The 57671-nt window shown below is 61.0% G+C and carries 41 protein-coding genes and 1 pseudogene (1 of these 42 cut by a window edge); 8 read left to right on the top strand and 34 right to left on the bottom strand.

Going from position 1 to position 57671, the window contains the following annotated elements; all coding sequences use genetic code 11:
* The 4 genes from ACZ41G_RS00655 to ACZ41G_RS00640 form a co-directional block, all read right to left on the bottom strand.
* On the bottom strand, positions 1-485 hold the beginning of the coding sequence (locus ACZ41G_RS00655) for an ABC transporter ATP-binding protein (RefSeq protein ID WP_464146290.1). It extends 1390 nt beyond the left edge of the window; the window shows 485 of its 1875 coding nt (coding positions 1-485); the start codon lies at positions 483-485; its stop codon lies off the left edge, out of view.
* Positions 486-575: 90 nt separating this feature from the next.
* Entirely contained in the window at positions 576-2471 is a 1896-nt protein-coding gene (locus tag ACZ41G_RS00650; RefSeq protein WP_464145374.1) for an ABC transporter ATP-binding protein, read from the bottom strand.
* Positions 2472-2517: 46 nt separating this feature from the next.
* Positions 2518-3150 carry a MarR family winged helix-turn-helix transcriptional regulator gene (locus ACZ41G_RS00645; protein ID WP_464145372.1) on the bottom strand — a complete coding sequence of 211 codons (633 nt, stop codon included), beginning with the start codon at positions 3148-3150 and terminating at the stop codon, positions 2518-2520.
* A 306-nt stretch (positions 3151-3456) separates the two neighbouring features.
* On the bottom strand, positions 3457-3912 hold the full coding sequence (locus ACZ41G_RS00640; RefSeq protein ID WP_464145371.1) for a winged helix-turn-helix transcriptional regulator: 456 nt from the start codon (positions 3910-3912) through the stop codon (positions 3457-3459).
* 240 nt (positions 3913-4152) lie between these two features.
* On the opposite strand from ACZ41G_RS00640, the gene ACZ41G_RS00635 reads away from it, so the two are divergent.
* Positions 4153-4728, top strand: a complete 576-nt coding sequence (locus ACZ41G_RS00635; protein WP_464145369.1) for an NADPH-dependent F420 reductase — start codon at positions 4153-4155, stop codon at positions 4726-4728.
* Positions 4729-4888: 160 nt separating this feature from the next.
* Here ACZ41G_RS00635 and ACZ41G_RS00630 read toward each other — a convergent pair whose 3' ends face one another.
* The 3 genes from ACZ41G_RS00630 to ACZ41G_RS00620 form a co-directional block, all read right to left on the bottom strand.
* Positions 4889-6148: an OFA family MFS transporter gene (locus ACZ41G_RS00630; protein ID WP_441481810.1), complete on the bottom strand. Its 1260-nt coding sequence runs from the start codon at positions 6146-6148 to the stop codon at positions 4889-4891.
* Between the two features lie 523 nt (positions 6149-6671).
* Entirely contained in the window at positions 6672-7667 is a 996-nt protein-coding gene (locus ACZ41G_RS00625) for an aldo/keto reductase (protein WP_464146288.1), read from the bottom strand.
* A 267-nt stretch (positions 7668-7934) separates the two neighbouring features.
* Entirely contained in the window at positions 7935-8408 is a 474-nt protein-coding gene (locus ACZ41G_RS00620; protein ID WP_464145367.1) for a PhzA/PhzB family protein, read from the bottom strand.
* 521 nt (positions 8409-8929) lie between these two features.
* Here ACZ41G_RS00620 and thiS point away from each other — a divergent pair.
* From thiS to ACZ41G_RS00605, 3 genes are all read left to right on the top strand, one after another.
* Positions 8930-9124 carry a sulfur carrier protein ThiS gene (gene thiS, locus ACZ41G_RS00615; protein WP_033506561.1) on the top strand — a complete coding sequence of 65 codons (195 nt, stop codon included), beginning with the start codon at positions 8930-8932 and terminating at the stop codon, positions 9122-9124.
* Between the two features lie 111 nt (positions 9125-9235).
* Positions 9236-9949 carry a sulfur carrier protein ThiS adenylyltransferase ThiF gene (gene thiF / locus ACZ41G_RS00610; protein WP_464145366.1) on the top strand — a complete coding sequence of 238 codons (714 nt, stop codon included), beginning with the start codon at positions 9236-9238 and terminating at the stop codon, positions 9947-9949.
* Positions 9950-10039: 90 nt separating this feature from the next.
* Positions 10040-10942 (top strand): thiazole synthase, encoded by a 903-nt coding sequence (locus tag ACZ41G_RS00605; protein WP_273302793.1) that lies wholly within the window; start codon positions 10040-10042, stop codon positions 10940-10942.
* Between the two features lie 1261 nt (positions 10943-12203).
* Here the strand turns inward: ACZ41G_RS00605 and ACZ41G_RS00600 are convergent.
* From ACZ41G_RS00600 to ACZ41G_RS00570, 7 genes are all read right to left on the bottom strand, one after another.
* A complete protein-coding gene (locus tag ACZ41G_RS00600) occupies positions 12204-13886 on the bottom strand; it encodes an amino acid permease (protein ID WP_464145364.1) in 1683 nt (560 codons plus the stop codon).
* Positions 13887-14085: 199 nt separating this feature from the next.
* On the bottom strand, positions 14086-14856 hold the full coding sequence (locus ACZ41G_RS00595) for a hypothetical protein (protein ID WP_464145362.1): 771 nt from the start codon (positions 14854-14856) through the stop codon (positions 14086-14088).
* A gap of 15 nt (positions 14857-14871) precedes the next feature.
* Entirely contained in the window at positions 14872-15129 is a 258-nt protein-coding gene (locus ACZ41G_RS00590; RefSeq protein WP_464145360.1) for a ribonuclease H family protein, read from the bottom strand.
* Positions 15126-15698, bottom strand: a complete 573-nt coding sequence (locus tag ACZ41G_RS00585) for a hypothetical protein (RefSeq protein ID WP_464145358.1) — start codon at positions 15696-15698, stop codon at positions 15126-15128. The genes ACZ41G_RS00590 and ACZ41G_RS00585 overlap by 4 nt, the downstream gene beginning before the upstream one ends.
* Positions 15699-15806: 108 nt before the next feature.
* Complete coding sequence (locus tag ACZ41G_RS00580; RefSeq protein WP_464145356.1) at positions 15807-16388, bottom strand: hypothetical protein; 582 nt, start codon at positions 16386-16388, stop codon at positions 15807-15809.
* Positions 16389-17573: 1185 nt separating this feature from the next.
* Positions 17574-18929 (bottom strand): ABC transporter substrate-binding protein, encoded by a 1356-nt coding sequence (locus ACZ41G_RS00575; RefSeq protein WP_464145355.1) that lies wholly within the window; start codon positions 18927-18929, stop codon positions 17574-17576.
* 244 nt (positions 18930-19173) lie between these two features.
* On the bottom strand, positions 19174-20979 hold the full coding sequence (locus ACZ41G_RS00570) for a glycoside hydrolase family 13 protein (protein ID WP_464145353.1): 1806 nt from the start codon (positions 20977-20979) through the stop codon (positions 19174-19176).
* 306 nt (positions 20980-21285) lie between these two features.
* Between ACZ41G_RS00570 and ACZ41G_RS00565 the strand changes: the two genes are divergently transcribed.
* Entirely contained in the window at positions 21286-22329 is a 1044-nt protein-coding gene (locus tag ACZ41G_RS00565) for a LacI family DNA-binding transcriptional regulator (protein WP_464145351.1), read from the top strand.
* A 183-nt stretch (positions 22330-22512) separates the two neighbouring features.
* On the opposite strand, the gene ACZ41G_RS00560 is transcribed toward ACZ41G_RS00565, so the two are convergent.
* Positions 22513-24099 (bottom strand): cation:proton antiporter, encoded by a 1587-nt coding sequence (locus tag ACZ41G_RS00560; protein ID WP_412170859.1) that lies wholly within the window; start codon positions 24097-24099, stop codon positions 22513-22515.
* 153 nt (positions 24100-24252) lie between these two features.
* Between ACZ41G_RS00560 and ACZ41G_RS00555 the strand changes: the two genes are divergently transcribed.
* Positions 24253-24894, top strand: coding sequence for a TetR/AcrR family transcriptional regulator (locus ACZ41G_RS00555; protein ID WP_464145349.1), 642 nt, complete (start codon positions 24253-24255; stop codon positions 24892-24894).
* A 182-nt stretch (positions 24895-25076) separates the two neighbouring features.
* Positions 25077-26648, top strand: a complete 1572-nt coding sequence (locus ACZ41G_RS00550) for an amino acid permease (protein ID WP_321046776.1) — start codon at positions 25077-25079, stop codon at positions 26646-26648.
* 132 nt (positions 26649-26780) lie between these two features.
* Here ACZ41G_RS00550 and ACZ41G_RS00545 read toward each other — a convergent pair whose 3' ends face one another.
* The 3 genes from ACZ41G_RS00545 to ACZ41G_RS00535 form a co-directional block, all read right to left on the bottom strand.
* A complete protein-coding gene (locus ACZ41G_RS00545; RefSeq protein ID WP_464145347.1) occupies positions 26781-28565 on the bottom strand; it encodes an ABC transporter permease in 1785 nt (594 codons plus the stop codon).
* Positions 28562-29344: an ABC transporter ATP-binding protein gene (locus ACZ41G_RS00540; RefSeq protein WP_273304301.1), complete on the bottom strand. Its 783-nt coding sequence runs from the start codon at positions 29342-29344 to the stop codon at positions 28562-28564. Before ACZ41G_RS00540 ends, ACZ41G_RS00545 begins: the two co-directional genes overlap by 4 nt.
* Positions 29345-30108: 764 nt before the next feature.
* The gene (locus ACZ41G_RS00535) at positions 30109-31140 is read right to left on the bottom strand and encodes a LacI family DNA-binding transcriptional regulator (RefSeq protein ID WP_033506521.1); all 1032 of its coding nucleotides are present in this window, start codon (positions 31138-31140) and stop codon (positions 30109-30111) included.
* A gap of 131 nt (positions 31141-31271) precedes the next feature.
* Between ACZ41G_RS00535 and ACZ41G_RS00530 the strand changes: the two are divergent.
* Positions 31272-32885, top strand: a pseudogene (locus ACZ41G_RS00530) (AlwI family type II restriction endonuclease).
* Between the two features lie 2123 nt (positions 32886-35008).
* Here the strand turns inward: ACZ41G_RS00530 and ilvC are convergent.
* The 16 genes from ilvC to ACZ41G_RS00450 form a co-directional block, all read right to left on the bottom strand.
* The gene (gene ilvC / locus ACZ41G_RS00525) at positions 35009-36061 is read right to left on the bottom strand and encodes a ketol-acid reductoisomerase (protein WP_033506517.1); all 1053 of its coding nucleotides are present in this window, start codon (positions 36059-36061) and stop codon (positions 35009-35011) included.
* A 493-nt stretch (positions 36062-36554) separates the two neighbouring features.
* Complete coding sequence (locus tag ACZ41G_RS00520; RefSeq protein ID WP_101454771.1) at positions 36555-37910, bottom strand: MFS transporter; 1356 nt, start codon at positions 37908-37910, stop codon at positions 36555-36557.
* 1711 nt (positions 37911-39621) lie between these two features.
* Positions 39622-41223 carry an MFS transporter gene (locus tag ACZ41G_RS00515; RefSeq protein ID WP_464145344.1) on the bottom strand — a complete coding sequence of 534 codons (1602 nt, stop codon included), beginning with the start codon at positions 41221-41223 and terminating at the stop codon, positions 39622-39624.
* 113 nt (positions 41224-41336) lie between these two features.
* The gene (gene gtfA / locus ACZ41G_RS00510; protein WP_464145342.1) at positions 41337-42848 is read right to left on the bottom strand and encodes a sucrose phosphorylase; all 1512 of its coding nucleotides are present in this window, start codon (positions 42846-42848) and stop codon (positions 41337-41339) included.
* A 329-nt stretch (positions 42849-43177) separates the two neighbouring features.
* Positions 43178-43615, bottom strand: coding sequence for a DUF1653 domain-containing protein (locus tag ACZ41G_RS00505; protein WP_441481751.1), 438 nt, complete (start codon positions 43613-43615; stop codon positions 43178-43180).
* Positions 43616-44146: 531 nt separating this feature from the next.
* Positions 44147-45481, bottom strand: coding sequence for a chloride channel protein (locus ACZ41G_RS00500; RefSeq protein WP_464145340.1), 1335 nt, complete (start codon positions 45479-45481; stop codon positions 44147-44149).
* A gap of 152 nt (positions 45482-45633) precedes the next feature.
* Complete coding sequence (locus ACZ41G_RS00495) at positions 45634-46737, bottom strand: acetamidase/formamidase family protein (RefSeq protein ID WP_464145338.1); 1104 nt, start codon at positions 46735-46737, stop codon at positions 45634-45636.
* Complete coding sequence (locus ACZ41G_RS00490; protein ID WP_464145336.1) at positions 46734-47528, bottom strand: FadR/GntR family transcriptional regulator; 795 nt, start codon at positions 47526-47528, stop codon at positions 46734-46736. The genes ACZ41G_RS00495 and ACZ41G_RS00490 overlap by 4 nt, the downstream gene beginning before the upstream one ends.
* A 204-nt stretch (positions 47529-47732) precedes the next feature.
* Positions 47733-48869: a LacI family DNA-binding transcriptional regulator gene (locus tag ACZ41G_RS00485; protein WP_464145334.1), complete on the bottom strand. Its 1137-nt coding sequence runs from the start codon at positions 48867-48869 to the stop codon at positions 47733-47735.
* 184 nt (positions 48870-49053) lie between these two features.
* Positions 49054-49422: a fluoride efflux transporter FluC gene (locus ACZ41G_RS00480; protein ID WP_464146285.1), complete on the bottom strand. Its 369-nt coding sequence runs from the start codon at positions 49420-49422 to the stop codon at positions 49054-49056.
* Complete coding sequence (locus tag ACZ41G_RS00475; protein ID WP_464145332.1) at positions 49419-50279, bottom strand: fluoride efflux transporter FluC; 861 nt, start codon at positions 50277-50279, stop codon at positions 49419-49421. The genes ACZ41G_RS00480 and ACZ41G_RS00475 overlap by 4 nt, the downstream gene beginning before the upstream one ends.
* A 216-nt stretch (positions 50280-50495) precedes the next feature.
* Positions 50496-51722 carry an ABC transporter substrate-binding protein gene (locus tag ACZ41G_RS00470; RefSeq protein WP_464146283.1) on the bottom strand — a complete coding sequence of 409 codons (1227 nt, stop codon included), beginning with the start codon at positions 51720-51722 and terminating at the stop codon, positions 50496-50498.
* A gap of 1369 nt (positions 51723-53091) precedes the next feature.
* Positions 53092-53943, bottom strand: coding sequence for an ABC transporter ATP-binding protein (locus ACZ41G_RS00465; RefSeq protein WP_026503083.1), 852 nt, complete (start codon positions 53941-53943; stop codon positions 53092-53094).
* Positions 53936-55024, bottom strand: coding sequence for an ABC transporter ATP-binding protein (locus ACZ41G_RS00460; protein WP_464145330.1), 1089 nt, complete (start codon positions 55022-55024; stop codon positions 53936-53938). Before ACZ41G_RS00460 ends, ACZ41G_RS00465 begins: the two co-directional genes overlap by 8 nt.
* The gene (locus ACZ41G_RS00455; protein ID WP_273304340.1) at positions 55017-56000 is read right to left on the bottom strand and encodes a branched-chain amino acid ABC transporter permease; all 984 of its coding nucleotides are present in this window, start codon (positions 55998-56000) and stop codon (positions 55017-55019) included. The genes ACZ41G_RS00460 and ACZ41G_RS00455 overlap by 8 nt, the downstream gene beginning before the upstream one ends.
* A 3-nt stretch (positions 56001-56003) precedes the next feature.
* Positions 56004-57431, bottom strand: coding sequence for an ABC transporter permease subunit (locus ACZ41G_RS00450; protein ID WP_464145329.1), 1428 nt, complete (start codon positions 57429-57431; stop codon positions 56004-56006).
* Positions 57432-57671: the final 240 nt, after the last annotated feature.

The raw sequence follows: 57671 nt of genomic DNA, 5'->3' as shown, positions 1-57671 counted from the left end.
TGCCCCAGCGTCTGGCCGATGGCGTCGACATCGTTGGTGATGCGGCTGAGCACGTCGCCGTAGCTCGTGTTGTCGAAGTAACGCAGCGGGAGGCGGTTGATCTTCTTGGAGATGTCATCACGCAGGCTTTGCGCGGTGCGCTGGCTGATGGTGGCCATGATCCAGCTTTGCGCGTAGCTGAGCAGCGCGTACCCGACGTGCAGCGCGACCAGGGTGAACCCGATATGAGTGACGGCGTCCAGGTCGATGCTGTTGAGCACCGGCCTGCCGTGCACGATGGCGGGCAGGCCCTTGGTGATCTCGTTGGTGATGTCCTTGAGCTTGTCCGGTCCGACGATCTGGCAGACCGTGCCGAACGCGCCCAGAACGAGCGCGATGATGATGGCGGGCAGGTAGCGTTTGCTGTAGTGCGCGAGCTTGCCCATGACGGCATTGAAATCCTGCGGCTTTTCGGCCGCGCCCCGGGCTCCCGGCCCGTGACCCATTGGTCCTGGCATGTGAATGTTCCTTTCAGGAAAGCTAAGAAAGATAGCAGCTCCGGCGATTCGCGCCGGTTGTGTCACGCGCCGGCGGCGTCAGGAGGCGAGTTCGGCTTCGCTCAGCTGGCTTTCGGCGATCTGGCGGTAGACTTCGCAGTCACGCAGCAGTTCCTTGTGCGTGCCTTGGCCCACGACGCGCCCTTGGTCGAGCACGATGATCCGGTCGGCGTCCATGATCGTGCCGATGCGCTGGGCGACGATGAGTTTCGTCGCGTCCCCGGCCTCGCGGGCGAGCGCCTCGCGCACATCGTGGTCGGTGCGGAAGTCAAGCGCGGAGAAGGAATCGTCGAAGACGAGGATTTCAGGGTGCCGCCATACGGCCCGCGCGATCGACAGGCGCTGTTTCTGCCCGCCGGACACGTTCGTGCCGCCCTGGGCGATCGGCGCCTCGTAGGTGCCGTCCATGCGGGTGACGAATTCATCGGCCTTCGCGACGGCCACGGCCTGGCGTACGTCTTCCATCTGCGCCTCGCTCAGCGTAGTGCCGTGCTCGGATTCCGCGAGCAGCGCCTTTTCGCGTGCACGCCCCTGCGGGGTGGAGGTGTCGGCGATCTCGACGTCCGTCATGCTCTCGCCCGCCGGCAGTACGCCGGCCTGGCTTTTGTCGCCGAACGCCACGTTCGAGGCGACGGTTCCCTTGAACATCACGGACTGCTGCGGCACATAGCCGATCTTGTCGCGTAGCGACTGCAAGGTGTAGTCCTTCACGTCCACGCCGTCGACGAGCACCTGGCCGCCGGTGGCGTCATAAAAACGCGGCACGAGGTTCACAAGCGTGGTCTTGCCGGAGCCGGTGGAGCCGATGAAGGCGACGGTCTGGCCGGACTGTGCGGTGAAGCTCACGTGTTCGAGCATGGGTTCGCGCGCATCGGGGTAGGTGAAGCTCACGTCGCGGAATTCCACACGTCCGCGCACCGGCGTGCCGTCCGCGTTCTTCGCACCCTCCGTGCGTGTGCCGTCGGTGACATGCGGCTCGGTGTCGAGCACCTCGAGGATGCGCTTGGCGGACACGTCGGCGCGAGGCCACAGCACGAACACCATGCTCATCATGAGGAAGCTCATGATGACCTGGATGGCGTAGCTGGAGAACACGACCATGTTGGAAAACAGCGTGAGCTTGTCCATGAGGCCGGCCGCGTCGATGAGGTACGCGCCGATCCAGTACACGGCGAGGGTCAGGCCGTTCATGACGGTATTCATGAGCGGCATCATGACGGACATCGCGCGGTTGGCGAACAGCTGGGTGTCGGTCAGGTCGCGGTTCGCCTTGTCGAACTTGCCTTGCTGGTAGTCCTCGGCGTTGTAGGCGCGCACCACGCGCAGGCCGGTGAGGTTCTCGCGGGCCACACGGTTGATGTTGTCGGTCAGGGCCTGCATGCTGCGGAATTTCGGCATGACCATGGCCATGATGATGGCGACGGCGCCCATGACCAGCACGAGCGACACGCCTGTCGCGGCCGTCCATTCGACACCTTTGCCGGCGATCTTGGCGATTGCCCACACGGCCATGATCGGCGACTGCACGAGCATGAGCAGGCCCATGGTGAGGAACATCTGGATCTGGGTGACATCATTGGTGGAGCGGGTGATAAGGCTCGCAGTGGAGAAGCGGTTCAGCTCCTCGGGACCGAAGGACTCCACGCGGCGGAACTGCATGGAGCGCAGCCGCTGGGTGAAGGATGCGGATACGCGCGCGGTGATGAAACCGACGGCGACGGTCGTGAGCATGGCGCCGAGCGCCACGGCGAGCATCTTGCCGCCGGCGACCCACACGTCATGCATTTCGCTGTTCGGGGTTTCCACGAGCCGGGTGATGTCGGCCATGTAATCGGGCAGCTTGAGTTGGAGCCAGACGCCGGCGACGATGAACAGCAGGCCGACGAACAGCTGGAACCATTCGGCCTTGGAGAGGTATTTGCAGATTCGTATCACAATTGGTCCTTTCGGATACGGGAACCGGTGTTGATTGTTGAACGGGTTATTCGCGTGTGGACGCGGAGGCAGGTGCGGCGGCGTCTTGATCGGCGGGCATGGCGGTGTCGGCAGCGGTGCCCGTATCGGCGAACGGGTATTCTTCCGGCCGGGCTGCCGTCAGTTTGATGTTCTCGCGGTCTTCCGCCGGCCGATATTGCAGGCCGTTGTCTTCGAAAGCCTTGGCGATCGCCGCCTCATCGGGGGCTTGGGCATCTGGGCCGCACAGGCTGGTGTAGACCATGAACTGCGCGAGCAAATCCAAGAATTCCGCGGTGCCGCGCTCCCCCATCTGCCCGAAGATCCAGCGCAGCCGTTCCTCTCTCATCTGCCGGTGGAACGCAACCAACTTGCGGCCCTCCGGGGTGATGCGCACGATAACCCGCCGACGGTTTTCCGGATCTACCGTGCGGGTCGCCCAGCCCTTTTTCTCCAGTGCCGCGAGAATCGCCGAGATACGGCCCGGGCTGTTGCGGGTCACTTCGGCAAGGTGGCCCGGCGTGCATGCGCCTTGGGTTGCCAGTTCGCGCATCACTGCCGGCTCGCCACGATGGACGCGATTCATGTGGTCCATCATGGCCGAATGGCTTCCGGACATGATGGCATGCATGCGTTCGAGCGCGTCATCTTCAAATGCCACAGCAAGCTCCTTTCCGGTTTCCTGTATCACTCCGGACTGTTTATACTCTTCATATTTTACTGTGTCAAATATTGACGATGGATAATATGCTGCGCGGGAAACCGAATCAGGTACCGCTGCGTGAGGATGAGCTCACATAGTGGCCAGACGGACAATCCGGGGCCGGAGATTTGGCCCGGGAAATGGTCATTATGCGATGATCCGCTCACGCGACGACGGCGTCAGCGGCCCGGATACGGAGAGCCGGCCGCGAAGGTGGTCGTTGTACGAGGAATTCCTCACACTACGACGCCGGCAATCATGGAATCAACTAGCCGCACCAGCGGGCGCCCCAGCCGCGCCATCCGACGATCCAGCAACATCATCCGGCGCCACCACCCCAGCCGACGCCCCAGCCGCACCGCTCCCCGCCTGCCGGGCGTTGACGATCTCATCAAGCGCGAGATAGAGGCTGTCGAACAGGTCGAGGCTCTGCCGGGCAATCTGACGTCCAGGCTCGGTCAGCACATACGTTCCGTCGGCGTCATCCTTGACAATCAACCGGTCTTCTGCGAGCGCACCCAACGTCGCGGACAGCATACGGTCGCTGATGCCATCAACCCGCTCACGAATCTGCCCGAAGCGCAACGCCCCGTCCAGCAGGGTGGCGAGCACGAGGATGCTCCAGCGGCGCGTGACGTCATTCAGCAGTTTGCGCGACGGGCACGCCGCAGCAAAAACGTTGAAACGATGCGGATTCTTCGGGTTCTCGGAGGAAGTCATGCCATCCATTGTACCGACGACACGCCGGATGCGCTAACAAAAAGTTAGTGGTAGCATCGTCTCATCACTAACAAATTGTTAGTTGCTCCGCAGCATCACACACACGGACGCGACGAACACAAGCAACAACAAGCAAGCACAAGCAAAGCGGCCGACACAGTGGACGCAAGACCACCGCGGACACACCGCAACCAGAAGCACAGCGGGCGGTACACATCCGCCGACACGAAAGGAACCACCATGGCAACCATCACGATTTTCGGCACCGGCAACATGGGCACCGCAATCAAGAGCGTCTTCGAGGACGCCGGCGCAACCGTCCAGTCGCTCGATTCGCACTTCGAGAACCCGACCATCGAGGGCGACATCGTCGTGCTCGCCGTCCCCTACCCGGCCCTCGCATCCATCGCCGAGCAGTACGGCGACCAGCTGGAAGGCAAGACCGTCGTCGATATCACCAACCCGCTGGACTTCTCCACCTTCGATTCGCTCGTCGTGCCGGCCGACAGCTCCGCAGCCGCCGAATTGCAGGCCAAACTCCCCAAGTCGCACGTGCTCAAGGCGTTCAACACCGTGTTCGCCGCGAACATCGCCTCCAAGAAGACCGGCGACGCCCAGTCCACCGTGCTGGTCGCCGGTGATGACGATGCCGCCAAGGCCGCGTTCATCGACCTGGTGAAGGCGGGCGGTCTCGACGCCATCGACGCGGGCGCCCTGAAGCGTGCGCGCGAGCTTGAAGCCTTCGGATTCCTGCAGCTGGCCCTCGCCGTGCAGAAGAAGATCAGCTTCACCGCCGGTTTCGCGGTGTACCGCTGACGTCGCTTGTGGTTTTCGCAGCCCAGATAACGCGCGGAAATCGCGTCACATATTCGGCAGGCCGTCTGCATCCCGCAAAGTACGGGGTACAGACGGCCTGTCAGTTGTTACCGGGCGAGCGCCGACGACCGCGAGCGGCCACCGGCGCCAGTTCGGACATTCACGCCGCGACGTTCACGACATCGCGCTCATCCGCGGACTTGCGATCACGCATGACCAGCAGGATTGCCACCAATGCGACCGCGTATAACACGGCGAGCACCGGAATCAGGCCAGCGTAGCGGTGCGATTGGTCGGCGGCATGCGTGACCACGAAGGACGCCAGCTGATTGCCGGACAATCCGGCGAACGCCCATGCGCTCAGCGCGAGCCCGTGCACGGTCGAAACCGAAGACATGCCGAAATGCTGCTCCAACAGCACCGGCAGCGTGGAGAAACCGCCGCCGTAGCCCGCGTTGACCAGGAACAGCATCACGAGAATCATCCACAACGTGCCGTTGTCGATCGAATGGAACACCACCTGCAGCAGGCAGACGACGACCGACATCACGAAAATCACCACGTAGCTGGTTTCTCGGCGACGGCAGTGGTCGGACAGCGTGGAGAAGCCCAGTCGGCCGACCGCGTTGAACACCGCGTCAACCGCCAGCACCGTGCTGATTACGCCGGCGGTCGCAGTCGCAAACGCAGCAGCATCAAGCCCGGCGAAGCGCGGCATCACCGCAAGCGCATCATGCAGAATGTCCTTTTCCTGCGAAATCAGCGCGAGGCCGCACGTGATATTGAGATAGAAGGCAAGCCAGATCGCCCAGAACACGGGTCGACGCATCACCGCGCGACGCCTGACACGCGCGGCGGCGGAGTACACGTAGCCCGCGGGGCGGCGAATCAGCAGGAATCCGGCGAACATCATGATCGCGTACACCACGGCAAGCACGTAGAACATGTTCACAAGACCGACGGAGGCGATGAGCCAGGTCATCACCGGGCTGGCGATTGCCTTGGCGAGGCCGAAGCCAGCGACCGCGATGCCCGTGGCCAGGCCTTTGTTGTCGGAGAACCACAACATGAGGTTCTTGACCGGCGTGAGATAGCCGACGCCCAGACCGACGCCCATAATCGCGCCATAGCAGATGAACACGCCGGGGAGCCAACCGGCGGCGATACTTGCGCCCGTGCCGGCGAATCCGGCGACAAAGCAGACCAGGCTGATCAGCGCGGAGCGGCGGATGTCCTTTTCCACGACCGGCCCCAAGAACGCGGCGGACATGCCGAGGAAGAAGATCGCGAGCGAGAAGCCCCATTCGATGGTGCTCGGCGCGACGTGCATCTGGTCGGCGATGAGCTGTTTGAACACGCTCCAGCAGTAGACCGTGCCGATGGAGATGTGGATGAGCAGCGCGGGGACGACCGCGCGCATCCAACGATTGTCAAGGCGACTCGGGGTGCGGGCCGCCGGATTTGGCGCGACGGGTGCAGCGCCGGACGGACGGGTGGATGATGGTGAAATCGGCTGGGTGGTGGTTGCCATAACTTCCTCTCCGCAGCGAGTGCAGAGATGTTCGGTTAACACCTCCGCATCCCTGCCCGCACGACTGTATCAGGCTTTTTCCGCGGGCGCAGGAATGTGAGTGGCGTCACATGCGAACAATCAAAATGTTCGTTTCCGTGATGATTTCCGGGCTGATTGTGCGGTGCTGCGCGGTTCCGACGAGCGATGATGTTCAGTTGCGATTGAGAGCGGCGTTTCCGGCAAACCGGCGGCCGGCAGGCAGAACATCCTGATTTATACGGACTTATACACCGCTATACGGCGCTATACATTCCTATAGCTATACACTGCATACTTTTCTATACTCGTGGCAAATATGGCAGAAACACACCCATCAGTAAAGTCGCAGCATTCCCGCAGATTACGCACAACCGTGACTAGCGAACCAGCATCACATTCCAGCAGCCATCGTCTGCCGGCGGGCGGCGACGGAAGCGTTGAGGAGGGCGAGGTCGTCCGAGGTGAGTTCGAGCCACGTGGCGGCGAAGGAATCGTGGATTTCCTGCGGATTGCGAGCGCTGGGGATGGTGAACAGACGCGGGTATTGCGCCAGCTCCCAGGCGAGCGTCACCCGCTGGTGGGAGACACCGAGTTTCGCGGCGACCTCGCGGAACTGGTCGTAGGCATGCTGATCGACCGGATCGAGGAAGCCACCGAGCGGACTCCAGCACACGAACGCCAACCCCAACTGTTCGCAGTATTCCAACGTATGTTCCGGGTCGGGGTGTGACGGCGAGAACTGATTTTGCACGGCGATCAGCTTGTCGCCAAGTATGCCCCGCGCGATATCAATCTGCTCGCGGTTCACGCGCGAGATTCCGGCATATCTGATGACGCCCGCATCCAGCAAATCGCGCAGCGCTCCGACCTGGTCGGCGTACGGCACCGCCGGGTCCGGACCGTGCGAATACAACAAATCAAGTGCCTCTACCCCGAGATGCGCCGCCGATTCCTTCGCGTCGCGAATCATGGTCTCCGGCCGTGAATCCGCCATCCAGCCATAACGGCTGCCTGCGGCCTGCAAATGCTGGCGGGCCGGTTCGACGGCGTTCTTCGCGTCGGGTGTTTCACGGGAAACACCGGCCGCGGAAGTCCCGGAAGCCCCGGTATCCCCGCCGGCCGCAACCGCCTCGCAGGTTCGCCGATACCCGGTTTTCGTGGCGACCAGAACGCGTTCACGAGGGCCATCCCACGAGGCGAGCGCGTCACGCACCAATCGCTCACCATAGCCGAGATCCTCCGGCTCACCGGTTCCCGGGCGACTGGGCAGATAGTACGACCACGCCGTGTCCAGATATCGGACACCTTCGTCAAGCGCCGCATGAATCGTCTCAATGGCGGTCTCACGATCCGGACGCCCCTCAATCGCGAGCGCCATCGTCCCCATGCCGATGCGCGGGATATCAAAGCCCGCGAGTCGTCCGTCGCGTACGCTGCGCAGATCACGGCCGACATTCGCGTCACGTTCACCCTTCACGTTACGCACGCCGTTCACCGCACTCAAATCGCCAGTATCGCCTAGAACGCTCCGATTATCCATCTCGCCCATTCGTCTCACCTCGCCGTTCTTCCGCTGTTTCCGCGCCGCCTCCAAGCGACGCCTCCAGACGCCGCCCGTCGCTGCGACACGCCGCCGCCGTACGTTCCGCCCCGCTCAGTCGCTCGGGAAATCACCGAGTTCAATCGTCGGGGTCTGCATGCCCAGCGCCCGCATCTCGACTATCGGATTCATGAACTCGCGTTCGCGGTAGATCAGCCCGTCTCGCATTTCGAACGAATAAATGAAATGATTGCGGTAGAACACCGGGTCATGGCCAGGCAGATTGATATTGCCCTCGCCATCGCACTCGGCCCACACACGGTCGGGATCATCCGTTGTCCAAATAGTGATATTGCTCCATGTCCAATCGGGGAAATGCTCGGATGACCACACGTCGTATTTCGCGATATTCTCGCGTCCTTGGGCGAAAACCGGCTCGCCGGAATCCGATGTCCACAATCCGGAAATCCCGTCTTCGCAGAACAGTTTATGCCGGTGCAGCAGCGCATCGCCGTGTCCGGAATGCAGGTATTTGTCCACCATCGCACGATTGTGTTCGCGGCGTTCTTGTCCATCATCGAAACTCATATCACCACTGTCACCACGACGTCGGACAATCCGTCAACCTCCAAGCGTGCGGCCACGCCGCCCACCGGTCCGCGCTTGTCCGGGGGCGTTGCCTAGGATGGCCTCACAACCGAACGGGAGCCCGCAAGGGCTGAGAGGAAGCTACGACTTCGACCGTCAACTTGATGCGGGTAATGCCGCCGTAAGTATGCGATTGTTCGTTCCGTGATTCCCCTTGGCGTTTGCCCAATCCCCGATGATTCGACCGACGGTCGGACGGCGTGCATACGCTTCCTTCCCCGTCGCAAGTGCGGCGCCATCATCATCGTGCCGAACACGAATCAGACGGATCCTGTTCGTGAAACAACCGAATAACAGAACAAGCATGACCGGGTCATGAAGGAGCGCACCGCCCAATAGGTACGATTTCTTCCACTGACCCGTTTTTGTTTGTCCTGCCACGCTCGACTGGCAGCAGGTGACACATGGTCGCCGCCTCACCGGCAACCAGCATGGGCGGACAGCACGACGGGAGGATTATCATGATCGTCAACGGACAGCGCGAGACGCTGGAGGCGCCAATCAGTGTCACAGAGCTCATCGAAGAACGCGGGCTTCGCCCCGAACGCGTGGCCGTCGAGCTCAACGGCGACATCGTGCCACGCAACAAACGCAGCGAAGTCATGCTGCACGACGGCGACACCGTCGAAATCGTCGCTTTCGTGCAGGGCGGCTGAGCCCAGCCTGCGGCGGTAGGCCCGCCACACAGCGGCCTTGGCATTATTCACCGAGAAATCAATACACTTCACCAATCACTGTTATATCTATTTCAACCACCAGAGCACACTATGACATGCACACTCTCAGCGACCCCCGAACAGACCGCCGCACGACAGCAGGCCTTCGACAGCCTGCCCGACCCGACCACACTCGTCAGCCGCGAGGAGATCCGTGCGGCCCTGCTCGACCGGCACACCGCCGCCACGCAAGACAAGCTCGACGCCGCGCATGTGGCGATTTGTGGACTCGGCGGGCTCGGATCGACCATCGCCGTCGCGCTGACGCGCATCGGGGTCGGACACCTGCACCTCATTGATTTCGACCGCGTCGACATGACCAACCTCAACCGTCAGCAGTACTTCCTCAAGGATCTCGGCCAGTACAAAACCGAGGCGCTGCAGGCGAACCTCAAGCAGATCAACCCATTCACCGACATCACCATCGACACTGTGAAAGTCACCGATGAGAACGTGCCGACCCTGTTCGAGCATGAGGACATCATCTGCGAGGCGTTCGACGTGCCGGAAAACAAGACCATGCTCGTCAACGCGGTGCTCGAAAATCTGCCGGACAAGAAACTCGTGTCCGCCAGCGGCATGGCGGGCTACCGCAGCTCGAACCTCGTACACACCAAGCGGGTGTTCAGGAACTTCTACTTCTGCGGCGATGGGGAGACCGCACCCAAGCCGGGAGCCGGGCTGATGGCGCCGCGCGTCGGCGTGGTCGCCTGTCATGAAGCCAACATGATCACGCGGCTGATCCTCGGCGAAGAGGACGCATAATCGCGGCCTGTACGCGTGCCTGCCGGTTCGTCACAAACGGCACACCGGCGGGCACGCATACGCCACCAACTCAGACACAGGAGCACACTCATGAGTACTACAACCGACAACGCAACAGCGCAAAACAACGCCGAACCCAGTCTCGACGAACTGGTCGGCACCGCGACCAACACCGCGATCCTGCCCGAGCCGGACGCACACGCCTACGATTCCATCGCCACCGGCGAATCCGACCCGCTGATCCTCAGCGGGCATAAGTTCACCAGCCGCTTCATCTTGGGGTCCGGCCGGTACGACCTGAACCTCATCAAGGCGACCATCGAGAACGCAGGCACCCAGATCGTCACCATGGCGTTGCGCCGCTGCCGCACCACCGACAACAACCTGCTCGACTACATTCCCAAGGGCATCACAATGCTGCCGAACACATCCGGCGCGCGCAACGCAAAAGACGCGGTACGCATCGCCCGGCTCGCCCGCGAAGTATGCCAGACGGATTTCGTGAAAATCGAAATCGAACATGAGACGAAATACCTGCTGCCGGACAACCGAGAAACCATCAAAGCCACGGAAATCCTCGCCAATGAAGGATTCGTCGTCATGCCGTACATGTTCCCCGACCCCATTGCCGCACGGCAACTCGAGGAGGCGGGCGCCGCGTGCGTCATGCCGCTCGGTTCGCTGATCGGCTCGAACAAAGGGCTGCGGATGCGTGATTTCATCGAAGTGATCATCGCCAACGCGCACGTGCCGGTGATTATCGACGCCGGAATCGGCCGGCCGAGTCAGGCGGCCGAAGCGATGGAGATGGGCGCGGACGCGGTGATGGCGTACACGGCCATCGCGAGCGCCGGCAACATCCCGCTCATGGCGAGGGCGTTCAAGCATGCGATTGAGGCGGGACGCGAGGCGTACCTGTCCGGGCTGGGCACGGTGACCGAAGGCCATGCCGTACCGTCAAGCCCGACGAATGCGGCGGATTACCTGCACTGAGTGTTGTGCTCAGACATGTGGCGGTTGCAGTCACTCAGCGCCGATTGCCAGCCACCGCCGCATGCTCTATGCCGTCCTCTTCCGGGTTGGAGTTGTGTTCACAGTGGCATCGCGCACTGGATGCCGCTCCTGCTTTCATCCGGGTTGGAGCCGAGTTTTCGGCGGACAATCGCACAACATAACATGCGTATCAGAGGGCACACTGGGCCAAGACAACAGAAGCACAGCGGGACAAGCCGGCAGTACACTTGCCCGGCACAGCACACGTCAAGGCATTGCACCCCGATTTGCGTCTATCTGCGTTATGTGTAGTACCTCGCGGAGGCTATCTCGCTTATCTGTGTTCGTCGGTACCCGATACCCCGAGTAGCGCCGTTGGAATTCCGCGGTCCATACATGCGATATCGGGCATTCACGAACACAGATAACGCAGATACAACTCGGGAAGTACTACAGATAGACGAGATACACGCTTCCGGTACTACAGATAGACCAGATACTCACGCGGGCATCTGCCAACCGCGGACACCTGCCAACTGCGGGCGCATTGTATGCAAATCGTGGATTAGGGTTTATGCAAATCATGGGTTAGATCTTATGCAAATCGTGGGTTAAGGTTAACGCAGACCGCCAGCTTGGACCGCCGACCACGTAAATTCCGCTCGACACAGCCGGCAAGTCGCAGTACGGTTTCTCATCGATTGCCGATTCACAGCAGCAAGAACAGACCGGCTGACAGACGTCAGCAGACAAGAAATTCCCGCACGAAGAATACGCGGCCGACGCCATCGGGCCACATGCCCGACTGAACTCACATGGACTGCGGGAGAACGTCCACCAACCTGCCGTCAGAAGAACAACTCCCGGTTATTCGTGGGAGATTACCACGAATATGCGAATCCGATGATGTTCTCCCCAATAGCGGTGTCGGGGCAAATTCAAGAACCGCGGAATTCCAACATTCTCATTTGGGAGATATTGCCCAGAAGCGCGCAATGTTCACAAACTCCCGGATTCGAGTGGGAGAACATCGGCGAATCGCAATATCTGCAACTTCTTCCGGGAGAACACCGCCCAAAGAACCGGACCGGCCTGAACTCCCAAATTCCAACGGAAAACATCATTCATTCAGCCGTCCGGTCAACCCAAATCAGCCCACCGGCACCGCCCACAAGCCGCACCGCCTACCGCAACGCCTCCTCCTGTGAGAGTGAGGTGGGCTGGCCGTATTGCAGACGCCCGCAGGCCGCGCCGCGATGGCCTACTGCAGCGCCTGCTCAAGGTCGCGGTTCTGGTAGCGTTCGTGCAGCAGGCAGTACCCGCCGAACACCAGCAGCCACACCAATCCGGCGACGGCCGGGCCGCGCGTGTCCGCAGCGAGGAACAGCGTCACGTACACGAACACGAAGAACGCAATCGCGAGCGCATCGGTGAACCGGTAGGCGGGCATCAGGAAGCCGTCGGCGATGAAGTCCGGCGAGCGACGATACCGTTCGTGCGCGATCATCGTGAGGATGTAGATGAAGATGATCACCGCGCTGGAGGCACTGGCGAACAGCACGAACGCACTGGACATCTTCGGGAACGCGTTGATGATCGGCGACAGGAGAATCAGCGCGGCGGATACGAGAATCGCGCGGGCCGGCACACGGCGGCTTGAGACGACACCAAGCTTGCTGAGCTGCGGCGACGGCGAGTCCACGGCGAGCTGGTACAGGTGGCGTCCCGCCGAGTAGAGCAGCGAGTTGAGCGCGCTGGACGCGGCGGTGATGACAACGAAGAACACCAGCGCGGCAGCCCAGTCGAGGCCCGCGTAGCGGAACACCATGATGAACGGCGAGGCGAAGGAGCCGTCGGCGTTGGGCTTGAAGCTGCGCCACGGCACGATAACCATGATCGCCAGCAGCGCGCCCACGTAGAAGATAAGCACGCGCATGATGATCTCGTTGATCGCCTTCGGCAGCACTTTACGCGGGTTCTGGGTTTCGGAGACGGTGACGCCGACAAATTCAATCATTTCGTAGGCGAAGAACACCATCTGAAAGCTCATGAGGAAGGCCAGCCAGCCGTTGGGCGCGAAGGAGAAGCCGTTCCACAGGTTGTCGAAGCCGGCGTGCCCGGCGGGGCTGACGCCGTCAGATCCGGCGATATGGACGGCAGGGTAATGGTAGCCGATAACCACCATGACGATGGCTGTGACAATCATCGCGACGATCAACGTGATCTTGATCATCGAGAACCAGAATTCCGCTTCGCCAAACGCTTTGACGGCAATCAGGTTGATGGTGGTAAGAGATGCGAGGAAACACAACTCAATCAGCCATTTCCACGCACCCAGCTCGATACCGAAAGTGCGGAAGAACGTGACGAAATACGTGCTGACCGCTGTGATTTCGGTCATGCCGATGAGCACGAGGACGATCCAATACGACCAGCCGGCGAATTTGCCCCAGCCGCGGCCGAGATACCGGTCGATGAAGTTGATGAAGGTGTGCTGGCTGGGATCGCGATACATCATTTCGCCGATGGCGCGCATCAGCAGGAACATAATCGCGCCGACCGCGATATACACGAGGATGATGCTTGGGCCGGTGAGCGCGATGGATTTGCCGGAACCGAGGAACAGGCCGGTGCCGATCGTGCCACCGATGGCGATGAATTGCACGTGGCGGTTGGTCAGGCCGCGTTCCATCTGATTGTTTTTATCGAGACTTTCGACGGATGCGGCGGTTGCGCACCCTGGCGCGGCCCCTGGACGCCTTGGTGCGGCGGATGTGCCGGATGTCTTGGACGAGGCGGAAGAAACGGACGAGACGGATGTGGAACGGGAGGCGTCACGGGATTCGGCGGCAGGCGTCGCGCTCGGCGTTGTGCTCGGCGTGACGCCGGACGTGGCACCGGGCGTCTGACCGCCCGTGATATCGGGATGTTCAGAAAAAGTCATAATGTTCCCTACCCTACTCCTGTCCAACGGCAACCGTACGCGCGACGATGCGCAACGATGCGCAACGGCGAATAATCACATATACAACGGCAAGCGCGCCATCATGCAGCGTGATGAGGGAGGGGAGGTCGTGAGTCAGCCGGAGAGCGGGACGATCGGATGGTCCGGATGGGGCAGTCGGACGGGTTGATCAGTCGGATCAGATCAGTGTTTCGACCAGTTCACGAATGACTCGGGCGAGGGATTCCTGGCGTTTCGCCGCCTTTTTGAGATTGTCTTCGGCATCAGCCACGCGCGCGGAGGGCGGGATGCTCGCCGCCTTTGCATAACGCTCGGCGGCATCTTGCTGCGCATGCGTCGCCTTGCGTAGCGTGGCGGTGAGGCCGTACAGCAACTGTGCTTGCAGGAGTCCTTCCTGTAAGTCCGCAGAAGGCTGCGAGTTCACAGAACGCTCTGAGCTCACAACTCGCTGCGTGTGCGTCGCAGCGGCGGTATCTATGGCGGCGGCATCCGCGGTGTGGGTATCCGCGGTATCGCCTGCCGTGGGGCTGTCCGCGTCATGATTGTCATCTGCGCCCGGCGTGTGGTGAACCGTCACGGGAACGACCCCCACGGTATTGGCGGCGGCCATCGCCGCGCGGGAGGCGGCGGCCTTGGCGGCGGCGGAATTGTCGGGGTCGAGCGCCTGCATCATGTCATCGGTGCCGGTTTGAATCACGCGCCCCGCCAGTTGCAGCGGCACGCGCATCAGGTCTATCTGCGCTTCGGAGGGAATCTTCGACGGCGCGTGGAAGTCGCGGCACATCGTGGCGTATCCGCGCGCAAACTGGTCGGCCTGCTCATTGAATTTGTCGCCCGCGTGTCCCTTGACCCAGACGAAGTCGATCGGGCCTTCGCGTTCTTCCATCTCCATGTGGATGGCGCGGATCACCGAAAGGAAGTATGGCGCGGGATTGCCGTTGTCCTTCAACCAACCGGTTTGGGATCATGTGCTTTCGCGCTTCGTGGAATACTCAATTGCGTCGCGCGAATCCGACTCAATCACCAGCTTTTCGGCGCCCGGATGCGAACGCAATGCCTGCAAGATCGCGCATAATTCGCCCAGCTGGATATTGCCGCCGAGGGAACCGCCGCAATCATGCAGCCCGGTGGTGTGGTCCACCCATGCCCAGCCGGTCACGGGGCGGGCCCCGAGTAGAAAGCTGCCGTCAGTGGAGATATGGATGGTATGCGTGCCTGTCATTGGTTCCACCTCGCGGCATGCAGGGATTCCTGGGCAGAAACGCTGTCGGTATCCCCATAGCTGTTGAGGAATTGTTCCAGTTCTTCCGCGGCTTTCTCGTATTCCAATGCCGCGGCTTTCGTGTGCTTGCGCGCCTTGCGCAGCGGCTTCTCAGACAGCGGCGTGATGGGGTTGCCGTCGATTCCCGGCGTGGCGTCCTTGGCGTGCTTGAGCGCGGAATCATACGCCTGCGCCGTGGCCCGCAACGCTTTCGCGCTGGAACGAAGATTGCGCACGGTGCTGTGCAACAGTTCGAGCAGTTGCGATTCCTGAGGTTCGTCCGCTTCCGTTTCAACGGCCGCGTGACGCGGACGAGGCGGTGCCGGTACCTTGGAAGCAGGCTCGCGGAGTGCCGGGTTGGGCTGGTGGGGCACCGGCGTGGGCGTTCCTGAACCTTGTGATGGCGCCGCATGGGCTGCATGGATTGGCGCAGGGGCGCTCGCTGCGGTGTGCTGGACGTGGGCCGTGATGGCTTCGGCAGCGTCGCTTGCTGTCACGTTGCTGGACGTGACATTGTTGCGCGATGCCACGGCGTCATTCGCCGTTTTGCCGTCGCGGATGGTGCTGGCATTGTTCTTGCCGACGTTTGGTAGCGCCTCAGTTTGTTTGGCGAGCTTGTTGCTTTGCTTGGTCGCGTTTTACTTGGTCGTAGGTTTGTTGGCCCGTGCCGGTTTGCCGGTTTGTTGTTGGTTCAACGCCTTCGCGTTTTGCTGGGCTTTCGCGCTCTCCTTGGCTTGTGCAATCGATGCTTCCGAGATGAGGCGACGGCTAATCATCACATCCATCGTTACGCGCGGAATCCCCGTCGGTGCGCGCTTGGGGTCTTTGGTGAAGGCCTGTAATTGCTGTTTGGCGAAGAGCCTGGCGGTTTTCAGCGCCATCACAGGCGTTTCTTCGTCAATGTCATGGAAAGACACAGGGGCGTTGTGGCGGCTGATTTCGTCAAGCACCGCTTGGATGAGGGGGAAGTTCTTGCGGCTGGATGGCGTCGTCGGTTTATGTCCTGATCGTGCGGCTTCGATTGCGACGATCGCCTGATGGCAGTCGGTTTTGATGGCGAGGCGCTGGGGGTCGGTGTGAAAGCGGAGCGCCAGCAGGATTCCTGTGAGGGCGCCTAGGTAGACGGTGCCGCAGGGGGCGCCGCCATATTTGTGAGTGTTTTCATCCGCCCATGCCCGTCCCATGGCCTGGGCGTTGGTGGCGGCCTCGGCGTGTATCACAATGATTGTCTTGTCGGTGCTTTTCGTTTCGGACCGTCCTTCCCCACCGTGAGCCGCGCAACGCGCGGGGCATTCAGCGTCTCAGCCTACCCATTGCCCTAGAGCAGCATTGAGAATCACGGAGAATGTAGATGGCCATCAGTAAGTAAAACGTTTGACTTTACTGATGAGCCTTAACTGATGAACCTTATTACTGTTCGAAGAAAGCATCGATAGGAACGCCAAAATCCCCGACCTTACGTATGAAGCTGTTCGATGATATTCTGAAAAACAGGGAATCACATAAAAGCTGGGGAACATATGGCGTTCGGGCTCATCGCCGGCGGTCGCGCTCGTTGCGCAGTTCCGCCGGACATCAGCCAGGGGGTAGCTGCGACAGTCGTCATAAGACCGTAATGAGGCGGTAGACATGATGGTGGAAAGGATGCGCTCCACTTGTCTGAAGCCGTGCGAAAACGCGCAACCCAAACATGCTTCTGGGCACACCATTCAGATATCCAGGCAATCCGACGGTACATCATTCCATCGGGATGCGCCGACCAGACCGCCCCAAGATTCCAGCTGGAACCCCCATCCATCCTGGAAGGCTACGTTTCGACAGAAACCAGTGCATTCCTGATGAAACGCACGTTCATTCACGAAAACACCTCCCCTACTACATTGATATGCCCACCGCCAATTTCCTTCCCCCTCATGGCCAAGAAATGCCTCTGAGCGTCTGCGCCGCAGACCTGGCGCAATCCCCCGACCCAAGGGAAAGCAACGCCGGCCTCGACATGCTCGACTCACTGTTGCACGATTTCAACAGAAAGGACAACCATGCCGTTGTCGTCAGTTGACATACCACATTCCACGCCATGGAAAACCGTATTCGGCCTTGCACAGCTCACTGATGACCCGCATACATGGATGCTGACAGGCGGTCTGATACGGCCTGTCGTGATTGCCGACATGTATCACCGGCGATTGTTCATCTTCATGCACCCATGTACACCTGCGCGATGCGACCAAGCAATCACACCACAACCAGATACCGCCCTACAATAAGCGGAATCCCGCCCCGCAACCGTCTCAACGACGGTGCGGGAACGGGAGGGAAGAAGTTCGACACCCAGCAGGCTTGGTCAGCCGCATACCTTCGCTTCGGAAAGAATGCGGAGCCGGCCGACGCACCTGCCTGACAAGTCACTCGGAGAATGCCGTGGCCTTCGGCAGCATTCCCAATTCGGCTTTATTGTTCGCCCATTCGGTTGACCATCCGTTGACAAAGGCGTTGGACACCTTATTCCAATCGCCCGTCCCCTGCGCATACTCAACCAGCGCGTTGGAAATGTCATCCTGCCACTGCTGATCAGGGATCGTGAAGCTGCGAACCTCCTTCTTTCCCTGCTCACTGTAGGCGCGTGCCGCCGCAGTGAGCGGATTGTCCGGCTGATCGCTGTCACCGAAGGTGGTGAACGGCACCGAGAATCCCATATCCTTCGCGAAAGTCTTCTTGGCTGTCTTGTCGGTCACCAGCCACGCGATAAAGTCAAGCGTGGCCTTCTTGTCCTGTTCGCTCGCGTTCTTGTTGACCGCCCAGCTCGCGTCATAAACACCTGCGGGGCCGTAATCGCCTTCGCCCTTGATGCCCATGTAGTAGGGAAGCATGCCCAAGTCGTCGTCGGCGACCTTGTTGCCCTTGATCTGCGAGTACGCCCACACGCCATTGGGATAGAACGCGACTTTGCCGAGCGCGAACTCCGACGTGCAGTCGTCATAGGTCTTGGAACTGACCAGGCTGGGTTGCGTCGGGCTGTTCTTCAGTTCAAGGTCGAACAGGTTCCTGTAATTGTTCAGATACGTGCCTTTCAGCGTCGCGGAGAATGTGGTGTCGCGATTGCGATACTCGTAGAACAGCGGCAGTCGCGCCATATGCGCGGTGAAGCGGTAGGTGTCCGAGGAATCGAGACCCGGCGTGGCAATTGCGCCGTCGAGCCCGAGATCGCTTTTGTGCTGCTGGATGCTTTCGACCACTTTCTTGAACACGGCATAACTGGTGATGTCCTCAGCGGACTTGATAACCGCGTAATCCTTGGCGCAGTAGTCCTTGATGATCTTCTTGTTGTAGATGATCCCATACCACTCCGCCGCATATGGAAGCGTGTACACGTTGGACCCGTCCTTGTACGCATAAGCGCGTCCGTCCTTACTGAGCAGACTGTACGCCTTGGATTTCTGCAGCGGTTCCGCGTAACGTTGATACTTCGCGAACTGGTCATATCCGGAGATATTGAACATGGTAGGAGCGTCAGATTTCGACATCTCCGATGTCATCGTGGTGTCGTACGTGCCGGACGCCGCGGTCTGAATATCCACTTGTACGCCGGTTTGCTTGGTATAGCTGGCTGCAAGTGTCTTCAGCTGGTTGACGATTTCCGGTTTGTTGTTCATGTAGCGCACGTGACCTTTATCGGCCGACGACCCTCCGCATGCGGCAAGGCCGACACTCATGGCGAATACCGCCACGGCTGCTGTGAGCTTCGTCAATGTGGTGTTCATGATGACTCCTTTGTTGCTTGATGAACTGCGGTTGATGGCCGCACTTGTGGTGGGCGGATAACGTAATAACGGCAGATTCGCCCGGCATCGTTGCCGTTGCGGACAGGAAGAGTGACAAATGTTGACGATGGATATCAATTGCGGCCGAAGCGCCGGCAATACGGCGGCAGGGGCGCAACGGGGGCTGCCGGCCGGAGGAATGCCCTGATATGGGCATCACCCCCAGCCAGCGATGAAAGCGCTATCAGTCCTGGTTCAACCGCAGCCAAGCGGTGGTGTCTTGCGGCAGCCGTCCGTCGGAGCACAGCTCGCCGGAGGTGAGCAGCACCTCGCCCACCGGCAATGCGACAGGTTCCGCACCGAAATTGGTCACACTCGCCCAGCCGTTGGACCGGCGGTAAGCAATCACGCCGCCGTGCTGACCGTCAGCGCCATCCGGCACATCAGACGGGCGGTCTTCATCCAGCCAAGTCAACGTTGTGTCGGCCGGCATCAGCTCATGGCGCAACGCCAACGCCCTGCGGTACAGGTTTAACATCGACTCCGGCTGCGTGCTCTCACGGTCGGCGGCGAAATCAGCGAACCATGCAGGCTGTGGCAGGTGCGCCGGCTCCGACGGCTGCCCGGCCTGATCGGCGGAAACGCCAGCGCCCACGGATTTCACGCGAGGCGAGAAGCCGAACGACCCCTCGACCCCGTCGGCAGCGACCCACGGCAGGGGGACGCGGCACCCGTCGCGTCCCTTGTCCTTGGCCGCACGCTCGCTATTGCGCGCGGTCGGATCCTCGAGCTTGTCCCACGGAATATCAGCGACCTCGAACAGGCCGAGCTCTTCGCCCTGGTACAGGTACGCCGAACCGGGCAACGCAAGCTCCATCAAAATCGCGGCCCGGGCGCGGCGCGTGCCGACTTCGCGATCCTCGTGATAGCTGGTGCCGTCACGCAGCAGCCAATCATGCGCCAACTGATGGTGCCGTGTGCTCGGCACTTGCGGCAGTGCGTAACGGCTGGCGTGACGCGGAACATCGTGATTACTCATCACCCACGTGGCGGTAGAGCCAGAACGACGCGCCGCCTCGAGACCTTCCTCGATCGCCTGATGCATGTCGTCACGCACCCAGTTCTTCTTCGCGAACTCGAAGTTGAACACCTGGCCGAGCTCGTCGTCGGACGCGTACAGATACTGCCGCGCAGGATTGACCCACGCCTCGGCCACGGCGAATGCCGGCGGGTCATACTCGTTGAACACCTTGCGCCACTCGCGGTAAATCTGATGCACGTCGTCGCGGTCGTACAGCGGATGACTGCCGTCGGCGGGCAGGCTTGGCGGGGTGACACTCCACTGGTCGAGATTGTCGCGGTCGAGGTCCTTGCACAGGCCGTGCGCAACATCGACACGGAAGCCGTCGGCGCCGTGGTCAAGCCAAAAACGCAGGGTTTTGATGAAGTCAGCTCGCACATCCGGGTTCTTCCAGTTCCAGTCGGGCTGCTCCACGGTGAACAGGTGCAGATACCACTGTCCGTCGGGCACGCGCGTCCACGCGGGGCCGCCGAAATGGGACACCCAGTCAGTGGGCGGCAGTTCGCCATGTTCGCCGCGGCCGTCGCGGAAGATGTAACGGTCGCGTTCCGGCGAGCCTGGCCCAGCGGCAAGCGCGGCCTTGAACCAGGGGTGCAGGTTGGAGGAATGGTTGGGGACGATATCGACGACGATCTTGATATCGGCCTCGTGCGCGGTTTTGGCGAGTTTGTCGAAATCGTCCATGGTGCCGAGTTTCGGATCAACGTTGCGGTAATCGTCGACATCATACCCGCCGTCGGCGAGCTGGCTCGGGTAGAAGGGGCTGAGCCAAATCGCGTCGACGCCCAGCTGCTTGAGGTAGCCGATGCGGCTGGTAACACCGGCGATGTCGCCAAGGCCGGAACCGGTGGTGTCCTTGAACGAACGCGGATAGACCTGATAGACCACCGCCTGATGCCACCAGGCCGCTGCGGCGCGATCCGATGCCGTGGATTCTTGCGCGGACTGTGGGGACTTGCGTTCTGCCATGCGCTTTCCTTTCTACGCTAGGTCATGGTGATGGGCGTGTAACTCAGTTGCACCACCACGATGACAGCGGTTACATCCTTCGCCGGCCTCACTGGCCGGAAACGTACACTTCTCGTGATTCTTGCGTCTTGTCGCGGGTGTTGCCGGGAAGTTGGAGAGCCGTCGTCGCCCTTGACAAGTCGTTGTATTGCAACATAATGATAGCGCTTTCATTACGACCGCACAAATATCTTGATTTCCGCCGCGTGTTGCCATATGTTCCAACGGTTTCGATACGATGGAAGCGGTCAACAAGCAAGGAGCACCATGGCAAGGGCGACAATCAGCGACGTAGCGGCGGCGGCAGGCGTATCGCAAGCCACCGTATCCCGCGCGCTCAGGGGCAGCGCGAACGTAAGCCCCGCGACACGGGCAAAAGTCGAGCAGGCGGCGGAAGCCTTGAACTTCACCCTGTCAAAAAGCGCGTCAACCCTCGCCTCCGGCCGGACCATGCGCGTGCTGCTGCTCGTCTCCGGGCCGTTGAACACCTGGTTCAACGCATCCGTGCTGCAAGGTGTCTACGATGTCCTCGCTCCGGAAGGCTACGACACCATCCCGGCTTTCGTGACCAACCGCGAGCAGCTCGACCGCTTCTTCCGCGACCTGCCGCGTGACCGCAACGCCGACGCAATCATCATCACATCCTTCGAATTCGACACCGCGCTGCACGACCAGCTTTCCGCACTCGGCATGCCCGTCGTCGGGCTGAATTCGCCGTCAACCGCCGGATTCGACGCCTCCATCGGCATCGACAACGCCGCCGCCATCACCTCAGGCGTGCAGCTGCTGCGGTCGCTCGGCCATCGGCGCATCGCCTTCGTGCACGACTACATCCCCCACGACATGGTCTATGGCACCTCGACGCGCGTGGCCGCGTTCCGGACTGCCGCCGCCCAAGCCGGGTACGGCGATGACGACATCGTGATGATCGGGGCCGATCACCACGACACGACCCCTGCCATGTTGGACGCGACCGCCGCCGGGATTGTGGCGAGACTGCTGTCGTGTGAGCAGCACCCGACCGGCATCATGGGCGAGACCGACGAGTTCACGGCCGCGGTGTACAAGGAGCTGCGACGGCAGCATCTGGCGGCTCCGCGCGACTTTTCCATCATGGGCTTCGACGACGCGCCAGTCTCGCGCACCCTTGACCTGACGACGTTGCACCAGAATCCGGTCGCACTCGGCAACGCGGCCGCGCGCAAGGTCCTAGCGCTGCTGAGAGGCGAGGCGCCGGAGCGGACCCATGAGCTCGTTCCGGCGACCTTGGTGCTGCGCGAAACCACCGGCCGCGCGCCGAACGGGCGGTAGGCGCGGTCGGGGTTGCGGACGCGGGGGGCGGTAGACGCGGAAATCGTCCGACGGACGGGTGGAAAACGCGGCAACTGGACTTTGTGAGGATTGACTCACAAAGTGACGAGCCAGACGGCCCAGGCCAAGGTTCCGGGCACTGCCGAGGGGCGTTGTGTGAGGTTCCACTCACAAAGTGCCAGATCAGGCGGCACCCCCGGAAGCACCAGCGTCACCAGCGCCAGCGTCACCAGCGCCAGCGTCACCAGCCGCACTGCCACCAGTACCACCCGCACTCGCAGCACCACCAGCCCGCTTGCTCGCCGCCTGCCGCCAGCGCTTCACCGTGTCCTCCCGATACTCCCGCGCGGTCACTGGGTCGATGCCCAGCTCGCGCAAGCACCGGTCGCGCTCCCGCTCGGCGCGTTGCACCAACTCCGCCCGCAGTTTCGCATCCGCGGCACTCGCAGCCGGCGGCAACGTATCCATGCGCGCGACGAACACGTCCATCCGTTCCGCATGCCGTAGCAGATGCGCCATCTCGATATGTTCGTGCAGAATCTGCCGGTAATCGTGCGGGTCGTGCGCAATCTCGCCGATCGCGGTCACCGGGTGCACATCCGCCACGCGGTAGGTCAACCCGGCGAGCAACGGCATCAAGAACACCGTCACCGCACCGGCGGCGACCAGTGTGGACGCGGTCATCTGCTGCATCGTACCCGCCTTAACCGCAACGGTCGTCACCGCAACAATCAACGGCAGCGCGGTCGCACAATACACGGCGACGGTCACACGGTGATGCGAGGACATCGGGTTCGCCTTGCGGTCCAAGGACATGGCGATATACACAGGCACCGCGCGAATCAGCATCAGCACGACGATGAATACAATCAGCAATCCCGGATTGCCGCCGACGGCCTTCAAATCAATCGCCGCGCCAGAAACGACGAAGAAAATCGGGATGAAGAAGCCGTACGAAATGCCGTCAAGCCGTGTTTCCAAGGTCTGCGAGCCTTCCGGAATCACGTATCGCAGAATGAATCCCGCGGCAAACGCGCCCAACACCACGTCAAGGTCGAAAATCGCGGACACCGTCACCAGCGTGATGAGCAGCAGCACAGTCAGGCGCATGAGTACCTGCTCGGAAATGTTCGAATGCTTGGTCACGAGCCTGTAGAACCGGTTGCCCGCCTTGCGCGCCTTCGCTGGCACAAGCGCCGCGATCGCGCAAATCACGGCGAATACGGCGAGGGTGAGGAAAGTCTGCCATTGCGAGCGCGTGGACAGCAACACCGCCATCATCAGCACCGGGCACAGCTCACCCCACGTGCCGTAGGCGACCACCGCGTTGCCGACCGGCGTGCCTTCGAGTCCACGTTCCTTGAGAATCGGCATTAGCGTGCCGAGCGCGGTCGTGGTGAGCGTGATCACCGCGGCCATTCCGGTCATGTCATGCCGTTTGAAATACGGCACGAAGGTAATCACCGCGAACGCAAGCACGAATGTCGCCGCCCACGTCGCCAACCCCACGCGGCCCTGATGCCCGCCCAACTGCTTGGGGTCGATCTCGTACCCGGCCAGCAGGAACAGGAACGCGAGACCGAGCTCGCTGAGCAACTGCACCGATTCACTGACCTGAATCACCCCGAACATATGCGGCCCCAGCAACGCCCCGGCGAGCAGCAACAGCACGGTCTGCGGCACGGGTTTGCCGGGGACGAGCTGCACGATGACTGGGCACAGCACCGCCACGAGCATGATGATGGTAAGCGAGACAAGATCGACGGTCATACCGCCATTATCGTCGCGATGGCGGAAAATCGCCGTTTGTGCCCTAAGACGAGATGCGCCACGTACTGTGACATCGTTTGCGTATTCAATCAGATAGTGGTAGCTAGGTAAGTAATACGTGTGACCGATGCAACGCTCATGGGGGGGGGCACAATGCCACGCGAACGCACAGACAATGCTCGGACAAGATTCACTCGTCACGTTCTGCAGGATACCGTCATCAAACTGTTGCAAACCCAGCCGTTGCAGTCAATCAGCGTGAAAGAGGTTTGCCAGCGGGCCGGGATTAACCGCTCAACGTTTTACAGCTATTACGACAACATCCAGGATCTGGTCACGGATATTGAAAACGAGACGCTCACATGGCTGGACCACGCAATCGCCACGGCGTTCAAGACCACGCTGCGGGCCGATCTTGAGCCGGTCATCACCAGTATTTGCCAATACGCAGCGGACAACAAGGATCGCGTCCAGATTCTGCTGAGCCTGAAAACCGATCCGCAATTCCAACGCAGGCTCATCTCCATCATTCTCGATTACAGCAATTGGCAGTCCCGCGCGCAGTCCGAAGGGACAGACCCCACTCTTGCCAATATGCGACTACTGTTCTGCATCACCGGCGGGCTCGGGCTTGTGCAGTCGTGGGTGGATGACGGGTTTTCCGCCACACCTGAAGCGATTGCGCACGTGATTTACACGCAGTCGTTGCCGCCGGTGCTGCACGCCATGGCGCAGAGTTCGGCGGAACCACATGGAGAGGCTTCGCCGCGCGAACGCAACCGTCACACGAGATGACGCCGCGTGAGATATGGCGGCAGGACTATGGCTTCTGCGATTTTGTGCGCCAGATCGGGCGCGAACGCAACCGTCGCGTGAGATGACGGCGGGATGTCTCGTGTCTGCGCGCTACAATGTCACCGTCGCAGCGCCGCACCGATGATTGCCGGCGCGCGACCTGAGCAATCAGAGAGGAAAGCATGAGCATCAAGAACACTGAGCCAGTGCAGGCGAAAACGCATGGCGAGGCGTCGGCACAGCAGCAGACAACTGACGCAACCGCCGCGACTGCCGCGACTGCAACCGCCGCAGCAACCGACAACCAGCCAAGTCTGCACAAATCATTGAAAAACCGCCATATCCAGCTCATTGCGCTGGGTGGAGCCATCGGCACTGGCCTGTTTTACGGGTCGAGCGAATCGATCAGCCTTGCGGGGCCGAGTATTCTGCTTGCGTACGTGATCGGCGGTCTCGCGATTTTCCTGATTGTGCGCGCGATGTCGGAGATGAGCGTCGAAGAGCCGAGAGCCGGCGCGTTCAGCTATTACGCAACCCGCTACTGGTCGAAGCGCGCTGGTTTCATATCCGGCTGGAATTACTGGTTCAACTACATTCTCGTGTCGATGGTCGAGCTTGCGGTGGTCGGCTCGTTCGTGAACTACTGGTTCCCGGCGATTCCGCAATGGGCGTCCGCGGCGTTCTTCCTGGTGCTGATCACCGCGATGAACCTGATGGGCGTCTCGAAGTTCGGTGAGTTTGAGTTCTGGTTCGCGATTATCAAGATCGCTGCGGTTCTGGCGATGATTGTCGGCGGCATTGCGGTGATCATCATGGGGATTCCGGGCGTGTCCGGCGTGCGGGCGTCCTTCGCGAACTGGTTCACCATCGGCGGCGGATTCATGCCCCACGGTCTGCTGTCCCGCGGGTCTGACGGTCAGTGGACCGGCCTGCTAATGGCGCTGTGCGTGGTCATGTTCAGCTTCGGCGGCACTGAGCTCATCGGCGTGACCGCGGGCGAGGCGGAGGATCCGCGCACCACCATTCCAAAGGCGACGAACGGCGTTATCTGGCGCATCCTGGTCTTCTATGTCGCCGCGCTCGGCGTGATCATGGCGGTGGTGCCGTGGAATACGATCGACGGCAAGTCAAGCCCGTTCGTGCAGATTTTCGATTCCGTGGGCGTGCACGCGGCCGCCGGCATCCTCAACTTCGTGTGCCTGACCGCGGTGATGAGCGTCTACAATTCTGGCCTGTATTCGAACTCGCGCATGCTGTATTCGCTTGCGAAGCAAGGCAACGCGCCCGCGTATCTCGGCCGACTGAACAAGCGCGGTGTGCCGGCTGCGGCAGTGCTGACCTCGGCAGCGATCACGGTGATCGCTGTGGTGGTGGTGTTCCTGTGGCCGCAATTCGCGTTCAACTACCTGATGAGCATCGCGACGATCGCCGCAGTGATCAACTGGTCAATGATCATGCTTACCGAAATGCACTTCCGCAAGGCCGTCGCAGCGGGTGACGGGCCGAACGAGCTCGCCGGACGCAGTGGGCAGGACGCGCTTGACGCGATTCACTTCAAGCTGCCGCTCGCCAAGGTCACGCCGTGGCTGGTGCTCGCGTTTATGGCGCTCGTGGTTGTGCTCATGTGCTTCTCCCCCAGCTACCGTGTGGCCGTGGTGATTGGGCCGATTTGGCTCGCGGTGCTGCTGATCGCCTACCAGCTGACCGTCTCCCGCAAGGGCGATGCCGCCGGCGCGAGTGCGACGCAAGCGTGAGTACGCAGCAATCGTGAGCCTTAGCGGCCTGTCCCCCAGACTGCCGTTCCCCTTCCCAAACTGGTTACGCTGACAACCGCCCCAGCGTAACCAGTTTGCATGTGGGAAGACGGTAACAGGACAGGCCGCGGTTTACTGGAGGGACGCGAAATCACGCAGGTGGTCAAGCACCGTCAGTTGGCGCTCATCCAGCACAATGCCACCCAGCCACGTCCCCAGCGCGAGAACGCCGACACCGTTGAGCAGCGCGGCGAGCGCGACACACCACGGCAAACCGGCATCGCTGACACCCGCCATCGCAAGCGCCATCGCAACCAACCCCGTCGGCAACAGCACAATCATCGACCCGAACATATGAATCAGCGGAATCAGCGCCTGACTGGCCGCACGGCCCTGAGGCGTGGAAAACGGCCGATCCGCAGGGGCTATCGGATACATGAACACCGGTGAAATCACCTCGGCCACACCGACCGCGCACAATCCGAGCCCCACACTCAACGCCCAGAACATCACTGACATGTCCAGTCCGGTCTTCGGCGTCCACGCGCCGGTCGCCGCCACGCACACGATTGAAAGCAACGTCAAGTACACGAGGATAATCGCCACGTGCACGCGAACGCGACCACGCCGGTCGTCAATCCCCCGCACGCCGCTGAGCACTTCAAGCGTGAACCCGAGCCCGTCATATGCGACACCGTTGCCCTCAAGCGCGGCAAGCACCAGCCCGCCCGTAGCGACGGCGAACCAAACCGCATACCGCGTATCCTCCGGTTGCAACAGCATCGCCACCAGCACCAGCACAGGCGCCGCGTACATGACCAGCTGTCTGGGATCCCGACGCAGATACGTCGCCAAACGCGCGGAAATCGCGCCGGGCACACTGTCGGGAACACGAGCGAACATGCCGATGCCGCGCTGCACTTGCGCCGTCGTAGACCGGCCGCCGACCGTGCGTTCCCTGTGCAAACACCACAGGCACGCCCGATAGCATATCCAACAGGTGACGGCGATAATTGCCAGACGCGCCGCAATCAGACCCCAACGCCCCTGCCCCGCGTCGAAGGGCAGCTGGAACGCCGCTCCGAATGGCGTCCAGGCGGCGACCACCGCATATTTTGCGTAGGTGACTTCCTTGACGCCGGAGCTCATCAGGATATTCGGCAGCTGGAACGCGAAGAAGCACAACGGCATACTCAGGATGTACAGCCAGCTGCGGGTGCGCCGCGAATCCGCGAGCACGGAAAACAGCGAAATCATCGCCTTCGACATGGCCAGAAGCACGGCGACCGTCACTGGAGCCAACAGCACGGCCACAACCACCATCAACGCGCTCGTCCCCCGGTATATCGGCGCGAACGCAAGCAGGGTGAGCATACCGCAGATCGCCGGCAATCCGCACATAACGGCAGCGAACAATCCACGCGTCAGCCTGCCGTCATCGATGCCGAACAGTTTGAATTTCTGCGGATCCATGGCGCTTGCCTGACCGACGTACATGAGTTGGAGCAGCAGGACGCCCAGCATGGCGACGGCCCCGCCCAGCACCACGATTGTGTTGAGCAGGTCGCCGGCGTGGGTGGCGGCGGGCATGACATCGTCGCCGAATCTCAACGCGGTGACGGCGGCGCCCACAATCAGGCAGATGGCAACAATCAGCGACACGATGGCGGCGATGATGCGTTGCGGGGAATGCTTGAGCGAGGCGAAGGTGAGGACCCAGCGCAGACGGATGAGCGTGACGGCCGCCTTGGGAGCGCCGGAGGCGGGGGCGGAGGCAGAGGCGGGAGCGGGCGCTTGAAGAGGAGCGGCTCCGGGAGCGGGCGCGCCGAAGGTGGGAACAGCTGGTGCGCCGGGGGCAGGAACCGGCGCGGGAGCGGGAGACGGAACGGAAGCCGGGGCCGGAACGGGAGCGGTCATTGCGCGCCTCCATCCAACCACGCGATATGCGCGGCGCCATGCCTGCCGCCGACCAATTGCAGGAACCGCTCTTCGAGATCCTCGCCGGCGGCCACTTGGCTGATGGTTCCGGCCGCGCATACCACGCCTCGATTGATGACCGCGACATGCGTGCACATTTTCTCGACAAGCGCCATCACATGCGAGGAGATGATCACCGTGCCGCCTGTGGACACGTATTCGATGAGGATGTCCTTGAGATTGGCACTGGAGACCGGATCAACCGATTCAAACGGTTCGTCGAGCACCAGAATGCGGGGGCTGTGAATCATGGCGCATGCGAGGCAGATCTTCTTAGTCATTCCCGCTGAATAGTCGGCGACCATGACGTTGGCGGCATTGGACAGGTCGAAGGCGGCAAGCAGGTCTCCAGCTCGCTGAAGCGCTTGAACACGAGGCATGCCGCGCAACATACCGCAGTAGACCAACAGCTGCATGCCGGTGAGACGGTTAAAAATCTCATCAGGCTGCGGCATGACGCCGATGGTGCGCTTGACTGCGTTCACGTCGCTCCACACATCCCGCCCGAGAATCGTGGCGATACCGCCATCCGGGCGAAGCAGGCCGGTGACCATGTTGAGCGTGGTGGTTTTGCCGGCGCCATTGGGACCGACCAGACCGTAGAAGGAGCCGACGGGAATATCAAGCGACAGACCGTTGACGGCGACTTTGTCACCGAAGCGCTTCAGCAGGCCGCGGATGGATACTGCGGCGGCGGGGTTGGGAGGCACAGGTTGCATAGGCCGCGCGGGCTGAACAGGCGGTACGGCTTGCACAGACGATGTCGTGATACCGGGTTGCGTTGATTGCACAGGTTGCGCTGACTGCACAGGTAGCGCGGGCTGAGCGATTGGCGTAGTCGGCGTCGGCGTGACGGGCTGCATCATCGCAGGCGCAGTCGCGCCGGGAACAGGGGCATCCGCGCCAGGGAAACGGACAGAATGTCCCGCATTGTCTAGTGTCATGGATTTAGGTTATCACGCGGACGCAAGGATGGTTGGAATTCAAGCGAAATCGCCATAGCTGAAGATGACATTCGGGACGAAAATGGAGTGCCAAGAGGACGATGCAGCGCTGAAGACGATACTGAAAAACACTGAAGACCACACGGTGCCGGAACCGGCTGCATCAAGTCCAAGGAACCCTCTGCCGGCCCTCATCATCGTCGCGCTGATGGCGATACCTGTGGCTGTCGCCGTATGGGTGCCCGGAGGATTGTTCTTTGTCGGATTCTTCTGGGGACTGCTGTTTGCCGGGTGCAGCGCTTGGCTTGATGTCGAGGTTATGCGGCGCCAAAGCGTATTCGATGACCCGCCCGTCACCGCGGATGAGGCGCACAACCCTCTCAGCGCGCCGTCACAAACCTCCCACCCCTTCACAAACTAGCTACGCAAACAGTCTCCCCAGCGTAGACAGTTTGTGGAAGAAAAGCCCGGGGACACGCCCACAATGCCCGACAACCCGGAGACACACCACAAATCACCCGAGGCCTGGCTACTCCGCCTCACTCAGCGCGGGGCACGGCGGTTGATTCGCGGGTGATGAGCCGATATCCGGGCTCGAACTGGTTGGCGACGGATTCGCCGTCGATCAACGCATACAGCATCGAAACGACCTGCCCGCCGAGCGCAGGAATATTGCGGGCGAGCGCGGTCAGCCGCGGTTCGGTGACCGTGCACAGGTAGGAATCGTCCCACGAAATAAGCGACAGATCTTCAGGCACGTTGATTCCCTTGGCGGACGCCACATGCAGGCCTTCGATCGTCATCACATCGTTGTCGTACACAATCGCCGTAGGCGTTTGTGGCAATGTCAGCAGCCGTTTCGTGCAATCGCGGCCTTCCTGCGGCGTGTAGTCAGCGTGCAGGCAGTCATACCGCATGTCATATTTCGCGGTTTCCTCACTGAAGACCCGATCACGCAGATACGTGTGACCGAATCGTTCAGGACCGGCGACGCGCGCGATATGAGTATGCCCCAAATCATGCAGGTATTTGACGATTTGGCGGGTCCCATCGGCGTCGTTGCTGCTGATGGTCGTCAGGCCGCCGGATACGGATGCATCGGAGAATACCAGCACCGGCACTTCAGGATGCTGACGATACAGCTCGACGCGACGGTCTCCGATTTCGACGTTGAAAATCATCACCGCGTCCACACTGCCGGCGGCAATCCAATTGCGGTGTACGCGAAGCGCCTCGTCGTCATCATGCGCGAAGCGCAGCAGCAGGGAGTAATCTTCCTTCTCAAGTTCCACGCCCACGCTGGAGAACAGCTCCATGAAGTAGGGCTCCACGCCGAGCAAGGTGCTGCTTGCGTTCAGGACCACGCCAATGGTGTGCGTATGCGCCACGGACAAGGCTTTGGCGGCGCTGTTTGGCTTCCAACCCATCGAATCGGCGATTTCCAGCACCTTTTTACGCGTTTGTTCGGAGACGCCGGGCTTGCCGTTGAGGGCGTAGGATACCGCGCTGCTGGAAACCCCTGCGGCTCTTGCCACATCGGTGATAGTCACCTTCGACTTTCCACTGCCCATGGCTTTCACCCTTCAGTCCATACGTTTATCTGCATGTTAACCCCTTCATCTTACAGCGGCGCAACCCAAAGGTTTCCCAGCGCTCATATCTTGAAAGACAACGATGATATCGTTACCATCCGCCGTAGGTGATGCCGCAGCCGCATATTCGACCGCGCGCACGACCACACGACGTACAACGTACAACCGCGCGACGCACGACCGCGAATAGGATGTCGTGCCGGCACCCCCGGGCTGCAAACCAGGAAATCCTGATTCCGCAAGGGCGTACCGGCGCGATGAGTGCGATTCGGCTACCGCTTCAGATCGTTGGCGCTGCGCAACACATTCGCGGCGGCGAAAATTATTCCCACGAGAACAAAAACTTCACCGACTACGGCGACATGAACATGCGTTATCTCCGCATTAGCGGCGTGGTGCAGCGCAAAGGACGAGGCCTCATCATCGTCCCGGCGAAGCACTTGCTTGCCGAACAACTAGCGAAGGACACCGCCACCCGTCGCCCAATCATGGACGTGTACAGGGAGCTATGCAATGGAGCGGCGCTGCCGACCGATAACCTCGACACTGCCAAAGCCTTGCTCTCTAACATGGAGTCCCAGCTGAAGGCGAACCACATCCTCTATGACCTGAGCGACCGACCGCTGAACACGGTCGCAGAGATCAACATAGCCTGCCAATACCTTGAAAAGCTCTGGATGGACACCGACGAGCTGAAATACGCCTCCAAGCAAAGCAACCAGTGACAGGAGATCTCCGACTACATGTCCCTGCTCATCGATGGCGGAGGGAAAAAGATTGACAACGACGACGAGGACAACGGCATCGAGGACAACGGCATCGAGGTGCCGAAGGAAGAGACGCCCATTTACCTCGAATGGACGCTGTGGCGCGCCGCATTGGCCATGGGAGCACTAACCAATCATCCCAGCGAGGTACGAGGTTTCCGTCTGGACTCCGATTTCCTGCCGGTTTCCACAGCCGCCGGCGGACAAGGCGACCTGTATTGGGAATACCAGGACTTCACCATTCTGACCGAGGTCACCATGTCTAGATCATCGCGCCAAGAAGCCATGGAGGAAGAGCCCGCCCGGCGCCATGTATCCGACGCCGTGCTGAAATACGGGGAAAAGAACATTCCCGTGTATGGACTGTTCGTCGCAATAAAAATCGATACCAACACCGCAGAGACCTTCCGGCACGGCATCTGGTACACGAAGGACGACGCCAAGCAACGGCTCGACATCTTGCCTTTACCACTTGAGCAATTCCAATCGTTCTTCGTTTCGCTCTTCCAATCCAACGAGCCCGCGAAACCTCAGAAGGTAAAGCAGCCAATCGAAAACTGCGTCCGCATCGCACTTGAAACCCACTATCTCATGATGTGCACAGCGTTTGAAAAAATCGGATACTTCATCCACAACAATGGCAGCGACCATAAAAGGGAACAGAGCTTCGAAAATTACATTAAAACGATCATCGATGGCACCAATAGTGATGTGGCAATCCCTCTCTCCTATCCAGAAACATGGAAGAAAGAAACCAACGAGCTGTATAAAGACATCAAACACGCCGGAAGAGGCCACACACAGCCGGAAGGGGAACAACTCCTAAAGCACCTCAACGAGGGGATACTCCTCATGCGCGTATGGATAGCCAAGCATCTGGGCTGCGATATGGCCAAACTCACAGACTCCCTGCGCTATGACCGTCAAGTAAACATGTACGGAATCAAACTCCACTAGCAATCAGAATCACATGACACCTGTATAGAAACCCATCAATAACGTAAGGTTTCTAAACATTGATTTTTAGACGGGTTTCTATACACGTTTCGGCATGAAACACGGTCCGGATCAGCGGGCCGTGGAATTGTGTAGAAAACGGTCGTTTACTATACGTTGGCGACTAATACTGAAATTAGAGCAGCCACTATGGTTACTCCGCTTAACCCCCACGTTTTGGTATTGATATATGACTTCTTGAGTAGATAGGCCGTTCTTAGATTTCTCACCGCCTCTTTCCCGTCATCTTTGACTTCGTGATACTTTTCCCAGATATCGAGCGCATCGATTTTCAATTGGATCATTGCCAGATATTTCTTGCACTTCCAACCGGAGACCGCCGGGACCACTATTGACCCTGCTGTGCTTACAAGAATTCCCACAGTAGCAAGCCAGAAAGTTGCCGACTCCGGTCCACCCGGGGACTTGATAAAAGTCTTCAGTGCGAACCCCGCGACGAGCGGGACGACCGATATTATAACAACTGTGATCGCAGACCGGATATTGGCTATATCTGGTTCCTCTTTAGCTACATCTGGATCGAGTTTTTCTATTGCTTCTTTCGTAGTCCCCTTTTTTCGGATAATTCCAGTGAGCTCAGGAAAGCTTTTAATGCTTTTACATCACCATATATGTCCGATTCGTCATGGGACTGTGCATGGGTTCGTTTCTCGGGAAGCGCTAACATGATTGGCTCTTTCCTTGATGAAAACTGATACACAAAAATATAATACAAAGGGAAGTGAATCGGCGCTTCGCGGTGATTCGTGCAGCAGCGCCAAGGACATGATTGAGCAGTACACGGCGGCAAGACCGGTCTCTTCAGCGAACCGGTTACGGCGGATAGCGCGGCGAGCGGCACGACGGGCGACACGGCCGGCGAAGGCGACGGCGTAATCCGCGTCTTCAGCACAGATGTGCCGCAACCCGTCGCAATCCGGTATGCGTGGAAAAGCTGGGGTCCTGCGCTCGTGCGCAATGCCGACGGGCTGCCAGGCATCCCCTTCCGCGCCGACGTATCGCAAGCCGAGACTTGGCGCGTCCGAGGGTTGTCTCCCTTTTCCTTCGGACGCGTCAACCCTTTTCCGGTGTACTCGGAACGCGACGAGTGTCTGCGATTCGGGGTTGTTTTGGCAATCGTGTCGCGGAGCAATGTCAATCATGCCGTGAAGCGGTGCAGTCGTGTCGCAAAGCGATGCAGCCGCGCCGTGAAGCGGGACTTATCGCCCCAGATAACCATCTGCGCGAGTTCTCCCTCGATGACACCGAATGCCCTGTTACCTTGGGCCGTGGGTGGGTCTCGGACGGCAGGAGCCGTCGGGAGGACGCATGCGGATTGCCTCCGCGCGGGTAAACTCCCGGATTTCCGCTGGAGTTTAGAGCGGATACACGAATCCGGCAGCGTTCTCCCAACTGCGGCTTCAAGACCGGATTTTGTGAATCGCAGAATTTCAACGTTTTGTTTGGGAGATTATCGGCGAATCCCTGATTTGTGCCTAATCTCCCGCACCCGATATGGGAGGTTTCGCTGTGAATCGACAATCAGCCGACTTCTCCCGCGCTGGCCATATCGGCAAGCTATCCGCACCCGACTTCCCGCATACCCGGCCCCGCACACCCAACTCCCTGCACGCCGAATCCCACACATCCAGCGGGACAACCGCCCTCAACCGCCTGAACGCGTGGACGGTGGGCCGACACCCGACTCCACCGGTTATGCCGACCCGCTGTCCCTGCTTCTGCCGACGCTGAGACGCCCGTCAGTGTCGGTAGAAGGTCACCGCTCTGTTTCTGCCGACGCTCAGACCCCACTCAGCGTCGGTAGAAGGTTGAAGTGCGCACGCGTGCATGCGTGTAGCCCAGCCTCGTCCATCACAAACCAGCTACGCTAGGACCTTGGTTTGCGTCACCAGTTTGGGAAGAGACACAAACCAGCTACGCTGACAACCTCCTCAGCGTCACCAGGTTGGGAGGAGATACAAAAAGACCGCCGGCCGGACGAACCGGACGACGGTCTCTTTCAAACGCTATGCGGAACCTCGGCTAGCCGGCCACTGGCTCAGCCGCCGAAGCGCCGCCCGCAATCACTGCACCTGGGTACGAGCGATCTTGCCGTTGAAGGACTCAGCCACATCAGCGTCAGCGTCCTTCTGGTTGTTCCAGGAGAACATAGCGCGAAGCTTCGGGCCGACGGTCTCGAGGTGCGGGTGAGAGTACTCTTCCTGCAGCTTCTTGAACTTCGGGGCGCCAGCAGCCTGGTCATCCATGAACTCCTTGGCGAAGGAGCCGTCCTGGATGCGCTTGAGCTGATACTGCATGCGCTTCTTGGTCTCCTCGTTGATCACGGTGGAGGTGTAGTCGCCGTACTGAGCGGTGTCAGAGCAGGACCAACGAGCCTTGTTCAGGCCACCCTCGTTAGCCAGGTCGACAAGCATCTTCAGCTCGTGGAACACCTCGAAGTAGGCGATCTCCGGCTGATAGCCAGCCTCGGTCAGCACGTCGAAGCCCATGTCGCACAGGTGGTTGATGCCGCCCATGAGGACATCCTGCTCGCCGAACAGATCGGTCTCGGTCTCTTCCTTGAAGGTGGTCTTGATGGCGCCAGCGCGCAGAGCGCCGAGGGCCTTCGCGTAAGCCAGGGTGATATCCCAGCCGTCGCCGCGAGGATCCTGCTCGACAGCCACAACCACCGGGACGCCACGGCCGTTGGTGTACTCACGACGGACGATGTGGCCCGGGCCCTTCGGGGCGACCATGAACACCGGGTGATCCTCGGTCGGCTTGATGTAGCCGTAGTGGATGTTGAAGCCATGAGCGAAGGCCAGTGCAGCGCCCGGCTTCAGGTTCGGCTCAATCTGCTCCTTATAAACCTTGGCCTGGTACTGATCAGGCAGCAGGATCATGACGATATCGGCTTCGGCGACCGCTTCCGGCACGGACTTGACCTCGAGGCCCTGCTCCTTGGCGTAATCCACGGACTTGGAGGTCGGGCGCAGGCCGACGACGACGTCAACGCCGGAATCGCGCAGGTTCAGCGCATGGGCATGGCCCTGGGAGCCGTAACCGAGAATGGCGACCTTCTTGCCATTGAGCACGGAGAGATCCGCATCCTTCTCATACCAGATAGTTGCTGCCATATGTAGCACTCCTTGTTTTGGGAAAATCCCTTGCCGGCTTGACACCGGCACTTTGCTTGTAACTTCTGCAAAAAGGATTTTGTCCTTGATTGATGCCCATCATACTAGAACCGGCGTCCTGTATCGAACGCGTTCCACTAGTTGAACACCTCGGCAAAACTTTTTCGCAAGCCATCAAGCACATGGGTAGTTGGTCTCCGGACCGTAGTGCGGAACCGGGACGCGGCGGGCGGAAAACCAACCGCCACGCCTCGGAATCGCGCCAAAATCCAAAGTGGAATCGATATTCAGTTATGTCGTCTTCAGTTATGTAGTTATGTACTTACGTGTTCAGTTATTTGTGGTCAGATATCAATATTCAGATATCTCAGGTATTGACTGCGGACAAACGCCGAAGCGTGCAATCCGCAAGGACGCCCATGACGGGGAGCCGGCAATCCGCTGACCGCCTGCCGAAAGCCGCGACCGCGACCGCCGGCTCCACGCGCCGACATCACTTGGTGAAATCGGTGTCCTTCGTCTCACGGCAGCTGAGCACCGCGACCAGGCAGCACACAGCCATCACGCCGAGATACAGGCCGACCGAACGCACACCCCAATGATGGGACAGCCAGGTGGCGATCGTCGGAACGAACGCGGCGCCCACAATCGCGGCGAGATTGTAGCCGATGCCGGAACCCGAGTAGCGCACGTTCGCATCGAACAGCTCAGGCAGGAACGCGCCGATCGGGCCGAACGCGATGCCCATCAGAGCAAAACCGACGCACAGGAACAGCTCAACCTGGAAGAAGTTGCGGTGACCCATGAGCAGGTACGGGAACACCAGCGCGAACACCACCAGCGCGACCGAGGAGAACACGAGCACGCGACGGCGGCCGATGCGATCGGCATACACACAGGACAGCACGATGAACAGTGCGAACACGCAGATGGCGATCATCAGCATGAGCAGATACTCGCGGTTCGTAAAGCCGAGGCCGCCGCCACCCTGGGCGACAGTCTTCGTGCCCCAAGCGAGCGACCAAGTGGCCAGCGTATAGAACAGCGTGTAAGTCACAGCGACGATGAAGGTCGCCTGGATCACCTGACGCCAGCTCTTACGGAACACCTCAGTCAGCGGGGACTTGACCACCTTGTGCTGCTGCTGGGCGAGACGGAAGACCGGAGTCTCCTCCATCTGAACGCGCACGACAAGACCGACGATCACCAGTACGCTCGACAGCAGGAACGGCACACGCCAGCCCCAAGAGACCATCGCGGCGTTATCGTTGAAGCTTTCGAGCAGGAAGTACGTGCCGTTCGACAGGAAGAAGCCGATCGGGGCGCCCAACTCCGGGAAGGAGCCGTACAGGGCGCGCTTGCCTTCAGGCGCGTTCTCGGTCGCCACCAGCGCGGCGCCGGACCATTCGCCACCCAGGCCGATGCCCTGGACGAAGCGGCACAGGCACAGCAGCGCGACCGCGGCGATGCCCCACATGTCATAGGTCGGCAGGCAGCCGATCAGGAAGGTGGCGATACCCATCGTCAGCAGGGACACAACCAGCGTGGTCTTGCGACCCATGCGATCGCCGAAATGGCCGAAAATCAGGGAGCCGACCGGGCGGGCGATGAAGGCGATGGAGAAGGTGAGCAGCGACATCAGCAGCGCGACCGTCGGGTTGGTCGTGTCGCTGAAGAACACCTTCGGGAAATAGTTCGCAGCGGCGGTGCCGTATGCGTAGAAGTCATAGAACTCGATGGCTGTGCCGACCATGGAAGCGGCAATGACGGTGCGAACCGAATCGCGCGTCATCTGTTCCACTTTGCCGGCGGCCTGTTGAAGGCCAGTCGTCTGTTCGACTGCTGTCATGATTGCTCCTGGATTGCTCCTGGACGTGCCGACGTTGTTCGCGTGCGACACGATTCCATCTGTTATGTTCTGAGCTGGATGCTGGTTGCGAATCTGTGTTTGTCCTTGTGGGATGTGCAGCGCAACAAAAAAGCCCCGCGATGTATGCAGGGCGAAGATCTGTCCGGCCCCGCATTCGTCAGCGGGGCTCAGCATGTACCGAATCAGTCCGCCAACGAAGACGGGCTAATAATTCGTGCGGAAACTCGCAGCAACAGCAGACCGTTCATCGTGGCGTCCTCCTTTCGGTTCTCTTTGGGATGTGTTCCCAACTGGTTTGTAACCATAGGAGGGTTCGCCCGCCACAAGGAGGCGATGTCCACTATGTGGACATGTCGGGAAGGCTGTAATATCAACGGGTTGAACGTTTGACTTCGATAGGTGTCAGGGTGTTGGTGGGGTGAGTGGGGTTGGATGGGGTGAGGTCGGATACAGTCGGCTGCGGATGTGGATGCGGCCGAAGGTAGTAGAAACGGTCGGGCACGGGAAATCGCGACGAATTGATCGGCATGGGCATAATCTCCCGGGAGAACAGTGAGATTGAGGCAAGCCCCGCAAGAACTCCCAACGAAATCGTTGAAATCATGCGGTTCGCAAAATCAGGCCACCGGGAGTTTAGCGTCAAATCGACGTAAACGCGATAATCTTCCACAACCGATTCCGTCGGTATGCGGGCGACCGCGGATTTCCAACGCTCTCAATCAGAGGCCAATCCGCAGCAATGAACGATTGACACGCACCCGGGGAGTTCTTCCACGCGATGAAGGAATCCGCGTAAACTCCCGCAGCAGCCAAATCATCAACATGCTCAGACCTGATTTCGCCACGAATCGTCATAGATCGCGCCCGCCTTACAAAACGGTTACGCGGAGCCGACCGTCAGCGTAACCGGTTTGTGTGAGGATGAACGAGACTGCCACGATTGCACGCACCACGATATGGGCCCGCATCAGCGACGGGTGGCGCCGCAATTGCACGCCACCACGATTGGCCGTTACGCACCTGCACGACCGGCATGAGACAGGGGCAGATGAACCTGTGAATCGATTCTGCCGGTCTTCAGTTCTCAATGCGCAATCTCAATATCTCAGCGAAACGTCGAAATCAGTGAGATTTTCAGAAAAAACTCTGAAAAACTCCGACGGGAACGCAAATCCGAGATTTATTGAGATTCTATGGACCAGCCCGCACGAACGAGGCGCCATCACATCGTTGATATTCCGCGGTTCTCAAGAATCCGCCATCGCTGTGAGGACTCGCCAGAATCTGAAAATCTCGCGAAAACATGTCCAGACGCGAGATATTCAGAAAAATCTCTCAATATCTCGCGGCAGAAGGGCGAATCCGAGAGTTTTTCAGAATCCAATCTGAATATCTCGCCAAATCGGAGGGGGGCTGCGGTCGCAGGCGTGCCGGGATGCCTTCACCTGCACAGCCAGTGCGAAAACGCAAGCGGCCGGGCACCTGTTTCGCCCCGCAATGAGGGGGAACAGGCACCCGGCCGGCACATCGCATCCATCGCGCGCATCACACACGCTCAGGCGTTGCGAGGCTTTGCGAGACGGCGCAGCCACACGCACTAGCACAAAGCGCGCTGCCCGCAACCGAACGTTTAAAATCCGCCACCGTCGTCGAGCCACACGCACTTGCGCAGGGCAAACCGCCCGCGGCGTCACTTCACTTTCTTGATGCGCATGATTAGGTAGGCGGCGACCAGCACAATCACGATGGCGACGATGAACACCACGCGATAGGCGGACGGTGGGGTAGCCGTTACATGATGCATGCCCTTGGAAATGCTGATGATCGTCGACGTGAGCACCGAGCCGATCACCGTGGACAGCGTATTCGCAAGGTTCAAAATGCCCAGATCCTTGCCCGCCTCCTCCGGATTCGGCAGCACGGAAACGTTCAGCGCCTGGTCGATCGCGTTGTACACGCCGTACCCTAAGCCTGCGATCGCAGCAAACAGCAGCATGCCGACGCGACTCGGCATCGCCAGCGGCATCACAATACCGACAGCGAACAGGCAGCTGGCCAGCGCAACCGGCAGCTTGCGACGGCCGATCTTATCGGTAATCGGACCGGCGGTCAGCGCGGCAATCAGCGAAACCACCAGCGTGATCACGCCCATCACGGCAATCAACGCATTCGCGGAATCCTTCGCCTTAGGCTGCCCGGCGAAAATGTAATCCTGCGAAATGTAGAACAGATAGCCGTTGATCATCCAGTAGCCGCCCATCATCAGGGTGCGGCCCACCAGCGCGAAGTAGAAGTCAGGCGCGTGACGCGGCGGACGGAAGTTCATGAGCACGGACTTCACCGTGATATTCTCACGCTTCTCGTTCACGTTGGACTTCTCCCGCGGCCAGACAATAACCGTGATGATGCCGATCAACGCAAACGCTGCAGCACCAATCAGCCAGCCGAGCGTAACGCCGGAAGCGCCATGGTCGTTCAAACGCGCGCCGACCACATTGCCAAGCGTTTGACCGGTAGCGATACCCGCACCATAGAAGCCGGAAATGGTGCCACGAACCTTGTCCGGCACACGATCGGACATGGTCGCCACGAACGGGGCGAGCATGACGTTGTATCCCAGCTGGGCCATGCACCACAGTACAAGAATCGTAGGGAAGCTATGCTGCGAAATCGCGATCAGACCGACAGACAGACCGGCGACCAGGCCGCCGACCACAATCCACGGGGTGCGCTTGCCAAAACGGCTGCGCGTCATATCAGACAGCGTGCCGAAAATCACGTTCGCCAGCAGCGCGACAATGGAACCGACCGCGTTGATGGTGCCGAGCATGGATTCCTTGGTGGCAGGATTGATGTTCTGCAACACTTGCGGCAGAATCACCGTGCTCAACGCGACCCACGGGATGGCGCACACCACGGCACTCAGCGTGAAACCGACGCCAAGCCTCACGATTTCGCTCTTGGACGGCCGATGCCCATCAGCGCTGACCATCGGGTCGCGCATATCGTTGAACGCGGAACTCGGATCGAGCACCGCCGCATCCACAGAATTCGCCATCGCAGCGACTGGCGTACCGCTTTCAGCGCCCATGCGCGTTTCCTGCACGCCTACGGACGCCGCGGAATCTTCGCCTTTCGGCTGCGTCGGAAGCGGAACGGCGAGACGGCTCACCGCGATTTTCTGTTCCGGCGTCAACGCCTTGTCCAAGTCAGGACGGTCATCGATACCCGGTCGGACATACCCGTTGCCAGGCTTCTTGCCGGCAGCACCGCCGGTCTCATTGTCGGTCATGTCAAATCCCCTTTGTTATGCCTTGCAATGCCTTCGCTATGCGGCTTGTTATGTGACTTGTTATGTGACTGCCGCCACCAGCCCATCAGGGTCGGCAGCGGCAGTCAATCGTTTCAGGCGACTGTCGGCGGAGCGGCCAGCAGGTCGTCGGTTTCATGCCCGCCAGCCGCATCCGACCAGCGCAGTGTGCACACGGAAGCCTGGTTATCAACACCCAGGCCGCGTTTCGGTTCGAACGTGAGGCTCGCCGACGTGGTCTCGCCCTTCCAATCGAAGGTCAGCGTATCGCCCTCATGACTGAAGGTGAACTCGCCGTCGAATGCGTCAAGCTGGTTGCGCATGCGGCACAAGGCGTTGAGCGCCTTGACGACCGGACGTTCGAGATTACGGTCGATCTCCTCTACGGAATAGTAGTGCCGGTTGATGTCGCGGCCGACATTCGTGCGATGCAGCAGCTCCATGTCGTTCGCGCCGGCGAGCGCGCCGACATAGTACACCTGCGGCACGCCGGGCAGGAAGAACTGCACGGCACGCGCGGCAAGGTAATGCTGGTCGTTGCAGCCGAGCGCCGAATAATACGTGGAATTGACCTGATAGAGGTCGAGGTTGCTGGCGGCGGCACCGGTCGCGGCGCGGGATTCGCCGTGGGTGTTCTCGTGGATGGTTTCGACGAGCTGGTCGACCTCCTCGTCGGGCACGAGGCCTTTGAGGCTGCGGTCGAGCTGGTCGGAACCGATGTCGATGACGCCGATGCCGTCATGCGTGTCGAGCACGGTGACCGCGTTGTTCGGGCGCACGTCGACCCAGTGTGCGATCGGCTCGGTCTTGCCGGTGGTCAGCGCGTGGAGCAGCAGGCCCGGGATCGCGAAGTCGTAGACGCGGTCGACCTTGCTGGCGATGGCGACCTGCTTCTTGTAGTACGAGTGCACTTCGATCAGCGTTTCCAGGCCGCGGGATTCGGCTTCCGCCTTGATGCGGCCGATGAGGTCGAAGGTCTTGGGGGTCATGAAGCAGCTGGTCTTGGCTTGCTTGGCGCCGTAGCCGACCGCGTCGAGGCGGATGTAGCTCACGTGGCTGCGCGACAGCTGGTCGAGGATGGACAGCAGGTAATCCCAGCCTTCCTTGGAGTCGGTGTCGATATCGACCTGCTGCGGGGTGAAGGTGGTCCACACGAGACGGGTCTTGCCGCCCCACGTGTAGTGGGTGAACGGCAGGCCCGGGCGCGGGCGGTAGATGCCGGCGAGGTCCTCTTCGGTGGCTCCGTCGGGGAAGACGCTCGACATGGTGAGGAACATCCCGTAGTAGGGGCTGTTTTCGCCGCGCTTCATGACGTCTTGGAATTGCTTGGATTCCCACGACATGTGGTTGACGATGGTGTCGACCATGATGTCGTGCGTTTTGGACAGTTCGGCGATATCGTCCCACGTGCCCAGACGCGGGTCGACCTTGGTGTGGTCCACCGGGTCGAAGCCGGCGTCGGCACCGTCGAACGGGGTGAAGAACGGCAGTATGTGCACGCCTTCGTACACGCCGTTGAAGCGGGTGCGCAGCACATCGGTCAGGGATGCGATGGTGCCGTCACCGAGCCTGTCGGCGTAGGTGATGAGTTGGACTTTATTCTTCATTGACCCTCCTTTGGCGCCAAACACAGAACACTTACAGTGTAGCGGATTTCGGCGGATTTCGGCGGATTTTCATGGATCTGACGATTCGAGTCGCCGTCCGCCATCATTATTCCCGAACGATTCCGAACGCGTATCGAACCGGTTTGATATCGTACGTGCGGGGGTGGTCATGATGCCTTGCGACACGCGGAATATCGGCGAAACTGTGCCGAATACGGGGCTCTCTGGTGTTGCAAGAGCGATGGAGGCGGGGCATACCAAGGAAGGCGCATGCATCCGAGGGGAGGAACGGGGCACGCGAGGCTGCGAGGCTAGCCGGTGCCAGGAATTCAGCGATGATTCACACTGGGAACATCCTCGAGTTCGAATCGGTAGCGCTGCCGGACGTCGGGATACTTCGCGCGGTCGACCTCGCCGGCGAACATCTCGAGCGGACGTACCCACAGCGAACCGTCATCATACAGTTTGCGATACACCACCACCGGCAGGCCGGACTCGGAATCCGTGGCGAAATCCTCCACAAGATACCGGTCGCCCTTGAAATGACGGTAGATGCGGCCGCGGAGGATGCGACGACCGGAGTGCGATTGCGCGAGGGTGGGCGGGACGGTTTCGGCTGGGGTGCGGGGGGCTTGGGTATGAGTGTCCCGGTTGCCGGCGCTCTGGTTGCGGGTGTCCTGGCTGCCGGCATCTCGGCTGTTTACGTCTTGGTCGCGAGCGCCCTGGTTGTGGGCATCCCGGTCATGATTGCGCTGATTGTCGTCCATGCCTCGCATCGTACACGGGCGGGGCGGTGAGCGTCGCGCATCCGTCCCGCTTCACGGTTACTTTCCATACGATGAATGTTGATCATCGATTGCGCGGCCGCGGAGAGTCAGGCTGGCAGAGACGGCTGCGACGCGGAATCAAAACCGCAGAATATCAACGATCCGATGGCAGTGAGCGTTGCACGGCACTCTCCCGTTCCATGGTCACTTTGCCATACCGTGCGTTTCGACATTCGATTCTGCGGATGCGGACACATGATTCCCGAGATAATTGGAACTTTACGCCGAGACGGGCCATAAATGTGTAAAGTCCCGACTTTCCGCGGGAGATTAGCGCAATTGCGTCTATCTGGCGACAAACTCCCAACAGCCCGATTTTGCGAGCCGCATGATTCCAACGATGTCGTTGGGAGTTCTCACGGAACGGGGCCGAACTCGACAATTCTCCCGGGAGATTATCCGCCCAATGGCCGATTCAGCGCAATCTCCCGCATCCGACCGTGAATCAGCGCACCCAGTGTGGGATTGGGTTCAACGGTGAGTGCGGGCGGCGACACCGGCCAGCGGGTGCCACGCGTCGAGATGCGGCATGAGCGTCTTGCATACCAGCGCGCTCACCGCGACCGCACAACCGGCGGGCACGAACAGGTTGACTGGCGCGGCGGCGAGCTCCATCACCAGGCAGGTCGCCATCAGCGGCGCCTGCTGGGAGGCGGACAGCAACGCGCACGCGCCAATCAGCGCATACACAGCGAGCGCATTCGTGTGGAAGCACGTCATCCACAGCACGCCGAGGATCGCGCCCATCGACGCGCCCAGCGCGATGCCCGGCTGCAGCACACCGCCCGACGCGCCGGAGCGGATGGTCAGCAGGGTCAGCACGGCTTTCGCCGCGAATCCGATCAGCAACCCTGGAATGACCGACAGTTCAACCGCGCTCGAAAACCCCAGCTGCCCCAGGGCGCGGCCGTTGCCCATGAGCTGCGGCAGCCAGATTGCGGCGATGCCGGTGAGTGCGCCGGCCAGCGGCATGGTCCACAGCAACGTGACACCGGTGGATTTATGCGATTCCGCCCACGCGGAACCGCGGCGGAACAGGGCGCCACACACCCCGCACACCGCGCCGGCAATCAGCGCGAAAGCGATGATGTCCGGCGTGAACAGGGCACTGACATGCCCCAAATCGTAGAAGGTGTGCGTGCCTTTGACCAGCGAGGCTGTCCACGCCGCCAATGCCGAGCCGCCGAACGCCAAAGCCACCGTTTCCAGACTGATTTCGCGCAGCAGAATTTCCGTGGCGAAGAAAGTTCCGGCGAGCGGCGCGTTGTAGACGCCGGCGAGACCCGCAGCGGCGGCGATTGCAACGAGTGTGCGCGTATCCCGCTTGCCAAGCCGAGTCAAACCCGCGAACCGCTGGCCGAGCAGCGCGCCCAATTCGCGCGGGGCGACTTCGCGGCCAATTGAGGCGCCCGAACCGACGATGAATATCTGCAGCATCACGTGCACCACGGTCTGCCAGGCGGGCATGCGCGAGCCGCCCACCGCCTGTTTGACCGACGGCACTTTGGTGGTGCGCGTGCGCAGCAGCCACCAGATCACCGCCGCGACCGACAGCCCTACGAACACCGACACCGCCCGCCGCCATGCGGGAACCGCGAACGGACCGGGAGCCGAAACGCCTTCCACATAGCCAAGGAGCAGGTGCTCCACGCCGTAAAGCATGAGCGTGAGCAGGCCGGCCGCCACGCCGGCGAGCGCGGACGCGATGGCTGTCGCCGTGGCGAGGCGCATCAGGCGCTGCCTGCCGGTGTCGGTTGGTTCCGCCGATTCGTTGGCGCGTCCGGTGGTGGTGTCTGCTTGTACCATGTCATCTCTTTCATCTGCTGGGCCAAATCAGGCTGGATTGTGTTCCAACGGTCCCGTACTCATCTTCGGTGTATGCGGCGACGGGAGGGATGCGTCTGCTTCTGCCGGCATCCGGCATCCGCCGACTGCCGTGCTGCCGCTGTCCTGCCTTGCTACCGGCCGATATCGGCCCGTCGGATCGCCGCATGGACGCCGCGTTGGATGTCCACCGCCTCGGAGATATCGAAGTCGGCGGCGGCGCTGAGGTACGCGTAGGCGTGCGCGCGGTCGAAGCCGCAGCCGTCGACCAGCAGGCGCAGGGATTCCTCCACGCAATGTTCCAGCGCATCGTCGAGGCGCAGGGCGCGGCCGGTGGTCACCAGGTAGTCGGAGGTTTCCAGCAGCGGCCCCTGCAACACACCGAAACGTCGCGTGAAATCAGGCCCGGCGATGACCCCGACACGCAGGTCGGCTTCCAGGGACGCTTCGAGCGCGGTTAGCGCGACCTCGCCGTCGCCTTGCGCGAAATGCGGGTCGCCCGCGTACAGGCCGGCGCCGTCTACGAATACCGGCAGGTACAGGCGTGTGCCTTCGACCATGAGGTTGATGTCGAGGTTGCCGCCGAAATCCCCAGGCGGTACGGTGCTCAGATGCTCGCCAGTGTCCGGCGTGACGCCGATGATGCCAAGGAACGGGCATAGCGGGAAGGCCACAGTATCGGGGTCGTCCGGCTCGGGCAGGCTCGCCGGCGCACCGCCGGCCAGGTACGTATGGTAGGCGTCGATGGCGTCCGGGCCGGTTTTCCGCATGACGCCGACGGCCTTGCCGTTGACGCGCATGCGCCGGGCGAAGATGCTGACCGTCCGCCGCCCGGCTTCGGGCATGGACGGCAGTACGCCTTTGCCGTGGCGATTCGAGATGATGCCGTAGTCGACGCGCGGGGAGAGGCGGAGGATATCGATGGCCAGCCAGTCTCCGGGCTTCGCCCCGCGCACTTCGACCGGACCGTTGACCACGTGCGGTCCGGAACCGTGCGGATGGTCCGATTCTGCGGCGATGGCGGCCGCATCCGCGAGGATGTCGGATGACGCGACGCCCTGCGCCTGGAAGAATCCCAGCGGATCCTTGCCTTGTTCTTCCAGCAGGCCCTCATGGCTGAGCGTGTCGATATGCAGCGTGTCCCCGGCGTTGATGGCGGCGACGGGCCGGTCGCCACGGGCGGGCAGGGTGCCCCACCGCACGGTATCCGGATGGCTTGGCAGGTGGATGATGCTCATCGTTCGTCCCTCGCTTGCCTCGTTGGCTTCATTGGCTTTGTTGGTTCCATTGGCTTTGTTGGTTCCATCAGCCCCGCCGGCCGTTGTGGCTGGATGCCGAGAACATCCATCCCGCCGATGGCCCGCAGATGGTCAAGCATCGCCTGCTGGGCCCCGGGCGCGTCACCGGCTTGGACGCGCGCGAAGATCGCACGGTGTCCATCCAGTGAGACGCGGCGTCTCGTAACCGTGCTGTGTGTACCGGCCCGCGTGGCTTCCGCGGAATCGTTGACAAACCGCAGCAGCGCCGCCAGCAGCGGATTGCCGGTGCTTTCGGCGAGCGCCAGATGGAACGCCATGTCCATTCGCAAGGATTCGCGTGGCGTCATCCGGATGTCGGTGTGGTCGATGATGCCGTGGAGTGTCACCAGGTCCGAAGGCGATGCCCTGCGTGCGGCGAGTGCGGCCATGGGCGGCTCGACCAGGTCCCGCAGCTCGCGGATATTGCCACGTTCGTGGTCGGCTTGCCTCAATACCGTCTCGATGGCGAGGGACGCCTCGTCGGTGTCCAGCACGATGGTGCCGGCACCCCATTTGGTGCGTACCACGTGGCGTTGCGCGAGGATGGCGATGGCATCGCGGACCGTGCCGCGTGAGACGTGGAAGGTCGCGGCGAGCTCACGTTCGCCGGGCAGTCGCGTGCCGGGCGGGTATTGCCCTGCCGTGACCCGGCCGGCGAGTATGGAGGCCAGTTCGGCGGGTTTGCCCGCAGCGGATGCGAGGAATGTCCCGTCACTGTCGTTGTCGCCCATAGCCATCTCCCGGTGTCGTTCCGATGGCGCACGGCCGCGGGTTGGATTGGACCTCTTGGCGTGCGCCTCATACTGGTGACAGCCAATCATCGCCGTATTTCCGCGGGGTTTCGCAGTGGTCGGCAAGTGAACGACCACTGGACCAATTTCCGGAGAAGGCAGGCCCGTCCTGCCCTCGGAATTGTTCCCCCGCCTGGCAGGCCGCTAGGCTACAGGCCGGGTGGTGTCGCCGATACGCAGGGATACCGGCACGATATCGACCGCCGCGGCGTTGTTGGATTCCTTGCCGGCCTTGGAATCCTCACCGTCCTTGGATTCCCGACCTTCCGGCTCGTTGACGGCGTCGACGATACGTGCAGCCAACCGTTCGGCAATCGTATCGAAATCCTGCTTGATGACCGTCAGCGTCAATCCGGCGCAATCTACCAAGCATGTGCCGTCATACCCGATGATCTGCACATCACGCGGCACGTTCAGCCCGTGCGCGAACGCCTCTTTCACCGCGCATGCAGCGACCACGTCAGAACCGACAATCGCATCGACCGGCGGAATCCCGGCATCGCCGACGCCAGAATCGTGGGCAGAACCGCAGGCAGAACCGCCGGAACGCGATTCGCTGAGGCGGTCGAACAGCAGATGCACCGCCCGCGCATACCCTTCGACATCTGTGACCGGTCCGCATGCCACATACTCATGCCGAATTCCAGCCGCGTCAAGCCGCTCGCCCAGCGTCTGGAAATACCGCACCGTGGGGAATGTGGTCGCCCCTTCGCCGCGATCATCGAACTGACTGCGTGGGCCGCCGACCATCACCACATGGTGGGCCCCCGACTTCACCAGTTGCTCGGCAACCAGCCGACCGCCCTGCTCATGATCGGAACGGACTGTAGCGATGGTATCGCCCAGCGCACGGTCGAACGCGACAACAGGCCGGCCAATCGATGTCCAGTAATCCGCAGGATGATCAGTATGGGCGGCCATGATGATTCCGTCCATCATATGCCGGCGCAGGCGGCTGACATACTCCGCCTCACCGGTATCCGCATCAGCTGTAGAACACAGCAAAGTCTGCAATTCATGCTTCGCGAGCCGCCCCTGCAACGCGGACACCAACGTCGCGAAAAACGGATGACGCAATGTCGGCACAATCACGCCGATCATGCCGGTCCGCCCGCGGTACAGGTTGCGTGCCAGTTCGTTGGGGATGTAGTCCAGCTCGCGCATCGCCCGCTCGACTTTGCTGCGCATTTCGTCCGAAACGTAGCCGGAGGCGTTCACCACCAGCGACACTGTGCTTACCGATACTCCGGCCTTTTTGGCCACATCACGCATTCCGACCACGTATTGCTCCTCACGGTTCCGCCTGCGGCTGCCCCGCCTTCGGGGTATCGACGCGCACGTGCGGCATCTGCCATCCTGCTATCGGCCATTGTACTATCGAAACGGTTCGACGCCGAACACGACTCTCCGGTCCCTGACCTTGGCGCTCTGCCCCAACGGGCATGCGCCGCCACGCACGTACCCGTCACCGGGCGAGGACGACCAACGCCCAACCCGCCGCCGCGCACACCAGCGGCACCACGATGCTTATCACTGCGTACACAAGCGCCAGCCACCAGCGGCGGTTACGCACCAGCGACACCATCTCGCTGACCGCGGCCGAAAAGGTCGACATCCCGCCCAGGAACCCGGCGACGAACATCAGGCTCGTCGCCTGGTCCACCGTATGGTACACATACCCGGCCACCGCCATGCCCGCGCAGAACGAGGCGATCACGTTGACCAGCAGGGTCGCCAGAGGGAACGCATGATGCCACCAGCGGCGAATCGACACGTCGAAAATGTAGCGGACCATCGTTCCCAATCCGCCGAACACGCATACGAGCAGCATCAGTGCACCTCCCCGGTCACGGGATCAGGAACCATCGGGATTTCCGCAGTAATCGGCGTCGGCTCGAACGATGCCGGCATACCATTGGCCGTGCCATCGGCCACATCTGCACCTACGCTATCGCCGGAATCGGCGCCGACCGCAGCGGCATCCTGGTTCATTTTCACGGCATGGACGCCATGAGCGGGACTGGATCCCAAAGACATCCTGCGCATCGACTGCGCCGCACGGGACGCCGTGAACACGTGGGCAAGGCACACACCGGCCACGCAGCACAGCACGCCACCCACCATGCTCGCAAGCATATACGAGACCGCCATCCATGGATCGTGGCCGAGGATGTCACGCAGGCCCTCCAGCATCACCGTCGACATCGTCGACAATCCGCCGCATAACCCCAGCCCAAGCCCGCGGCTGGCCAGCTGCCGCACCCGGCGGCGAAGCCACGACGCGGACGCCATCGTCTCGGTCAGCAAGGAAAACAGCAGGCACGCGGCCATATTCGCGACGAACGTCGCCACCGGGAATCCCGTATCATGAGCCGGCCACAACGCCGACAGCCCATAGCGCGCGGCAGTCCCGACAAACCCGCCGATGAACACCACGAGGTACACCAAGCCGTCCGCCAGCGGGTTGAATTGTGCGCGCAGCTTCTTGATAGGGGCCAAAGAGATCTGCGGCGGATTCGGCGAGGCGGCTGCGCCGACAGGCCCGGCCTCTGATCTGATTCTCTGGATTGCCAACGTTTCGGGCTTCGGCTCGTGTGCCGGGGCCGAACCGATCCCGCCGGGCGCGTCCGTCAGCGCAGTGACGCCGTCCACGTCCGGGACCCCGACGTCCCGTCCCTTATGTTCTGCCATCTGTCACTCCCGAACAATCACGCGGCGAAACACCCGCCATACTTACTCGCATCACCGCGATATGCGGCAATCCCCCATGGTACCGCAAGCATCAAACGCGTGGCGAGCGTGACAAGCATCGCGAACACGACAAACCGGTGTCGCAAGCGATCACGTGCTTGCGACACCGGTCATCGATGGCCCGTCATATCAGACGGAACAGGGCGTCCCCGCCGGTCACGCCACCTTGCCAGACTGGACGTGGTCGAACACCGGCTTGTTGTCCTCGCCGTACTTGTACACGCCGATATTCGCTGAGCTCGGATCGTGGTCCTTGTTGAACGGGCCGATACCGGTTTGGCCAACATACTCAATGTCCTTGCCGTCCTTCAGCAGCGCCACGCATTCCTTATAGGACTTGCACTTCGTGCCGCCATTCGCGCCCGACACCGCGAGCAGGTTCTTCTGGATGGTCTCGCCGTCGGTCTTGCCGCCCTTCTGCGCAGCGAGTGCAAACAGAATCACGCCGTCATACGTTTCAGCCGCATAGGTGTAATCCTTGACGCTGCTTTCCATGGACTTGACCTTCTTCTGGAAGTCCGCAGTCGCGTGGGCGCCCGGAATCGTGCCGGTCACGCCCTTGAGCGTGCCCTTGTCGAACGTGTCGGCATAGTCGGAGGTATTGCCATCGACCAGATACAGCTTCGTGGTATCAATGCCCTGGCTGATCATTTCCTTGATGAGCGCCTTGGTCTGGTCGAAGGCGATAATCGCGATGGCGTCCGGGTTGGAGGCTTTGATGGTGGACACGAGCGAGGAGAAGTTCGTTTCGGTCGGGTCGAAGGCCTGATCCTTGCCGTAGACGACATCCACGCCCGCAGCCTCGGCGGTCTTGGCGATGGTGTCGCGCAGGCCAGTGCCGTAATCATCGTTGAACGAGGCGATGGCGAGTTTCTGCACGCCATCCTGGGCGATCACGTTGCCAAGCACCGCACCCTGCACGCTATCAGGAGCGACCGTGCGGAAGAAATACGGGTCAACGCCGGACAGGCTCGCGGAGGTTGCGCCCATGGAAATCAGCGGGACTTTTGCCGCGGAAATCTCCTTGTACACGTTCTTGACCACGGAGCTGGACGCCGGACCGATGATCGCGGACGGCTTCTTGGACAGCACCGACTGGGTGCCGGACGTATTCTGGTCCGCGTGATCGGCGTCCGAAGTATCCGCGCTCACCGACGTGGCCTTCTTGCCGAGCACGCCGCCCGCATCATTGATGTCCTTGAGGGCGAGCTTGACCGCGCCTTCCTCCTGCGGGGACATGTACGCCAGCGAGCCGGTCTGCGGGAACAGTGCGCCGAGCACGAATCCGTCGTTCGAACTGCTGGACGCCGACCCGCTTGACGACGAGGAGCCGCAGCCGGACAATGCCAGGGTCAGTGCGGCGACGGCGGCGGTGGCGCACATAAGGGTGCGTTTCATTGACTTGCGCGATGATGTTGACGGCGTTGATGATGTTGATGATGTTGAGTATCGCATGATCAGTTTCCTCTCTCCCATGCTGATTCATTGCCGCGAAGCGGACGCTTGGACATTACGGTGATGTAGGCTTGCCGTTTCGTTTACCCGTGAATCTAAGCGTGGTTTGCAACGCAGGCGTGTGCCGGATGTTTCCTGACCGTGACATGCGAAAACAACAGGAAATGTTGTGCAATCAGACATGGGGCTGGCTCGGGGCGCGGGGCGTGAGGTGGTGTGGGCGCAAGGGGTCATCGGAGACGGGCATCGGCATCAGGAACACGGGGGAACGCGGGAGTTCCCGGCGAAAACGCGGGAAGGCGGATAAATGCCCGGGAGTTTATCCGTGAAAACGGGATTCGGCGATAATGTGACAAGGAAAACGTTGGAATACCAACACGCCCAATATCAGCCCACTGGGAATTCACAAGCCAAACCGCGAATCACACGAAAAGTCCCACGACGATGGGCTCGGAATCGGGCGGGCACAAGTAAGCGAAACGGACACACCTGGGAATCGGCCGCACCCCGAGAAACCGATGCGCGGCGAAGCAAGGCGAAGTGCGGGGCTGGCACGCACAGCGGCGGCACGGGCGCGAGGAGCCGTCGGCGCATCAGGGATACGGGGGGAAACGCGGGAGTTCCGGACGAAAACACGAGAAGACGGATAAATGCCCGGGAGTTTATCCGTGAAAACGGGATCCGGCGATAATGTGACAAGGAAAACGTTGGAATACCAACACGCCCAATATCAACCCGTTGGGAGTTTACGGGACAAATCACGAATCACGCGAGAAGTCCCGCGATGATAGCCCCGCGATGATGGCGCCACGATGGTGGGTTGGGCTGTGCCTTGGGAGCCGGGACATGGCAGCGGCATGATCAGACCGCTCACCGGACCCGATAACGACTCCCGCAGTTGGCTCCATTCTCCTCCGCTCAAGCCGAGCCGGGTACCCAGACCCACGGTGCGGAAAGGTAACCATGGGATGCGAGGATGGCGGTGAGGGACGCGCTGCCGATGCAGGCGGAGGATTGGCGGTATTCCGTGGATTCAGGAACCAGAGCGGCGGGGCGAGCCGGGGCCGGGCGTCGCCGCATCGGCCACACCTGCGGAATCTGACATGACCATGCACGGTGTGGAACAGTAACCAAGGAACGCGGGCACGAGAGCGAAATCAACAAATCACCGGCCGCAGGAATCATGCGGTGTTATGGTGGCTGGTCTCAGAACGTCCCCCGCTTCGCCCCCGTCCTTGGTCGGTTACTGTTCCGCACTGCGCCGAGCAACATGCCCCGGCGCCGCACACCGCCCCGTCTATCGGCCTTCTTCCTCGACTTTCTCCTCGAGATTGCCCAGATACAGGGAGATGACCTTCGGGTCGTTGAGCAGGTCGCGGCCGCGCCCGGAGTAGGCGTTGCGGCCTTGGTCGAGCACGTACCCGCGGTCGCAGATCTGCAGGCAGCGGCGGGCGTTCTGCTCGACGATCACCACGGAAACCCCGGCCTTGTTGACTTCCTTCACGCGGATGAAAGTCTCGTCCTGCAGCATCGGCGACAAGCCGGCGGACGGCTCGTCAAGCAGCAGCACGGACGGTTTCATCATTAGCGCGCGGCCCATCGCGACCATCTGCCGTTCGCCGCCGGACAGCGATCCGGCCAATTGGTCCTTGCGCGAGGCGAGTTTTGGGAAGATCGAACTGACGTATTCGAACCGTTCCTTGAACAGTTTCGGCGCTTGGAACGCCCCCATCCGCAGGTTCTCCTCGATGGTCAGCGACGGGAACACGTTCTCCGTCTGCGGTACGAAGCCCACGCCACGCGAGACCAGCTTGTCGGCGCGCATATTCGTTATGTCCTCGCCGCGCAGCAGCAGTTTGCCGGACCGGATGTGCACCAGACCGAACAGGGATTTGAGCAGGGTTGATTTGCCGGCACCGTTCGGGCCGATAATGCCGACGATTTCGCCGTCATGCAGGGTCAGCGAAGCGCCGTTGAGGATGTTCACACCGGGCAGATAGCCGGCGATCAGGTCCTGTGCGTCCATAAGCGGGTCGCCTTCCGGCTCGCCGACGTGCACTTGCGAGCGCGGCAGCGTGCCTTCCGCGGGCGTATCTGTGCCGGCAGCGGCGGTGGGGTTTTCGCGTTCGCTTACTGTTACGTCACTCATGCTGTTCCTCCTCAAGCTTCTCAAGCGCCGCGTCATCGCCCAAGTCGATGTTCGCTCGGGCGCCCAGGTACGCGTCGATGACCGCCTGGTCGGACATCACGTTCTTCGGTACGCCTTCGGCCACGATTTTGCCTTCCGCCATGACCGTCACCCAATCGGCGATATGCCGGACCATATTCATGTCGTGTTCGACGAACAGCACAGTCGTGCCGGTTTCGCGCAGTGCCATGATGCAGTCGAGCAGCGACTGCTTGAGCGCGGGGTTCACGCCGGCCATCGGCTCGTCGAGCATGACCAGCTGCGGGTCGCTCATCAGCGCGCGCGCCATTTCGAGCAGTTTGCGCTGGCCACCGGAAAGCGATCCGGCGAAATCATCCTTCTTCTTCCACAGCAGGAAGCGTTTGAGCAGGCGTTCGGCCTTTTCGCGGTTTTTCTCCTCCTGCTTGCGCCAACGGGCAGGAAACAGCGCTGCGAGCATACCTTCACCCGGTTGAACGGGGGCGCCCAGCAGCATGTTGTCCATGACGGTCAGGCGGCTCATGACTTTGGTCAACTGGAAGGTGCGGACCATACCCATGCGCGCCACCTGCTCCGGAGATTCAGATTTCAGCGGTTTGCCGTCGAATTCCCACGTGCCGGTGTTCGGGGTGTCGAAACCGGTCATGAGGTTGAAGAAGGTGGTTTTGCCGGCGCCGTTCGGGCCGATCAGCGCGGTGATGCCGTGCCGTTCGATCTCGAAATGCTGCACGTCGACGGCGGTGACACCACCGAATTTACGGGTGATGTTGTCCGCCACGAGGATCGGATCCGGCTTGGCCACACCGGGCGCGGCTTTCACGAACGACAGATCGTGTTGCACGCGGTCCGCGTACTGCGTGGATTCGAGTTTCTCACCCTCGGGCGCGCGGGTCGCCCAACGCGGCAAATCCGCCTCGGGAGTAAGGGAACCGGGTGCCGCAGCACCTGAGGCGTCGGATTGCGACACATACGCCTGCTGCTGGAAGGGCTTGTCGCCGAAATCATCGGTCGCGTTCTTCCCGGTTTGCTGCGATGTTGCTTGTTGTGATGTTGACTTACGCATTGAACGCCAACTCCTTTCGGTCGCCGAGAATGCCTTGCGGCCTGAATATCACGATGCACATGAGCGCGACGCCCATAATCACCCAGCCGAGCGCCTCCACCTGGTCGGAGGAGATCACGGTCGTCGGAATCGTGCCGCGCATGAACTCCTTGATCAGCGTGAGTGCCACCCACAGCACGCACGAGCCGATCAGCGGGCCGAAGACGGTCGCCGCACCGCCCATCAGCAGAATCGTCCACGTGTAGAAGGTAACCTGACGGCCCAGGGAATCAGGCTGTACGGAACGCGGCAGCACGAAGATGATGCCGGCGAGCGCACCGAACGCACCGCCCAGGAACAGCGACTGGATCTTGAAGCGGGTCACCGATTTGCCCAGCGAGCGCACCGCGTTCTCATCCTCGCGGATGCCTTTGAGCACACGGCCCCACGGGGAGTTGAACCAGCGCCAGGTGAGGAACAGTGCGACGCCGACCAGCACCCAGGCGACGATGCGGATCCACCAGGAGTTCGCCGTATTGTTCGAGTAGGTCCATAGCAGGAAGGTCGATTGCCCGTCGGGCAGTGGCGAAAGCGCTTCGAACTTCTCCGTGAAATCCTGCGGAGAGATGCCGCCGGAACCACCGGTAATCTTGGTCATCGCGGTAGAGCGGCCAATAATGCGAACGATTTCAGCGGCCGCAAGCGTAACCATCGACAGGTAGTCAGGCCCGAGCTTGAGCGTCGGAATGCCAAGCAACAGCGCAAACAGGAACGACAGGAACAACGCCATGCACAGGGAGCCGAGAATGCTCCAGCCCATGGACTGGGTGACCGCGAAGCCGTAGGCGCCCAGCAGCATGAATCCCGCCTGGCCCATGTTGAACAGGCCGGTCATGCCGAAGTGAATGTTCAAGCCGATCGCCGCAAGCGCGTAGGCGGCGGTTGTGGGCGCAATCAGTTCGCCCAACGAATTGGTGATAATCGTAAGGAAATCCATGGTTCAGCCCACCCTCTGTGCTTTGCCGAAGATGCCCTGCGGACGGAACAGCAGGACGATGATGAGGATCGCGAGCGCCGAAGCGTAGCGCATGTCGTTGGGGATGATGAGCGAGCTCATATCCGCCACGACGCCGATGATGAGGGCGCCGACGAGCGCGCCCGGCGCGGTGCCCAGGCCGCCGAGTGTGACCGCGGAGAACATGAGCAGCAGCAGGACCGCGCCCGTGTTCCACGCGATGCCGTTGAGGTAGATGCCCATGAGCACGCCGGAAAGTGCAGCGAGCGCGCAGGACAGGATCCACACAATCCGCACCACGTGTTCTACGTTGATGCCGGACGCCGCAGCGAGTGCGGCGTTGTCGGAGACGGCTCGCGTGGCCCGGCCGAACCGCGTGTGGTACAGGAAGTACGTGACGGTGGCGATGACCACGATTGCAATGGCCGCGGAAATCAGTGTCGCGCGGTCAGTGGTGATCGGGCCGATTTGGAAGCCCCGTTCCACCGAGGTGACAATGCCTTTCGTACTGCCGCCGAAGAAGAACTGGAACAGGTATTGCAGCACCATGGACAGGCCGATGGTGACAATCATCTGCTGCAGCGGGCCGACATGCTTGCGGCGCAGCGGCGCCCAGATGACTTCGTTCTGGATGAGGCCGGTCAGCGCGCCGATCGCGATAGCGAAAATGCCGGAGACGATGAGCGGCCAATGCAGCATCTGCGTGCCGACATACGCCATAAGGCCGCCGAGCGTGACCTGCTCGCCGTGGGAGAAGGAGCTCAGTCCGGTGGTGCCGTAGACGAGGTTCATGCCGACACTCATCAGCGCGAGCATGAGGCCGAAAATCAAGCCGGAGTAAAGCTGCTGCCAGAAGCGCTGGCCGAAATTGCTGGAGCTGCCGGATGAGCTTGACGCCGACGAGCTGTCGGTTGTGGAGCTTGAGCTGCCCGACTTGGCTTTGCTTGACGATGATGCCGAGCCGGAAGCCTTGCCGGAGCTTGAAGAATCCGTCACGTTTGCCTTGTCGAAGCGGACGACCGCCCGCTGCTTGGAGAAATCGCTTTTGTCGATGCTCACGGTCGCCGTGTTACCGGGCAAGCCGTGGCTTGAGGCGACCGACTTGTCGATGGTGACGGTGTATGAGCCGTCCGCGGTCACTGAGAACGCCCATTTTCCAGTCGAATCGGTGGTTGTGGTCGCCGATTCCTTGCCGGACAGGGTGACGGTCGCGCCGGCAACAGGTTGTTTGGAAGCATCTTGCAGGATGCCGTTCACGCAGCCGTTGGTGGCGGTCGGATTGCAGGTTGTGACCGCTTCGGCGGCCTGTGCGGATGATGGGAATGCGAGGAACGCCATCGGAACCAGCATGGCAAGCATGCAAGTCAGTATCAGGAACCGATGGCGCCGCGCAGTTGATAGTGCGTCTGCCATATGTAGTCCTCTCTCGATTACCCTCACCATAGGTATTCGAGATTCGACTAGCGGTTGCAATAACGTTTCGCCGGGGTAACTTCGCAGTCATTCGTGTTAACACGGCGGGCACACGGATGACTGGGCGAGCGGGCGAGCGGCCCGCACCGAATCGGAGAGCACCGACCGAAAACGGATCCAGTCCGCGCCTGTGCCGGACCACAAAACCGCAGAATCCCAACAATCCGCCATCACCACGGG

The sequence above is a fragment of the Bifidobacterium porcinum genome, from assembly GCF_055378475.1.
The sequence above is the reverse complement of the archived record's forward strand: the minus strand, read 5'-3'. Positions and strand labels throughout refer to the sequence as shown.

Bases quoted from the DNA above. Each gene is read 5' to 3' on its own strand.
- ACZ41G_RS00570 (WP_464145353.1), bottom strand. From the start codon at position 20,979: ATGGCAGAACGCAAGTCCCCACAGTCCGCGCAAGAATCCACGGCATCG.
- thiF (WP_464145366.1), top strand. From the start codon at position 9,236: ATGACATGCACACTCTCAGCGACCCCCGAACAGACCGCCGCACGACAG.
- ACZ41G_RS00540 (WP_273304301.1), bottom strand. From the start codon at position 29,344: ATGCAACCTGTGCCTCCCAACCCCGCCGCCGCAGTATCCATCCGCGGC.
- ACZ41G_RS00605 (WP_273302793.1), top strand. From the start codon at position 10,040: ATGAGTACTACAACCGACAACGCAACAGCGCAAAACAACGCCGAACCC.
- ilvC (WP_033506517.1), bottom strand. From the start codon at position 36,061: ATGGCAGCAACTATCTGGTATGAGAAGGATGCGGATCTCTCCGTGCTC.
- ACZ41G_RS00550 (WP_321046776.1), top strand. From the start codon at position 25,077: ATGAGCATCAAGAACACTGAGCCAGTGCAGGCGAAAACGCATGGCGAG.
- ACZ41G_RS00505 (WP_441481751.1), bottom strand. From the start codon at position 43,615: ATGGACGACAATCAGCGCAATCATGACCGGGATGCCCACAACCAGGGC.
- ACZ41G_RS00495 (WP_464145338.1), bottom strand. From the start codon at position 46,737: ATGAGCATCATCCACCTGCCAAGCCATCCGGATACCGTGCGGTGGGGC.
- ACZ41G_RS00470 (WP_464146283.1), bottom strand. From the start codon at position 51,722: ATGTGCGCCACCGCCGCCGTCGCCGCACTGACCCTGGCATTGTCCGGC.
- ACZ41G_RS00545 (WP_464145347.1), bottom strand. From the start codon at position 28,565: ATGACCGCTCCCGTTCCGGCCCCGGCTTCCGTTCCGTCTCCCGCTCCC.
- ACZ41G_RS00520 (WP_101454771.1), bottom strand. From the start codon at position 37,910: ATGACAGCAGTCGAACAGACGACTGGCCTTCAACAGGCCGCCGGCAAA.
- ACZ41G_RS00625 (WP_464146288.1), bottom strand. From the start codon at position 7,667: ATGGGGACGATGGCGCTCGCGATTGAGGGGCGTCCGGATCGTGAGACC.
- ACZ41G_RS00555 (WP_464145349.1), top strand. From the start codon at position 24,253: ATGCCACGCGAACGCACAGACAATGCTCGGACAAGATTCACTCGTCAC.
- ACZ41G_RS00630 (WP_441481810.1), bottom strand. From the start codon at position 6,148: ATGCGCGCGGTCGTCCCCGCGCTGCTCATCCACATCTCCATCGGCACG.
- ACZ41G_RS00490 (WP_464145336.1), bottom strand. From the start codon at position 47,528: ATGGGCGACAACGACAGTGACGGGACATTCCTCGCATCCGCTGCGGGC.
- ACZ41G_RS00465 (WP_026503083.1), bottom strand. From the start codon at position 53,943: ATGAGTGACGTAACAGTAAGCGAACGCGAAAACCCCACCGCCGCTGCC.
- ACZ41G_RS00475 (WP_464145332.1), bottom strand. From the start codon at position 50,279: ATGGCAGAACATAAGGGACGGGACGTCGGGGTCCCGGACGTGGACGGC.
- ACZ41G_RS00535 (WP_033506521.1), bottom strand. From the start codon at position 31,140: ATGGGCAGTGGAAAGTCGAAGGTGACTATCACCGATGTGGCAAGAGCC.
- ACZ41G_RS00515 (WP_464145344.1), bottom strand. From the start codon at position 41,223: ATGACCGACAATGAGACCGGCGGTGCTGCCGGCAAGAAGCCTGGCAAC.
- ACZ41G_RS00635 (WP_464145369.1), top strand. From the start codon at position 4,153: ATGGCAACCATCACGATTTTCGGCACCGGCAACATGGGCACCGCAATC.
- ACZ41G_RS00620 (WP_464145367.1), bottom strand. From the start codon at position 8,408: ATGAGTTTCGATGATGGACAAGAACGCCGCGAACACAATCGTGCGATG.
- ACZ41G_RS00590 (WP_464145360.1), bottom strand. From the start codon at position 15,129: ATGACAGGCACGCATACCATCCATATCTCCACTGACGGCAGCTTTCTA.
- gtfA (WP_464145342.1), bottom strand. From the start codon at position 42,848: ATGAAGAATAAAGTCCAACTCATCACCTACGCCGACAGGCTCGGTGAC.
- ACZ41G_RS00560 (WP_412170859.1), bottom strand. From the start codon at position 24,099: ATGACCGTCGATCTTGTCTCGCTTACCATCATCATGCTCGTGGCGGTG.
- ACZ41G_RS00565 (WP_464145351.1), top strand. From the start codon at position 21,286: ATGGCAAGGGCGACAATCAGCGACGTAGCGGCGGCGGCAGGCGTATCG.
- ACZ41G_RS00455 (WP_273304340.1), bottom strand. From the start codon at position 56,000: ATGGATTTCCTTACGATTATCACCAATTCGTTGGGCGAACTGATTGCG.
- ACZ41G_RS00500 (WP_464145340.1), bottom strand. From the start codon at position 45,481: ATGGTACAAGCAGACACCACCACCGGACGCGCCAACGAATCGGCGGAA.
- ACZ41G_RS00575 (WP_464145355.1), bottom strand. From the start codon at position 18,929: ATGAACACCACATTGACGAAGCTCACAGCAGCCGTGGCGGTATTCGCC.
- ACZ41G_RS00460 (WP_464145330.1), bottom strand. From the start codon at position 55,024: ATGCGTAAGTCAACATCACAACAAGCAACATCGCAGCAAACCGGGAAG.
- ACZ41G_RS00600 (WP_464145364.1), bottom strand. From the start codon at position 13,886: ATGACTTTTTCTGAACATCCCGATATCACGGGCGGTCAGACGCCCGGT.
- ACZ41G_RS00450 (WP_464145329.1), bottom strand. From the start codon at position 57,431: ATGGCAGACGCACTATCAACTGCGCGGCGCCATCGGTTCCTGATACTG.
- ACZ41G_RS00640 (WP_464145371.1), bottom strand. From the start codon at position 3,912: ATGACTTCCTCCGAGAACCCGAAGAATCCGCATCGTTTCAACGTTTTT.
- thiS (WP_033506561.1), top strand. From the start codon at position 8,930: ATGATCGTCAACGGACAGCGCGAGACGCTGGAGGCGCCAATCAGTGTC.